General features: G+C 34.8%; 55 protein-coding genes and 1 pseudogene (2 of these 56 cut by a window edge). 37 read left to right on the top strand and 19 right to left on the bottom strand.

What is annotated here, in order from left to right; all coding sequences use genetic code 11:
* Positions 1-825: the beginning of a protein-disulfide reductase DsbD family protein gene (locus U6A24_RS09140; RefSeq protein ID WP_324179656.1), read on the bottom strand. Its footprint begins 1176 nt before the window's first position; 825 of the gene's 2001 nt are visible here — the first part of the coding sequence; its start codon is at positions 823-825; its stop codon lies off the left edge, out of view.
* The gene (tilS, locus tag U6A24_RS09135; RefSeq protein WP_324179655.1) at positions 825-2168 is read right to left on the bottom strand and encodes a tRNA lysidine(34) synthetase TilS; all 1344 of its coding nucleotides are present in this window, start codon (positions 2166-2168) and stop codon (positions 825-827) included. The genes U6A24_RS09140 and tilS overlap by 1 nt, the downstream gene beginning before the upstream one ends.
* Positions 2169-2296: 128 nt before the next feature.
* On the opposite strand from tilS, the gene U6A24_RS09130 reads away from it, so the two are divergent.
* Entirely contained in the window at positions 2297-2998 is a 702-nt protein-coding gene (locus U6A24_RS09130; protein ID WP_324179654.1) for a hypothetical protein, read from the top strand.
* A 41-nt stretch (positions 2999-3039) separates the two neighbouring features.
* Here U6A24_RS09130 and U6A24_RS09125 read toward each other — a convergent pair whose 3' ends face one another.
* From U6A24_RS09125 to U6A24_RS09110, 4 genes are all read right to left on the bottom strand, one after another.
* On the bottom strand, positions 3040-3408 hold the full coding sequence (locus U6A24_RS09125) for a four helix bundle protein (RefSeq protein WP_324179653.1): 369 nt from the start codon (positions 3406-3408) through the stop codon (positions 3040-3042).
* Positions 3409-3462: 54 nt separating this feature from the next.
* The gene (pabB, locus tag U6A24_RS09120) at positions 3463-4776 is read right to left on the bottom strand and encodes an aminodeoxychorismate synthase component I (protein ID WP_324179652.1); all 1314 of its coding nucleotides are present in this window, start codon (positions 4774-4776) and stop codon (positions 3463-3465) included.
* 2 nt (positions 4777-4778) lie between these two features.
* Positions 4779-5315 carry an NADPH-dependent FMN reductase gene (locus U6A24_RS09115; RefSeq protein ID WP_324179651.1) on the bottom strand — a complete coding sequence of 179 codons (537 nt, stop codon included), beginning with the start codon at positions 5313-5315 and terminating at the stop codon, positions 4779-4781.
* 139 nt (positions 5316-5454) lie between these two features.
* Positions 5455-6225, bottom strand: a complete 771-nt coding sequence (locus tag U6A24_RS09110) for a hypothetical protein (RefSeq protein WP_324179650.1) — start codon at positions 6223-6225, stop codon at positions 5455-5457.
* Between the two features lie 185 nt (positions 6226-6410).
* Between U6A24_RS09110 and U6A24_RS09105 the strand changes: the two genes are divergently transcribed.
* Genes U6A24_RS09105 through U6A24_RS09080 form a run of 6 tightly spaced genes read left to right on the top strand, consistent with a single transcriptional unit; the run spans position 6411 to position 11975 of the window.
* The gene (locus U6A24_RS09105; protein ID WP_324179649.1) at positions 6411-7772 is read left to right on the top strand and encodes a DEAD/DEAH box helicase; all 1362 of its coding nucleotides are present in this window, start codon (positions 6411-6413) and stop codon (positions 7770-7772) included.
* Between the two features lie 6 nt (positions 7773-7778).
* On the top strand, positions 7779-8270 hold the full coding sequence (locus U6A24_RS09100; protein ID WP_324179648.1) for a YybH family protein: 492 nt from the start codon (positions 7779-7781) through the stop codon (positions 8268-8270).
* 12 nt (positions 8271-8282) lie between these two features.
* Positions 8283-8909, top strand: a complete 627-nt coding sequence (locus U6A24_RS09095) for a hypothetical protein (protein ID WP_324179647.1) — start codon at positions 8283-8285, stop codon at positions 8907-8909.
* A 15-nt stretch (positions 8910-8924) separates the two neighbouring features.
* Entirely contained in the window at positions 8925-9467 is a 543-nt protein-coding gene (locus U6A24_RS09090) for a metal-dependent hydrolase (RefSeq protein ID WP_324179646.1), read from the top strand.
* A gap of 10 nt (positions 9468-9477) precedes the next feature.
* Complete coding sequence (gene bla, locus U6A24_RS09085) at positions 9478-10209, top strand: subclass B1 metallo-beta-lactamase (protein WP_324179645.1); 732 nt, start codon at positions 9478-9480, stop codon at positions 10207-10209.
* 2 nt (positions 10210-10211) lie between these two features.
* Entirely contained in the window at positions 10212-11975 is a 1764-nt protein-coding gene (locus U6A24_RS09080) for an ABC transporter ATP-binding protein (RefSeq protein WP_324179644.1), read from the top strand.
* A gap of 1 nt (position 11976) precedes the next feature.
* Here U6A24_RS09080 and U6A24_RS09075 read toward each other — a convergent pair whose 3' ends face one another.
* Positions 11977-12153 (bottom strand): hypothetical protein, encoded by a 177-nt coding sequence (locus tag U6A24_RS09075; RefSeq protein WP_324179643.1) that lies wholly within the window; start codon positions 12151-12153, stop codon positions 11977-11979.
* A 312-nt stretch (positions 12154-12465) separates the two neighbouring features.
* Between U6A24_RS09075 and U6A24_RS23250 the strand changes: the two are divergent.
* A pseudogene (locus tag U6A24_RS23250) lies at positions 12466-12621 on the top strand (IS110 family transposase); the annotation flags it as partial.
* Between the two features lie 237 nt (positions 12622-12858).
* Here U6A24_RS23250 and U6A24_RS09070 read toward each other — a convergent pair.
* From U6A24_RS09070 to U6A24_RS09060, 3 genes are read right to left on the bottom strand one after another with little or no spacing between them, the layout of a single operon-like run.
* Positions 12859-13146 (bottom strand): hypothetical protein, encoded by a 288-nt coding sequence (locus U6A24_RS09070; protein ID WP_324179642.1) that lies wholly within the window; start codon positions 13144-13146, stop codon positions 12859-12861.
* A gap of 31 nt (positions 13147-13177) precedes the next feature.
* Entirely contained in the window at positions 13178-17590 is a 4413-nt protein-coding gene (locus U6A24_RS09065; RefSeq protein WP_324179641.1) for a DUF6443 domain-containing protein, read from the bottom strand.
* 51 nt (positions 17591-17641) lie between these two features.
* Positions 17642-22750 carry a hypothetical protein gene (locus tag U6A24_RS09060; RefSeq protein WP_324179640.1) on the bottom strand — a complete coding sequence of 1703 codons (5109 nt, stop codon included), beginning with the start codon at positions 22748-22750 and terminating at the stop codon, positions 17642-17644.
* A 561-nt stretch (positions 22751-23311) separates the two neighbouring features.
* Here U6A24_RS09060 and U6A24_RS09055 point away from each other — a divergent pair.
* The 3 genes from U6A24_RS09055 (at position 23312) to U6A24_RS09045 (ending at position 24557) form a co-directional block, all read left to right on the top strand.
* Positions 23312-23497, top strand: coding sequence for a hypothetical protein (locus tag U6A24_RS09055; protein ID WP_324179639.1), 186 nt, complete (start codon positions 23312-23314; stop codon positions 23495-23497).
* A 266-nt stretch (positions 23498-23763) separates the two neighbouring features.
* Positions 23764-24168 (top strand): hypothetical protein, encoded by a 405-nt coding sequence (locus tag U6A24_RS09050; RefSeq protein WP_324179638.1) that lies wholly within the window; start codon positions 23764-23766, stop codon positions 24166-24168.
* 149 nt (positions 24169-24317) lie between these two features.
* Positions 24318-24557 carry a CDGSH iron-sulfur domain-containing protein gene (locus U6A24_RS09045; RefSeq protein ID WP_324179637.1) on the top strand — a complete coding sequence of 80 codons (240 nt, stop codon included), beginning with the start codon at positions 24318-24320 and terminating at the stop codon, positions 24555-24557.
* Positions 24558-24563: 6 nt separating this feature from the next.
* Here U6A24_RS09045 and U6A24_RS09040 read toward each other — a convergent pair whose 3' ends face one another.
* From U6A24_RS09040 to U6A24_RS09030, 3 genes are all read right to left on the bottom strand, one after another.
* On the bottom strand, positions 24564-25880 hold the full coding sequence (locus U6A24_RS09040) for a serine hydrolase domain-containing protein (protein WP_324179636.1): 1317 nt from the start codon (positions 25878-25880) through the stop codon (positions 24564-24566).
* An 87-nt stretch (positions 25881-25967) separates the two neighbouring features.
* On the bottom strand, positions 25968-26402 hold the full coding sequence (locus tag U6A24_RS09035) for a MotA/TolQ/ExbB proton channel family protein (RefSeq protein ID WP_324179635.1): 435 nt from the start codon (positions 26400-26402) through the stop codon (positions 25968-25970).
* A 52-nt stretch (positions 26403-26454) separates the two neighbouring features.
* Positions 26455-27900 (bottom strand): alpha/beta hydrolase family protein, encoded by a 1446-nt coding sequence (locus U6A24_RS09030; RefSeq protein WP_324179634.1) that lies wholly within the window; start codon positions 27898-27900, stop codon positions 26455-26457.
* Between the two features lie 186 nt (positions 27901-28086).
* On the opposite strand from U6A24_RS09030, the gene U6A24_RS09025 reads away from it, so the two are divergent.
* The 3 genes from U6A24_RS09025 to U6A24_RS09015 all read left to right on the top strand — a co-directional run bounded on the left by U6A24_RS09025 (position 28087) and on the right by U6A24_RS09015 (position 30480).
* Entirely contained in the window at positions 28087-29166 is a 1080-nt protein-coding gene (locus tag U6A24_RS09025; RefSeq protein ID WP_324179633.1) for a sensor histidine kinase, read from the top strand.
* A 10-nt stretch (positions 29167-29176) separates the two neighbouring features.
* Positions 29177-29884 (top strand): LytR/AlgR family response regulator transcription factor, encoded by a 708-nt coding sequence (locus U6A24_RS09020; protein ID WP_324179632.1) that lies wholly within the window; start codon positions 29177-29179, stop codon positions 29882-29884.
* Between the two features lie 134 nt (positions 29885-30018).
* Positions 30019-30480 carry a hypothetical protein gene (locus U6A24_RS09015; protein WP_324179631.1) on the top strand — a complete coding sequence of 154 codons (462 nt, stop codon included), beginning with the start codon at positions 30019-30021 and terminating at the stop codon, positions 30478-30480.
* Positions 30481-30547: 67 nt separating this feature from the next.
* On the opposite strand, the gene lpdA is transcribed toward U6A24_RS09015, so the two are convergent.
* Positions 30548-31954, bottom strand: a complete 1407-nt coding sequence (lpdA, locus tag U6A24_RS09010; RefSeq protein WP_324179630.1) for a dihydrolipoyl dehydrogenase — start codon at positions 31952-31954, stop codon at positions 30548-30550.
* 281 nt (positions 31955-32235) lie between these two features.
* Between lpdA and U6A24_RS09005 the strand changes: the two genes are divergently transcribed.
* Genes U6A24_RS09005 through U6A24_RS08980 form a run of 6 tightly spaced genes read left to right on the top strand, consistent with a single transcriptional unit; the run spans position 32236 to position 37181 of the window.
* Complete coding sequence (locus U6A24_RS09005; RefSeq protein ID WP_324179629.1) at positions 32236-33792, top strand: hypothetical protein; 1557 nt, start codon at positions 32236-32238, stop codon at positions 33790-33792.
* An 8-nt stretch (positions 33793-33800) separates the two neighbouring features.
* Positions 33801-34340, top strand: a complete 540-nt coding sequence (locus tag U6A24_RS09000) for a GNAT family N-acetyltransferase (protein WP_324179628.1) — start codon at positions 33801-33803, stop codon at positions 34338-34340.
* A gap of 2 nt (positions 34341-34342) precedes the next feature.
* A complete protein-coding gene (locus tag U6A24_RS08995; RefSeq protein ID WP_324179627.1) occupies positions 34343-35464 on the top strand; it encodes a serine hydrolase domain-containing protein in 1122 nt (373 codons plus the stop codon).
* A gap of 12 nt (positions 35465-35476) precedes the next feature.
* Positions 35477-36001, top strand: a complete 525-nt coding sequence (locus tag U6A24_RS08990) for a Cif family virulence factor (protein WP_324179626.1) — start codon at positions 35477-35479, stop codon at positions 35999-36001.
* A gap of 50 nt (positions 36002-36051) precedes the next feature.
* Positions 36052-36573: a signal peptidase II gene (lspA, locus tag U6A24_RS08985; protein WP_324179625.1), complete on the top strand. Its 522-nt coding sequence runs from the start codon at positions 36052-36054 to the stop codon at positions 36571-36573.
* A gap of 2 nt (positions 36574-36575) precedes the next feature.
* Positions 36576-37181 carry a carboxymuconolactone decarboxylase family protein gene (locus tag U6A24_RS08980; RefSeq protein ID WP_324179624.1) on the top strand — a complete coding sequence of 202 codons (606 nt, stop codon included), beginning with the start codon at positions 36576-36578 and terminating at the stop codon, positions 37179-37181.
* Between the two features lie 41 nt (positions 37182-37222).
* Here the strand turns inward: U6A24_RS08980 and U6A24_RS08975 are convergent, their stop codons facing one another.
* A complete protein-coding gene (locus U6A24_RS08975) occupies positions 37223-37741 on the bottom strand; it encodes a DUF4442 domain-containing protein (protein WP_324179623.1) in 519 nt (172 codons plus the stop codon).
* Positions 37742-37884: 143 nt separating this feature from the next.
* A complete protein-coding gene (glyA, locus tag U6A24_RS08970; protein ID WP_324179622.1) occupies positions 37885-39159 on the bottom strand; it encodes a serine hydroxymethyltransferase in 1275 nt (424 codons plus the stop codon).
* Between the two features lie 309 nt (positions 39160-39468).
* Here glyA and fahA point away from each other — a divergent pair, with 309 nt between their 5' ends.
* Positions 39469-40749 (top strand): fumarylacetoacetase, encoded by a 1281-nt coding sequence (gene fahA / locus U6A24_RS08965; protein ID WP_324179621.1) that lies wholly within the window; start codon positions 39469-39471, stop codon positions 40747-40749.
* A gap of 107 nt (positions 40750-40856) precedes the next feature.
* Complete coding sequence (locus U6A24_RS08960; protein WP_324179620.1) at positions 40857-42044, top strand: hypothetical protein; 1188 nt, start codon at positions 40857-40859, stop codon at positions 42042-42044.
* A gap of 61 nt (positions 42045-42105) precedes the next feature.
* Here the strand turns inward: U6A24_RS08960 and ytxJ are convergent, their stop codons facing one another.
* Positions 42106-42501: a bacillithiol system redox-active protein YtxJ gene (gene ytxJ, locus U6A24_RS08955; protein WP_324179619.1), complete on the bottom strand. Its 396-nt coding sequence runs from the start codon at positions 42499-42501 to the stop codon at positions 42106-42108.
* Between the two features lie 203 nt (positions 42502-42704).
* Here ytxJ and clpB point away from each other — a divergent pair, with 203 nt between their 5' ends.
* The 6 genes from clpB to U6A24_RS08925 all read left to right on the top strand — a co-directional run bounded on the left by clpB (position 42705) and on the right by U6A24_RS08925 (position 48083).
* Positions 42705-45308 carry an ATP-dependent chaperone ClpB gene (gene clpB, locus U6A24_RS08950; protein ID WP_324179618.1) on the top strand — a complete coding sequence of 868 codons (2604 nt, stop codon included), beginning with the start codon at positions 42705-42707 and terminating at the stop codon, positions 45306-45308.
* A 203-nt stretch (positions 45309-45511) separates the two neighbouring features.
* Positions 45512-46150 carry a hypothetical protein gene (locus U6A24_RS08945; RefSeq protein WP_324179617.1) on the top strand — a complete coding sequence of 213 codons (639 nt, stop codon included), beginning with the start codon at positions 45512-45514 and terminating at the stop codon, positions 46148-46150.
* Positions 46151-46214: 64 nt separating this feature from the next.
* Positions 46215-46811: a TetR/AcrR family transcriptional regulator gene (locus U6A24_RS08940; protein WP_324179616.1), complete on the top strand. Its 597-nt coding sequence runs from the start codon at positions 46215-46217 to the stop codon at positions 46809-46811.
* Between the two features lie 54 nt (positions 46812-46865).
* Positions 46866-47348 carry an acyl-CoA thioesterase gene (locus tag U6A24_RS08935; RefSeq protein WP_324179615.1) on the top strand — a complete coding sequence of 161 codons (483 nt, stop codon included), beginning with the start codon at positions 46866-46868 and terminating at the stop codon, positions 47346-47348.
* A gap of 57 nt (positions 47349-47405) precedes the next feature.
* Positions 47406-47531, top strand: a complete 126-nt coding sequence (locus U6A24_RS08930; protein ID WP_324179614.1) for a hypothetical protein — start codon at positions 47406-47408, stop codon at positions 47529-47531.
* Positions 47532-47576: 45 nt separating this feature from the next.
* Positions 47577-48083, top strand: a complete 507-nt coding sequence (locus tag U6A24_RS08925) for a phosphoglycerate mutase family protein (protein WP_324179613.1) — start codon at positions 47577-47579, stop codon at positions 48081-48083.
* On the opposite strand, the gene U6A24_RS08920 is transcribed toward U6A24_RS08925, so the two are convergent.
* Complete coding sequence (locus tag U6A24_RS08920; RefSeq protein WP_324179612.1) at positions 48080-48847, bottom strand: DUF6503 family protein; 768 nt, start codon at positions 48845-48847, stop codon at positions 48080-48082. The genes U6A24_RS08925 and U6A24_RS08920 overlap by 4 nt on opposite strands.
* Before the next feature lie 210 nt (positions 48848-49057).
* On the opposite strand from U6A24_RS08920, the gene U6A24_RS08915 reads away from it, so the two are divergent.
* Positions 49058-49414 (top strand): DUF3887 domain-containing protein, encoded by a 357-nt coding sequence (locus U6A24_RS08915; RefSeq protein ID WP_324179611.1) that lies wholly within the window; start codon positions 49058-49060, stop codon positions 49412-49414.
* 80 nt (positions 49415-49494) lie between these two features.
* Positions 49495-49953: an SsrA-binding protein SmpB gene (gene smpB, locus U6A24_RS08910; protein WP_324179610.1), complete on the top strand. Its 459-nt coding sequence runs from the start codon at positions 49495-49497 to the stop codon at positions 49951-49953.
* 15 nt (positions 49954-49968) lie between these two features.
* Here the strand turns inward: smpB and U6A24_RS08905 are convergent, their stop codons facing one another.
* The gene (locus U6A24_RS08905) at positions 49969-50610 is read right to left on the bottom strand and encodes a protein-L-isoaspartate(D-aspartate) O-methyltransferase (RefSeq protein WP_324179609.1); all 642 of its coding nucleotides are present in this window, start codon (positions 50608-50610) and stop codon (positions 49969-49971) included.
* 226 nt (positions 50611-50836) lie between these two features.
* Between U6A24_RS08905 and U6A24_RS08900 the strand changes: the two genes are divergently transcribed.
* The 7 genes from U6A24_RS08900 to U6A24_RS08870 all read left to right on the top strand — a co-directional run.
* On the top strand, positions 50837-51802 hold the full coding sequence (locus U6A24_RS08900) for a Gfo/Idh/MocA family protein (RefSeq protein WP_324179608.1): 966 nt from the start codon (positions 50837-50839) through the stop codon (positions 51800-51802).
* Between the two features lie 34 nt (positions 51803-51836).
* On the top strand, positions 51837-52724 hold the full coding sequence (locus U6A24_RS08895; protein WP_324179607.1) for a 3-hydroxyacyl-CoA dehydrogenase family protein: 888 nt from the start codon (positions 51837-51839) through the stop codon (positions 52722-52724).
* A gap of 92 nt (positions 52725-52816) precedes the next feature.
* Entirely contained in the window at positions 52817-53950 is a 1134-nt protein-coding gene (locus U6A24_RS08890; protein ID WP_324179606.1) for a TlpA disulfide reductase family protein, read from the top strand.
* 14 nt (positions 53951-53964) lie between these two features.
* Positions 53965-55203, top strand: a complete 1239-nt coding sequence (locus U6A24_RS08885) for a DUF1015 domain-containing protein (protein WP_324179605.1) — start codon at positions 53965-53967, stop codon at positions 55201-55203.
* Between the two features lie 73 nt (positions 55204-55276).
* Complete coding sequence (locus U6A24_RS08880) at positions 55277-55939, top strand: YggS family pyridoxal phosphate-dependent enzyme (protein WP_324179604.1); 663 nt, start codon at positions 55277-55279, stop codon at positions 55937-55939.
* 76 nt (positions 55940-56015) lie between these two features.
* Complete coding sequence (locus tag U6A24_RS08875) at positions 56016-57389, top strand: exonuclease domain-containing protein (protein WP_324179603.1); 1374 nt, start codon at positions 56016-56018, stop codon at positions 57387-57389.
* On the top strand, positions 57382-57671 hold the 5' end (the start) of the coding sequence (locus tag U6A24_RS08870; RefSeq protein WP_324179602.1) for a DUF3857 domain-containing protein. Its footprint extends 1690 nt past the window's final position; the window shows 290 of its 1980 coding nt (coding positions 1-290); its start codon is at positions 57382-57384; its stop codon lies off the right edge, out of view. Before U6A24_RS08875 ends, U6A24_RS08870 begins: the two co-directional genes overlap by 8 nt.

Below are 57671 nucleotides of genomic sequence, written 5' to 3'. Positions count from 1 at the left end.
AGAAATGTTATTAAGTATCTCTGGATCTAATGAATCCAATACATGAAACGGTAAGCTTAATAAAAGATATATCGCAAAGATAAAAAAACCATATAGTATTGCATTGAAGGTTCCTTTTTTTCGATCCTTGGCTCCTTTGGTAAAGAATGAGACCGTTAAGGGGATCATCGGAAAAACACAAGGAGTTAACAAAGCAATCAATCCTCCTAAAAACCCGAGAATAAATATGGTAAAATAACTTTTGTCTTTTACATCTTCTTGAGGGTATATATCCCACCCTTTAATACTAACATCTAACGCCTCAGATTTAGTACGATCCATAGCAGTAATGCTACTTATATCGCCTTTATTTTCTATAGCTCCTCCTGTTAAACTTAAATTAAATTCAATTACCTCGGGAGCGAGGCATTTTTCATCATCGCAAACTGAAAAGAAAACTTCGGCCTTTATCGATCTCAAATTCTTGTCTATCAGCTTTATTCTTTGAAAAAAAGTAACTTCTTTTTCAAAATACTTCACGTCCATTTCAAAGATATTGTCATATTTCTCTATCCCTTTGGGCTCAACGGTCCTCCCTTCCAATGAATAAGTATTTTCACTATTATTAAAGGTAAACTCTGTTGGTGTTGGAGCGATTTCGTCTGTCTCGGGTTCATTTTGTGAATACAAATGCCACCCTTTATCCAAAATTGCGGTGAAAAACAAAGTATATATCTCTTCAGATTCTTTTTCAACTTTAGCTTCCCATTTAATAGGATCTAGAGTTTGTGAAAAAAGTGATGTAGAAAATAATACGGTTGTAAGTAATAATAAGAAATACCTCATCAGGTTATTGTAATTTTAAGTATTTGTTTAGTTTGGGGTGTTATTTTAAATCTGTTGTCTGCTCTGTAATTTATAATCCAAATAATTTCTTTTCCAGAACATAAGAGCCATACTCTTTCTTTTGCCAACAAAGATAATTTTTCATCTTTAAAAAATTTGCTAAGTTTCTTTTTCCCTGTCATTCCCAAGGGGTAAAAATAGTCGCCTTCTTTCCATTTCCTTACAATTAAGGGATACTTTAACTTTTCTTTGTCTACAAAAATTGTCTTAAAATCTGTTGGCCCAATTTCTGCAACCTCTTTAAATTTAAGAGTTCCCGAAGGAATCATAATCATACTCTCTTCTTCTGGGATTTTATAATTACGATCTGAAATTTCTTCCACTATCGGGCTTAAAAGTAAATACTCCCTATCTTTTACTAATCGATGAGTTTCTGAAAAAACCTGTTTTCCCGATTGAGCGGTAACAATCTGTTCGACATCATTCCATGCTTTAAAACCGTAGTCCTTTAGTAAAAAGTATAAACATATCCTGGGATTTCCGTATTCTCTTAATTTAGTAATAGAAATTTTGACTATATCAATCTCTGAAGGTTCAAAAAGATCTTTTTTAAGTCGAAACAACTGACTTTTGATAAACTGGCTACTTTGTTGTAAATACTCCAAAGTAGTATTAAAATTGTTTAGAAACTGAGGGGTTATTCCTTTTAATTCTGGTATGACATCATGTCTAATTTTGTTTCTAAGATATTTCGTACTCTTGTTACTACTATCCTCTCTCCATTTCAACTTTTGTTTATTTGCAAAGTTTAAAATCTCTTCCCTTGAAAATGGTAACAATGGTCGAACAAAAATTTCATTAACTTCAGGTATTCCGGTAAGTCCCTCAAGCCCTGTTCCTCTTGACAGGTTAATTAAAAAAGTTTCCAGATTATCATCAGAATGATGTGCTGTAAGAACATAATCGTACTGAAACTCTATCGCCAAGTCTTTAAACCAATTGTATCTTAATTCTCTTGCTGCCATCTGAATAGACAACTGATGGTCTTTTGCATATTTTTCTGTTTCGAAATGTGTTTTTAAAAATAAAGCTCCTACACTTTCGGCTATTGATTTTACAAACTTTTCGTCTTCATCACTCTCGTCTCCTCGTAATCCAAAATTACAATGAGCAATCCCAAAATCCAGTTTAAGTAAATCACAAAGCTCGGTAAGAACTATACTGTCCAACCCTCCGCTGCAAGCAATAAGAATTCTGCTTTCCTTTAAAAACGGAAGACGATTTGCGATATGATTTTTAAATTCTTGTAACAATGATTTATTCTCTGGTTTTAGATTTTTCAAATATACAACTTTGAATTGCTAAGACAATCGATTAAAAAAAGCTATTTAATACTTGATTTTCAAGTTTTTAACATCAATATTGGTAAGTTTTCGTTATTTTTAGGAATCAACTCTTAAACTCTTCACCAATGAATAGGATACAAGAAATGCAGAAATTTTACGGGGCTGATGATCAAAGAGAATTCAGTAAGAAATTATTATCAATTGTTCCTCATTTACATCCATATGTCAAACACAGATTGTATATAGCAGAAAGCGTGGGTATATTACCACAAAATATGTACTGTTCTAATGGTATTATAGATGATGCGATATTAAAACTGTACAATGACGAATTTGATATCGACATGGATACTTTATCCCTTGAACTTAAACTTTTCAAAATAGCCGATGAACTTATCGATGAACTATATATAAAAGAAGGATGGCACCAAAGCAATATAAGTACCAATCACTTTTTAAGAATAGAATTAGAAAAACTTGAGGAAAACTATACTGTAGAGGGCGATAATGAGTTAATTATGAAAGAAGAGTTAGACGATATTTGTTATCATCAAAATCATGAAAACAAACAGAATTTCATTTACGATGACATGGATTCTGATATCATTAAAATTATTGATAACGAACCGTCTTCTGCTTCTAGGAAACAGAAACTACTTGGCAAATTTTATAGTTGGTTACCTATGGAAACTTCAAAAATTATAGATCTATTTGTCTTTGGAAAACTAAATTTTGAAGAAATCGCCAGAATAAAAGATATAACTTCCAATGAAGTTAAGGAAATTATTATCGATGTTAGGAAAAGTTTTAGGCGTAATTTAATTTAGGTGGGCAGTAAAAAGTAGGCAGTATACAGTTTTATTGCTAATTACTTCTTTACACCAAATTTATCTGGGTTATTGATCATATAACTTATCAGGTTTCCAACTTCTATACTTAAAGAATTTAACTCTTTAAATGTTGATTGATCTATATATTTACATGCTAAAGAAAACTCAAGCCAAGTTTGAGTTTCCGCGTTTTCAGAATCACTATCTGACAACTTACTAACAAAATGTTTTATATACTTTCTTTTCCTATACGACTCTGAAATATTTGCCGTAACGCTTCTGGAAGATCTTCGAATTTGATCGGTTAGAGAATATCTCTCTTCCTTAGGAAAGGTTTTTGTGACTTCAAAAATTCTCATTGCCAAGTCAAAAGATTTCTTATATGCCAATAGACTTTTATGATTCATTTAATGCTTTATCAATTAATTTCAGATCATAACCTGCTAACTCTATACTGCCAACTATACGATTCCTTCTAACACCTCCCGCATTGCTTTTGCTTTGAGTAAGCATTCTTCGTATTCTTTATCAGGGTCTGACTTTGCAGTTATTGCTCCGCCAACGGTATAAGAGATATACTTTTGAGTCTCATTGTATAAAATACTTCGTATAACTACATTAAAATCAAAATCTCCAGTAGGCGTAAAATACCCTACTGCCCCACTGTACAATCCCCTTTTGGACTCTTCAAGATTTTCTATAATCTGCATCGCAGATATTTTGGGTGCTCCGGTCATACTCCCCATAGGAAATGTAGTTTTTATTACTTCTACAGGGGAGGTTTCTGGATCAATTTTAGATACAATAGTAGATATCATCTGGTGTACCTGCTTAAAACTATAAACCTCGCATAGTTCTTCAACTGTTACCGATCCTTTAACTGCTGTTCTTGATAAATCATTACGTACCAGATCCACTATCATTACATTTTCTGAACGCTCTTTGGGATCGTTTTTTAAATCTTTTGCCATTTTTTCATCTTCATCCTTTATGTCTGATCGCTTGGCTGTTCCTTTAATGGGTTGCGAAATGATCTTCTGACCTTCTTTTCGAAGATACCTTTCTGGAGATGCCGACAGTAAAAACAAATCGTTCATCTTCAAAAAAGTAGCAAAAGGAGGAGTTGAAATGTCGTTTAAGTGAAAATACGTTTGTAACGGATCAATACAGCTATCTTTTGCAAAAAACTCCTGACAAAAATTAGCTTCATATATATCACCTCGATGAATATGAGCCAACATTTTATTCACCTTTTTCTTGTATTCGTCTTTTGTGATACGTAAACTTATTTTTACTCTTCCGCAAGGCGACTCTTGATGTTGAGACAGATCAATTGTCTTTGGGAAAGTTCTAATCAATTCAAGATCCTCTTCCATTTCGTCATCAACCATTCTTAAATAATGAACCTCCAGAACATTATTTTTTAACAGAAAAAGTTTTTTAGGTTGAAAAAAATACAAATCAGGAAAATCTAATGAATCTGAATTTTTGGATACTAAATTCTCGACATCATTTTTAAGATCATAGGATAAATATCCAAAAATCCAATCTGCAGTTTGTTCTTGATATTCTTTTAATTTATCAAAACCATTATCATAATCTGTTCTGATCGAAGTAAAAGCTTCTACCCCCAAAACAGCATCGTAACTATGGTATTGTTGGGCATAATTGTTGGAATCAAGCCAAATAATATCTTCAAATTGTTGAGCCCATGCCAACAGTTGATTTTTAAATTGTGATGGATTTTCTAAGCTATATTTCTTTATGCTACGCACCCTTACTGAATTTCGTGTGCAAAAGTACTGATAACTTGTTTTAATCCCAACAAAAGAGTTTCATTGGTCACCGTATTAGTTTCTTCAGAAAAGTTTTCATAAAAAGAAGGAAAGCTAAAGCTTTCTACAATTTCGGCTCCAAATCGAGGCAGTACATTTTTACTATAGTCTAGCGAACTCAATCCCCCTCTCTTACCTGGAGAAGTACTAGTTAGTAATATTTTCTTTCCTGCTAAAAAATTGCGATCCAAACGCGATAACCAATCTACAATATTCTTAAAAAAAGCACTCCAACTGCCATTATGTTCATTTACCGAAATGACCAAGGCATCTGCCTCAGAAATTTCCTGTTTTAATCCCATTGCCATTGCCGGAAAACCATTTTTTTCCTCATCCTCGCTATACATCGGCATTTGATAATTCGTTAAACGAAGAACAGTTATGTCATGATCTTTTAGTTCTGAAGCGATATAAGTAACCAATTTATGATTGATTGATGTACTACTGTTAGAACCGGCAAAAGCTAGAATTTTTTTCATTATCGTTATATTAGAAAATCAAAAGTAACTAAAATCAGTATAAATCTTTGTATGAAAAAATACCTATTGCATAAGATAGTGCAATAGGTGTTTTTAAGTACTATTAATGGTTAAAGTTAAGGGCTCCTATTTTCCAAAATTAACTAATGGGAATATCAGAGCATAGTGAATAGTCAAAAGGTGTACCCCCCTCAACGGTTGGATATGGCTCATCCCCTATATCACATTTATCACTACTAATGCAACATACCCAGTCAATTTCGGCTTGACGAAGTAATAAAGAAAATCGTTGTCTTGTCTTTCTGCTACATTCTATGTAAGCCGATCTATCTTCACCTGTAGGATCATCAATTGCGTAACATTTCTCCATAGCAATAGTAAAAGGTTCTAGAGTAGCTAACCTAGGTGGGCCGCATACTTCATAAAAGCAATGTACTTCTTCATTAGTATATCCTTTCCTTGTTTTACTTCTACTGGTTTGGTTGTATCTAACTTCTAAAAGGGTTTTAAATAACATATTATCAATAACCGAAGCATCCTGATTCAAAAGATCAAAACGTAACGTTAACTGTTCCCATTCTTTATTAAGTAAATCATAAACAGTATTCGTAAGCTCGATATTTTCAAATCCCAAAGCTTTAGCCAATTCGATTTGTTGCATATCGTTTAACTCAGATGCTTCTAAAAGCTCTAGTGCTTTATTGTAATCCGTAATCCGACTTGTTGCAATGGCGGTATTCTCCATGTGTTTTCTAAACAGGGAGTCTTCTTCAAAATTAGCGAAATCTTCAACGATGATTTCGTCAGGTTCCTGATCATCGTTGGATGAGTCCCCACTACAGGATATTGTGATTAAAAAAATGAGACTTACAAACATTAGAGTTTTAAATAAACCTTTAATAAATAACATGATAAGTGGTTTTTAAGTTAATCCCTCAAAAATACATCACAATCACTCCAAAAAAGTTCCAATTTATAATTTGGTACTACCTCATCCCCTTTTTAAAGAAGAATACTGATTAAACCCTGGTCTATCAAGTAACAATACAATCCCAAAAATAAGGCTACCTTTGTAGCATCATAAAAAGAAATCAATTGACTTTTCAAGATTTAAACTTAAGCACGCAACTCCTTAATGCCCTTGATGATCTTGGGTTTGATACTCCAACTCCAATTCAGGAACAAGCATTTTCACCAGTAATGTCTGGTAAAGATGTTGTGGGTATAGCCCAAACAGGAACAGGTAAAACCTATGCATATATGCTACCAATATTGCGCATGCTAAAATATTCAGTGCAACAAAATCCGCGGGTATTGGTTTTGGTCCCCACACGAGAACTAGTGGTGCAGGTCGTTGATGAGATCGAAAAATTATCGACTTATGTTACTGTACGAATTGCAGGAGTTTACGGTGGTACCAATATAAACACGCAAAAACAGGTCGTTGCACAGGGACTCGATATTATTGTCGCTACCCCAGGGCGGCTTTATGACTTGGCAGTAAGCAGAGCATTGCAATTAAAGTCAATTCAAAAATTGGTGATCGATGAAGTGGATGTAATGATGGATCTTGGATTTAGACATCAATTAATGAACATTTTTGATATCCTGCCAAGACAACGACAAAATGTTATGTTTTCGGCTACCATGACGGAAGAAGTTGAGAATCTGATTACTGAAATTTTTGTCAATCCACAAAAAATATCAATAGCAAAAAGTGGAACTCCATTAGATAACATAAAACAATTTGGGTATAACGTCTCCAACTTTTATACAAAAGTTAATTTACTGGAATATCTTCTTGAGCATGAAGAAGAATACCAAAAAACATTGTTGTTTGTAGCCAACAAAAGAATGGCCGATCGATTATTTGAACGTTTTGAAAAAACATTCCCCGATCAATGTGCAGTTATACATTCTAATAAAACCCAAAACTATCGATTGCGAAGTATTGAGCATTTTGAAACAGGTGAACAGCGCATTCTTATTGCTACAGATGTTATGGCTCGAGGCTTGGATATTGACGATATTACACATGTAATTAATGTGGACACCCCAGAATATCCAGAAAATTACATGCACCGCATCGGTAGAACCGGACGTGCTCATAAAAAAGGAGTTTCTTTGGTTTTAACTACAGAAAAAGAACAAGAACATCTTGAAGATATTGAAACCCTAATGGAAATGAAAGTCGAACAACTGGATTTTCCGGATCAGGTCGAAATTTCGACAGAATTAACCCCCGAAGAGCAACCCCAGATTAAAGAGATTTACAACCCACATAAGCGACCTAATGATGATGAGGCTGGAGCAGCTTTTCATGAGAAAAAAGAAAAAAACCGTAAGGTTAATTTGGGAGGAAAATATAAGCGCGAAACAAAAAAGAAGTATAAAAAACCAAAAACTCGAGGCGATAAAACATTTAATCTGAAGCATAAAAAACGAAAGAAAAAATAAACAATCATGAGGTCTCTTTTTATAGTATTGATGTTCTTACTATGTTTTGGGTGTACTCAAAACACAAAACAGGAACAAACCGTTACCAGAAATGAAGATGAAAAAGCAATTATAGACATCAACCAACAGTATGTCGAAGGTTGGAAAAACATGAATGAAGAACAAATACTCTCTCTTTTTGAAGACAATGCACGTATACAACCCAACTCTTTAAAACCTATTGAAAAAAAGGAAAACATTAGAAAGTTTTGGTTCCCTAAAGATAGTTCTATTACGATCATTCATGATTTTAAGTTAGAACTTTTAAGCATGACCGTACAGGATACTATCGCAATTACCACCCAGGATTCTTTTATAGATTGGTCCTATCAAAAAGACACCCTTCAGTTATCAATGAGCCAAAGAGGTATAAATACTACGGTATATCGTAAACAAAAAGATAATTCCTGGAAAATATGGAGAAAAATGTGGACCGATATCTATACCAAGAAGCAGTAAAAAAAGATGTATATGAATAATCAAGAAAAAAGAAAAAAACTTGGGTTCTTAAAAGGAAGTATACAAGAATATATCTATTTATCTTATCTATATCTTCTCATACTAGGTACCTTAAGTTACTCTATATATTATGCCTTTTTGGGAATAAACATTATAAATTATTCTAACTTGCTTGATATCCTACTAAGTCCAATTGTAATTATTACAAAAGACATTATGACCCCTATAGCAATGGGAGTTTATATTGTATCGGGTGTCCTGCTGTTTCTTTTTTTAGAAAAACGTACAAAGAAGTCTTTGCAAAATAACATTCCTGCAGAAAAAGAAATAAAGCTCCAGAAACAATATCAATCTTTTAAAAATGCCAAATTTTTAATCCCTATTATTGGAACCTTTGCATTTTACCTGGGGTATGCGATCGGTGGAGGGTATAAATTAAACAATAGGATACAAACAGGAGATTTTGAAGTAAACCGATTAATCGAATTCTCGAATGGCGAGACTCAAGAAGTAAAACTTCTTGGTTTAAACAATCAATATATTTTTTATGTGCATAAAGGAGAAAAACAAGTTATTACTGCACCAATCTCTGGTAACATAAAAAGAATTAAAAAAATTAAAAAGAGTAATAAAGAGTAATACTTCTCCAACCAAATGGCTTCAATCTTCGCACATGCGTTTTCAGCGTATGCCTTGGGAAAAACATTCTCTAAAAAAATACAGACCACAAAGTTCTGGATTCTTGGAATCCTATGCGCTGTGCTACCTGATGTCGATGTAATTGGTTTTAAATTTGGTATCGCTTATGCAAATTTCTGGGGACATCGTGGATTTTCACATTCTCTGGTCTTTGCGCTATTCCTAGGAGTTATGGTCACTCTACTATTTTACAACAAGCATATTTTTCAGAAAACAGGAATTTACCTCATATTATATTTTACTATCTGTACTGCTTCTCACGGTGTTCTGGATGCCATGACTACAGGTGGTTTAGGTATTGCATTCTTATCGCCTTTTGATAATACCCGATACTTTCTTCCGTGGCGACCTATTCAAGTTTCTCCTATTGGGGCCAGTAAATTTTTTGGCATCTGGGGAATTAAAGTATTGTTAAGTGAAGTAATCTGGATAGGAATCCCGGCAAGTATTTATATTTTAGTGATTCGTTACTTCAAAAAATCCATAAGTGTTGAATAAAAACAATCTAATGCTGCTTGTTTCACTGGCAGTATTCCTTTTTACTACGCAGTATTGCCTTATAGCTCAAGAAACAATAACGATCTCTGAACATTTAAAGATCAATAAGATCAATGATCACAGTTATGTTCATATTTCATACTTTACCGCAAGCAATGGAAAAAAATATGCCTGTAATGGGTTTATCTATACAGTTAACCATGAGGCCTATGTTTTTGATACTCCCGCTAACGATCAAGCAACATCAGAGTTGATCAACTGGCTTCAAAAGGATGTAAACGTAAAAATTAAAGGTGTTGTTTTTAATCATTTTCATGAGGATTGCGTTGAAGGAATGGATGTTTTTCAGGAAAACAATATCCCTTGCATTGCTTCTAAAAAAACAGCTGTGTTTATGAAAGAACAAAAGCTCGATCTTCCTGATCAAGTATTTAAAAACAAGTTGAAATTGAAATTGGGTAAAGCAAAAATTATAAATAGATATTTTGGAGAAGCCCATACCAAAGATAATATTATATCCTACTTTCCCAAAGAAAATCTCATTTACGGAGGCTGTATGATTAAAAGCCTTAACGCATCAAAAGGAAATCTTGCCGATGCCAACGTAAATGAGTGGTCAAATACAGTAGCAAAAGTCAAAAAAACCTATCCAGAAATTGATATCGTAATCCCAGGTCATGGAAATTATGGAAATAGTGATTTATTGGATTATACCATTTCATTATTTAAAATTGAAAACTAAACATGTCAGCACCCACAGATAAAAAACAAAAAAAGAAATCAAAAGTAAGTATTGCACAAGCCTTTAAAACCATTATTTGGCCTAGAAGAAACTTGGTATTTATAGGACTATTGTTGATCGTACTAAGCCGATTAGCAAGTTTAATACTGCCTGTAGCCAGCAAATATCTTATGGATGATGTGATTGCCAAAAAAGATTATGAAATGCTTAAGTTCCTGCTTTTTGGTGTAGGTATTGCAATACTGGTTCAAGCCATTACTTCTTTTCTTCTTACAAGAATCTTAAGTGTACAAGCACAATTCTTAATTTCTGAGCTACGTGCACAAGTGCAAAAAAAGGTACTCTCTTTGCCTATTAGCTTTTTTGATAATACAAAATCGGGAGCTTTGGTATCCCGTATTATGAGTGATGTCGAAGGAGTACGAAATCTTATAGGCACCGGTTTAGTACAATTGGTAGGTGGAACCATTACTGCTATTATTTCGTTGGTATTACTTATTCGTATTAGTCCGTCGATGACATTGTTTGTATTGGTCCCAGTATCAGTATTTGGATTTGTTGCCCTAAAGGCTTTTAAGTACATCCGGCCTATATTTAGAAAACGTGGGGTTATTAATGCCGAAGTTAAAGGTAGACTAACTGAAACCCTGGCCGGAGTGCGAGTGATTAAAGGATTTAATGCCGAACAACAGGAAAATAAAACCTTTGAAGAAGGTGTTGATCGTTTGTTTCAAAATGTAAAAAAGAGTTTAACTGCTACGGCTTTAATGACAAGCTCTTCTACTTTTTTACTAGGTATTGCTTCTACAGGAATCATGGGAATTGGCGGCTACAAAATCATGATCGATGAGCTTACCATAGGTGATTTTTTATCCTTTACCCTCTTACTTGGATTTATGATCGCTCCTATTGTACAAATGAGTAATATTGGTAGCCAGCTTACCGAAGCACTGGCTGGACTGGATCGTACCGAAGAGCTGATGAATATGACTCCAGAAGAAGAGATAGAAGACAGAACCACAGAACTTGGGGACATCAAAGGAGATATTATTTTTGACAACGTTTCTTTTTCTTATGAAGAAGGAAAAGAAGTACTTCATAATATTAGTTTCAGAGCTCCTTCGGGATCCGTTACAGCGCTTGTAGGTAGTTCGGGATCGGGTAAATCTACTATTGCCGGATTGGCTGCCACATTTTTGAATCCAAAATCAGGTTTAATCACCATCGATAGTCATGATATATCCAAAGTAAAACTAAATAGCTATCGTCGTAATCTTGGAGTCGTGCTACAAGACGAGTTTTTATTTGAAGGTACTATTCGCGAAAATATTCTTTTCCCCAAACCCGATGCTACCGAGGAAGAGTTACAAAAAGCCGTAAAAGCAGCCTATGTAAATGAATTTACCGATCGATTTGATAATGGTTTAGATACACTTATTGGGGAACGCGGTGTAAAGCTATCAGGCGGGCAGCGACAGCGTATCGCCATAGCCAGGGCCATACTTGCCGATCCTAAAATTATCATACTGGATGAAGCCACCTCGAACCTGGATACCGAAAGCGAAGCTTTGATACAAAAAAGTCTGGGTGAGTTAATGAAAGGTCGTACCACTTTTGTCATTGCACACCGATTAAGCACCATCAAAAAAGCAGATCAAATCCTGGTCATCGAATCTGGTAATATCGCCGAACGCGGTACTCATGACGAACTTATTGCCGCCGAAGGACGGTATTTTGATTTGTATACGTATCAGGCTAGAATTTAGATTAATTAAGACCTATGGATTTAAGGCACAGACGAGCGTTATCGGGGTCTACATAAGTTCGAAGCTCCATGGCATCAAGATCTTGTTCTTCGCCAGGCTGTATGACAGTACGGGTGTATTTTGAAAATTCTCCGTTCTTAAAACTTTTTAATTGTGGAATGACTAATACATTGTTCATAAGTTATATTTATTTAAATTATTTAGAATGATTCTACACCTGGGAAAAACGCCCCGGAAAACCCGGGATCATTTTCCTGCTCTGGAAAAACGTGCCGGGTTTTCCGGCAGCATATTCCCCGCTCGGAAAGTTGTGCCGGGTTTTCCGGCAACACATTCTGATGGGATAATAAGCTGCCGGAGTTTCAAGCTTGTTTTTCCTTAAAAATTATCCAATGATAGGTGCTACGAGTTTCATTTTTCGATACTGGGAAGAAAAAAGTGAATTTTTTAAGCTTTTTTTAGGACGAGACACCTAAACGCTAAAAAGAAAGACAAAGAACTTGCCTTATATTTTGAAAGAAAATTGAAAGAAGGAAAGAATAAAATGTTAATCCTAAACAATATCAGAAATAAACTTTTAAATCGAGTATTTGCCGTAATAAAAAGGCAGCAACCCTATGTAGATACACATAAATTTGCTGCCTGATTTTACTAAAATTTATTTGTCTTTATCCATAGAATGCGCTAGCGGGGGGGGGCTAAAATAAAACCTTATGACCAAGTAGAAGCATTAATTTTACATCGTATCGAAAATAAGTTATACCGAGGGGTTCTAGATTAAACAAAAACTACCCCGAATGAAGTGCCCCCAAATAGTGTCCAACTTTTTGGGTTCAGTACACGAAGGATGGTTTTGAAGCATTCTATAAATTTTATAACCAAATTACTGTTTAGAAGTAGTAGACTTACGTATCTGTTCATTAAGTTTAATTTCTTTGAACTCTCTTAATAAATAATCACAAGCCTCATTCTCTGAAGAAAAAGATTTGATTGTTCTTTTTTCTCCTCTTTCTCTAAAATAGATTTCATACTGATAGTTGTACTTACCTTTACTTATAGACAAAGCAAGTTTGTCATTATCATTTGTTGAGCCATATAGCCCATGTAAATAATATTCTTCTTCTGACACGCCTAGTTCCTGTAATTTTATATGTAATTCGTTTAAAGTCATCTTTATAAGTTTATATCTTTTACAAATTTAATTAGTAAGGACTTAAAATCCCTCTTTTCAATAATACATTAACAGGTACAGCAGACTCAAATTGGATGCCAAAACCTGTTTGACCATTTAATAAACCAGGTGAAGACAATGAACTATTTACTTCAAAAGGTTTTAATACTCTATATTGTGAATAAGGAGTTTGTCCAGGTGGTATTGATCGCGCTCCATAGGATGTGCCAGGAGTAGAAAACCAACGACCGTATTGACTTCCGTATCTATCTATTATTTGCCCTGGTTCTAAGAAAATTCTTTGTGAACTTCCTTGCACAGCAGCATTAGCAGGATATTGAGTTACTAAAGATGTAGTAGTTTTAGTTGAAAATCTAGGAACATAGTTAAACGTTCTTGATAACGCTCTGGCTCCTCCTACAAAAGCACCTCCCGGGAGTACATATGCTAAGTCTTCTGTCTGATCTACAAAAGTACCCAAAACTCGTAAATGTGCTCTTAGATTTTCTGCATTTCTGGCTCTGTCCATACCATCGGCAAAAGCTGTGTGTTGATCTCCATAAGCAACATCATATTGGTCTCTTGCCAAAGCAGGATCGCTAGAAAACTGGCTACCAAACTCTGTACTCCATTGTTCAAAAGACCCTGAGTATGCATAACGATTTGTAACCTCTGACGTCCAAGTACTACCAGAACTACTAGAACCAGAACCCGAGGTAATAACCACTTCATCTAATTCTATAGGGTTATTTAAATTAACTACACCTCCCGGACAATCAGGACATAATCCAGTAGGGTCACTATACATAATAGGATTCCCCCAAGCAAAGATATATGGTGATTTATCCACTTGGTTTGGATGATCTGCAAGCGGATCGATGGTAAGGAAGTGAGGAGCCCAAGGGTCATACATACGCCACTCCATCTCATATAAGTTAAGCCCTAAAGCATCATTAAGTTCTTTACCGTTGTATTTAAACTTGTGTTCTCTACCAGAGATTAATGAGTTAGGATGATTAATCCCATAGTTAATTTTACCACCGTATGGGTAATAATCATTTACTTGCCGTATCTCGTGGCTATAATCTCCGTCTCCGTCAACATCTGTAGTATTTCGTACTATATCAATTTTACCATCGTTATCATTATCACTGTAGCTTAGACGTACATTACCATTGTGATCTTTAAATTGATAGACATATTGATACCCTCCAGAAGCTTTTGGTTCTAGATAACCTTCAGGAGTGCTTAGATACTGAAGTTCTCCATTTTCATAGACAAAACCATCGGCATACTCGGTGATTAAAGAACTTCCCTCTGTTACGATCTTTGATAGCTTCGCTCCAGTGGCGTCGTAAATATAAGAAATAGTTCCTGTACCCTCGCTATTACTTATCGAAACTGTTTCAGGCAGGTTCAAATGGTTATAGGTAATGCCAGAGATGCCTTTGTTTTGATCCAGGATCATGTTGCCGTTGGCATCGTAGTCGTAGTCATCGTTGGTTTTGTTTACATCATTAAATCCTTGAGCAGCTGTGGTGCCATCGGTTACCGATAGTAACTTGTTGCTAGTGGCTGCATAGTCATAGGTGAGCATATCCATAGTTCCAAAAGAAGACGCTCCCAAATGACCTACTCTATCCAGCGATAAGATGTTCCCCATTTTATCATAGGTGATATTGGATACATCAAAATTACCGCTATGGCTATTGGCTGTGGTTAATCGGTTTAAAGCATCGTAATCATAAGCATACCACCGTTGTGTGTTATCATTGGCAGTTTTCCATTCTGTTTCGCTAATATTTCCGCTAAAGAGCGGTGTAGCTCCATTTGCTGGATTATTGTAGGCAATCTTAAATGCAAAAAGATCATTCCCCAAATGATCAACATCATTAATGCCTTTTAACCATCCCCTTATATTGTAACGATAATCTACATTCTGCAAGCCGCCTCCTACTTTTTTAGAGAGGAGTTGTCCTAAGGCATCATAACTATTTTCTACAATTATCTCGGCATTGGTGTCACTTGTAGCACCTCCTAATGCTTTGGCATTAAATGTTATTCCCGGTGCCGCAACAAAACTAAACCCGGGTAATAGGGTAATAGTGGATTCCTCGATTGTACGACTGCTGATAACCGCTTCATTTAATGTAATTGCTGTTCCCACATCATCATTACAAATTTCTAATGTATGGTCTCCTACACATTGTTTTTGAGATACCAAACGATTTACATGATCATACTCAAAAGTATCAATGGTTACAATAGCTGCATGGCTACCTTTGGTATGGGTGGTTTTGGTTTGTAGTACCTTGCCTGCAAAATCAAGCTTAGTTTCTATGATATCTGTAGTATCCAGGTATTCATTATGACTGGCTACATAGATCGGTCTTCCTTTTTGGTCATAATAGGTGACTGTGGTGATCCAATAGGAAGTATTCAGTACTTTTACTTTACCACCTGTTGACAGGGATTTGGTACGGTCGCTGGTGCCTACCCCGTAGACCGTACCTGGATTATCCATCCCTGCTATATCAAAATTGTAATCGTCATAGTAGTTGATTGTTAATACCTCTCCATTTTGTACATTAGGATATCCACCATTGGTATACTGCATGGTCACACCCCCAATCATTACGGCATTGCCACGTTCTACCCAAAGGTCATTAGAATATGCATTGACTTCACCTTGTATAATGTTTCGTTCTCTGTTGTCGGTGATCTTTCCTGTATAGGCGACTCTACCCAACGCATCATACTTGGTAAACAGCCAGGCAGATTCTGCCTTTAAAAGCGTATCCTGCGTCATGATGGGTTGATCCAGCTTATTGTAGACAATGTATTCCCTTCCTTTACCGGGGATCTTTTTTTCGATCAGTCGGTTACGATAATCGTATTTGTATTGGTAGCACAGCTCGTTAAGCTCGATAGCAGAAACCCCATCGGTTACATCTACTTTGGGAGGGATCACAAACGTTTTGTTCCCAAAATCATCATAGACATAGTGGGTGTCATGAGCCTCGGCGGTTGCTGCACTGGTCTCGGCATAAGCTCTTTTCAGGACTACCCGCCCTTGCTTGTCTTTATATTCTTTGGTAGTGTGGTTGTTTCCATCGGCCTCGGTCCAGTTTTCATCTTTGGTAATGGTTACATATAACGCATTGGCAGGATAGTTACCGGCTTTCACCAAAGTAGGTACTTCAGTATTATTATTGGTAAAAGTGACCTTAAAATATACCGCTTCATCAGTAGTGTTGGTCTGCCAATCAAATTTGATGGTATGATCGGCATCGCTATTTGGGTCTGCCTTCCAATCTTTTCCCGGTGCGCCTTGCTCTAGGACACGGTTCAATGGGGAGGCTTCAAATACACGCTCGCTATAGGCGTTGACTTGTGCAGCGTTGGTGATGCCTTCAAAGTCATTGGCATATCTGTTTAGGTAGTAACTATTAATATCATTGGTAACATTTACGGTTTTAAAAGTTCCGTTTCCATCATTCGTAAACGGCAAGTATTGTTTGGCTTGTCGTCCCAGGGCGTCATACTCGATATGAGTAATGATATCTTGAGCTTCTTGACTGTTTCCTGAAATTAATTTGTTCAATGGCGTTTCACTACCGTTTAGTTTCTGTACTATAGGATTCCAAAAGAATTGGTTTGTATAAATATCAGTACAGTAATACAAATAGCTTCTGAATGCTGCGGTTGTCACATCATCGTTCCATTTAAACTCATTACCATCTATTACTTTGTTTCCATTTATGTCATACACTCCACTGATTCCTTGGTCACTTCCTGTATAATTGTAAGGATGTATTACTCCTACAAGTAAATACCAAGTATCTAGTTTTGGCAAATCACCAAGCCAGAAGTATGGATTATTATGTCTTGATCCTGCAAGAGTACTTACATTACGAGTTCCATGGTATGTCGATCCATCTTGGGACCCTGTTCGTTTTACCCAAACCGTATATCGATACCCCACATTTTTATCAACATTGAAATAATCAGTATTCCAACCGCCATCGGCATCATTGGCAGTGTCACTACCACATTTCCAGACCAGGGAGAGATTTCCATAAGGATCTACACCTAGTTCTCTATTGTTCTCTGCGGTATTTCCATTTTGATTAAAAAAAGCGGTTCCTCCTTGTCCTGATGTCCAATCCATAATCAACTCATTTGACATAGCAAATGATTTGGATGCTCCCTGAATGGCGATTTGTTGCATCGGGCGACCCAGACCATCATAATAGGTTACATTTTGGATCTTGTCTTCAATCGGTGCAGCTTCCATACTCTCTACCGTGGTATGTGGTTGTTGTGCTTGTACCGATAGTACATAGTTTTGATCATTGCTCACTTCAACTCCTTGTGCATATAAAGTTCCAATAGAGGCTACAATACAAAGGATGTATATAAAAAAGGTTAGTATGGTTTTCATTATACGATATTGTTTATGTCTTTGTTTCATTTTGATTTGTCTTGTACAGATTTATTGCTCACTATTATCACTATCATCCACAGGACCTAGACCTGGACCTAGACCTGGACCTCCTGGACCGGGACCACTGTTACAGACGCTAGTGTTAAATGTGAATTGTCGACTGACGTTAAATTCCCTTCCTGTAATTCTATCCTTTACCTTGCATAATATAAGGGCATTGGTCATACCATCACACTTTAGTGTCACATCAATCGTGCTGGAGCCTCCTTTATATTGTCCATTGACATACCATTTGTGGCTGAAACTACCTGAACCTCCTCCTTTATTTACCAATACCTGGAACTTCTTGGATCTATTATTCGGGGTACTATACGGTTTGGTAACCATTGAAACTGCCCATAAGGATGTTTCTTTGACGTTCATTGTCGTAGAAGCTGTTTTTGATACTCCGGTGCTGTTGTCCTTTACCGTACATTTTATTGTTACATTACCATAATACTTATAATCCATATAGAGGTTGAAAGACTTTTGGGTAGAGGTATGAGTAGCTATTATTCCTGAGATTGTCCAGCTATATGAATAATTACCAGAACCCCCTGTTGGATTGATATTAAAACTTGCTGTACTTTTTACCTCATGCTCTACTGGACGGGTAATTTGACCCGATGTAGCTACCAATGAAGAGTATAAATCAATGGTTCTTGTTGCACTAACTTTTCTACCGGTGATCTGATCGGTTACCGTTAATTTTAGATTAGCTTTACCCGTTTTAGAACCACTATTAAAACGAATGTTATATCCAAATCCTGTGGCTATAGAGCCATCAGGGCGGGTGATCTCCCATTTATACGAATAGGTAGACGAACCGCCAGTTACCTTGGTGGCAAATGTCTTTGTGGTATTAGTATCCATCCAGCTGACAACATTTAAATTGCTTATACTATGAGGATGGTAAATATTTATAGTATTTGAAAGGGTCTTTATATCCCCGGTGACATTATCGGTGACTGTATATACTACATTGGCCGAAGCGGCACTCCCACCACTTGGGAAAGTGATATTTTTACCTGTACCAGTTGTAACGTAACCCGTGGATTTTGTAATGGTCCATTTGTAACTTTTGTTGCTAGAACCTCCATTAACTGTAGATGTAAATCCAGTATTCGTATTGGTATAGACCCAGGAAGGTACCGATATACTTACCGACATCGGCTTGTAAATATTAATGGATTTGGAGGTCGTTTTTACAACATTGGTGGTTTTATCTCGTACACTTAAAATTACCGAAGCTACACCGGGAGCATCTGAGCTGTTTAGTGTAATCGTTTGACTTGTCCCTTCTTGTGTCTGGCCATCGGGTAAATTAATTCTCCACTGATATACATAGTTATTTGAACCTCCAGAAGCACCGGCTTCTATAGTAAGCGTGGTATTAGTAAACATTGTTGTTTTGTCAGAAACAATACTTATACCTAAAGAAGGAAAAGATCCGGAAGCTCCTTGATAATTGTAATAATATTTATTTGTAATAAGTTGATCGCTATCTTTTATTACGTCAAGACGGTTAACATCATCATAACTATAATATATGGTATACCCTTTGGGATCGGTCATGCTAGTAATCCCTATTAAAGGATCATAGGTATAGGTAGAGACCATAGCTTCTGGAAGATCTGTACGCAAACTATTTAAAGTAGGTATTGAACTAACACCAAAATTCGTCAGTGAGTTTTCTGAAATTCCAAGAGCAAGCGCAACCTCAGCAAAAGTGGCATTCTCTATCTTAGCCACAGGGTATTGTCCTTGATAACTCCAAACGTATGTAATTGAAATACCTTCTGATTTGCGATACTGTAACAGATTTCCTTGATTATCATATTTTTCATAAATCTGTCGTTGATCTTCAGTAGAATCATCTCCCTTTGCAGTTTTTATTTCGTTTGGTAAAACTAGATTATTATCAGAAGTAAGATTGTTAAACGTAGTTTCTTTAGATGCTAATAATAGGTTTAGAGGATCGGTAGTAGTTCCTTTATAATATTCCGTTTTAATTGGAATATTTACCCTGTTTTGATCAACAAGGTCAGAAATAAATGGTTCTGTTTGTAAATCTTGTGGATAATACATTTTAGAAGCAATTACTTTTCCATCACTTGTCTCACCTACCTGTTTTGTTGGATATCCATGCAGTACATTTTCATAACTATAAGTATTGGATGTAAGCAATACATCTTCTTCATGTTCTTCAATAACACTTTTTTCTACTCTTAAAAAGGCATTGTTATATTCATTGTTTTCTACAATCCTGTAAGGATAGGATCCCGCAAATACATCTCCGGCTCTTATAAGTAAGGGATATGGATTGGAAGTTCGTTGTGTTCCCGATAAATCAATATAAGTGTTGTCTATTTTTCTTTTTAGATTTCCTGACGCATCATAAATAGATTTTTCAATTAAACTACCATTTTTATATTCATGAGTACGGGGCTGGGCAGCTAAAATATATACCTCTCCATATGAAAGATCATAGGACGAACCCACACCATAATATTGCGGAACAATTCCTATATTTCTTTTAATATATTGGTTCGGGATATTTATGTACTTACATACAGTTTTACCATTATTATCCCCAGTTTCATCTACGTGCCTTTCAGTTACTTGATTATATCCTACGTGGGACCCGGATGCGGAAGGAGTAGAACGGATCATATTATCAGAATGTATCAGTGCTATATTTGGTGAAGCTGAAGTTCCTCCACTGGCTCCTGGAGCTGGAAATTCTGCGAAATACTCTGGAGTGTATTCATAGTTTCGAAAACCCTTTGAGGTGAAAACCAAATCATCCATTAGTTTTCCGCTGGATTTTGAGAGTCCGTCTGGGGCCATTTCGTTATATTCATAAGCTTTTGAACCTATAAAAGATCCATCTGCATCATAATTCGATATTTTATGAAGCCTTGCTCCTCCCACTTCAAACTGCTCAAATACATCTTCTTCGAGATTAGAATTTTTAACTACAGTTAAGCCCGCAGAAGCTGTAGCCACTACCAAAACAGGAGAATTAATACTCCATTGTAGTGTCTTATATACATACTTTCCTTTAGGAAGCATTAGTTGCTTTCTAAAGGAAATGTTAGAAGTATTTACATCAAAACCTCCATAATACACAGAACCATAACTGTGACCTGTATCTACATTTTCTATCCATGCTGCAGGACCCGATGGACTTGGTCCTTGCCCACAACCTACTGCACAGCTGATGCTTCCACTAAATATTACATTATAGTCTTGTTGGTTACAAAATTCGGTATCGGTTATCTCAAATTCAGTATTTTGAGATGTAGATTCTGAAGTAATTCCACATGTATTATAATCACTAAAGCTATAGTTAGGATCATTGGCTAATTTTAAATATTGATACCTGAAATTATAGTCTTCGGAAGATCGTACACCAGAAGACATCAGCATACGGGGATTAGAATAGTAATTTGGTGTGTAGTTTGGTCTTTTTAAGGTAACCGTATTACCTTCATATTCAAATTCAGTATAGCCTCTTGTAGGGTATGTTACCTTTGTTAAGATCCCGTATTTACCATAAGTGATGTCACTTTTTCGGCTGGCTCCACTAAGTTTGTAATATTGTTCCTGCGGGCGATCTAAAGTTCCGGCAGAATTACTAGGGTGAATTAAATAAAATCGCCCTGATCTAGGGAATCTAGCGGAGTTTTCGACTCCATTATAAAAGTTCCAGAAATCTGTAGATTTTGAATCTTTAGGAGGAAGGCTATTGGGATGGTCATACTCAAAAACATATTGTTGGTCTAATACTTGTACTTCATCAAGTTTTAACCTCAGGTAACGTTCTTTATCCCAAACATCTTTCTTGTCATTATTAAAGTAGGTGTATTTAAATTGGGCCGTTTTAATAGTCTTATTACTGCTGTTAATAACCGTAATTTTGTTCAGTCGTTTAGCGCTATACTCGTTTGGAGTAATAGAAGGTGTCCATGTGGATTGTTCTGCGAATCGCGCTTTGGCTTCTTTTGAGAAAAGATCAATTCGATCAGCTAGCTCTAGATTTATACTTCCAAAATCCCCAGATATACCGGTTAAGTATAAATTATGAAAAGCATTTATAGAAGACATTAATCGAGAAGGAACACTATTGGTAGTGCTGTTGCTTGGTGTGCTGGGATTTCCATTAAGATAAACCTTAAGATATTCAGAATAATGTGGAAATGACATGAAAAATCCAGCCTGATAACTAAAATTCAGTTCTTTGCCATTGAAAGCAGTTATGGTAGAAACTTTCCAGGAAGTTATTAATTTTCTGGTTTGAAGAGTAGCCGATGGCGGTGTGGCTTGTAATGCAAATAATTCACTGGTATTGCTGGAATCAGCATCCCAACTTTTAAATCCTGTGGAATACTCTTTATTTGTGAAGGAATAAATAAACCCTTGATGATCTGTTATCTCAAAAGTTTTATCGCTTAAAAAATATCGTACTTTATAATTCTTTTCATTAATAACTCTTCCTTCTATAATTTGTTCATTATTTTGAACTTTTGGTAAGGAAAACTTAAACGATCCACTTGGTAATTGGACAGTGAAAATATCAGGTTCAGTATCTATGGGCTCGTTGACATTATATTTATCATTTAATAAAGTTAAATCCTCTTCCTTTATTTCGAGATCATAATAAGGATGTTCACGAATCAGATATTCTTCAGTAAACAACCATCCTTTTGAGTTTCCTTGATCAGCATCATCCCGAAGATCACTAAAACCATTGATCTCTCGAGTTATAAGAATTCCTTCAGAAAGATTCCATCCTAATCCAACCCATGAAGCTGCTTGGTTTACTCGTATCCCAGAGGTATTGTAAGATAAATTAAGAGGAATGGTTAATCCTTCAAATTCAACATCGTGAATCGGAATATTAACGTTGGCAGTTCCATTGTATTTATTAATAGGAACATTACCAAATTTTCCCAAATCCGCAACATCTGGGTTTTTAGGAATTAATTGTACTTCATATGAAGAAGGACCAATATCTTCAGTGTTGAACTGAGCTAACATGTCTAATGTAGTTCCAAAAAATAATAGTGTTGTCACTACTTTTCTTGAAACTAAATGTTTTAAATAAATTTTCATAATTGAATAATCGTTGATTTGTTTTTCCTATTTTTAACAGGCTAATATTAATCCCTCCCAGTTTCATTTTTTGAGACTGAGAATTTTTTTTTTCGTTTTTTTATTTTTTGATTTTGGTAGTATGGGATAGGTATTAAAAAACTATTACCATTTCTAAATTGTTAAGCATATCATGACAGGTCACTTTGATAAGATTCTTTAGTATAGCATCCGAACTGAAAATCTACAGACTTGGTATATACAAAACTTTGTGCTTTGAAATCATACTCGATTGGAGCATTTAATTGTCTCATCAGATTGATAATGCGATAAAGTCAAGTTTACTATCAACTAAAAATCTGTACCAAGAGTTTACATAAAATCTTACTATTAAAATCTTCCCAAGAGATTCAACTTACATAAGATTACGTACATTGAACAAAAATCTACTATAGTATTATCTTTCTTGGTCTTTCTTACTTTTTTCAAAAACATCTTTCTTTTTTCTTTCAGTTTCAAAAAATGAAACTCACACCTTATATACTTGCCCCATCAAAGACGGGAACGAGGTAACAGGGATGCGTGAGTACCCATGAGAAGTCTTTGATTAACCTCGAGGAATATATAAGCAATGATGAGGGACTTAACAATAACGTTGAGGAATATACGATCACCGATGGGGAATACAAAAACGTTCTTGAGGAACGCCTGATCAGTCTTGAGGAATGCACAAACAATAATGAGGAATATATAAACAAAAATAAATAGTAAGTAATCAAAGTAAGAGTACATGAAAAATTTAAGAAGATCTGAAGTAGCAATACCAGAATAGTATCAAGTAGTGATTCAAAATGTTAAAAGCAGCCTGTAATTGCTCAGGAAATGGCAGCATTGGGATACAGCACCACAAAAATAAAGCGAGGCCAAATGCTATTAGAGAAAACTCGCAAGGCATATAACTTTAATAAACAAGAAACAATGAAACCGTTCAGGCATCTGCTATCTTCAAAAGAGAAAAAGAAAAACTAGAAATATTGTATAAAAAACATCATAAAAAAGCAAAAGTGGTGTTTCGCAAAACTCCAGAAGTTTTGAAAAAACTTGGTATCCATGGTAGTGTTCCTGTGGCATCTACTAATAAAATAGAAACTATACGTACCTTCTATAAGGATATGGATGAAGATACGCTACAAAAACTTGCAATTTTAAAAACTGGCCAAGCAGATATTACAACAGGTAATCTTCAATTACAAAAAGTAGAAAAAGCAAGAGCCAAGTATCTAAAAGAAGTTGGTGAATCACAAGATGTCACTAAACAAAAGGATGCTGCTTTTGCCAAGATCGATGATTGGATGCGCGATTTTTATGTCGTAGCCAATATAGCCCTGGAAGATCAACCGCAATTAATGGAAGCATTAGGCAGAAAAAGAAAGAGGTAACTTTCTTTTTTGACTATAAAAACCGAAGTCTTTGTATAGGTCTTCGGTTTTTTCAATTACACCATAAACTTCTATACAATCTCATCATATTAATTAGAATCATTCTTAACCCAAGATTTGATACATTTAAAGAAAGAAAAATAAAATCTATGAGTAACAATATACGTGGTGGTGATGCGCCAATCCCTTGCCAATTAGAAGCCGATAAGAACTATGCCTGGTGCAGTTGTGGGCACAGTAGTGATCAACCTTTTTGTAATGGAAACCATAAAAAAGAAGGAGGTACCAACCCAATGATCTTTAAGGTAGAAGAAGCTAAAGAAGCATATTTGTGTACCTGTAAACAAACCAGTAACCCACCTTATTGTGACGGGTCTCATAAAAACTAATATTATTTATTCTCTAATCAATTCTATTGTTTTTCCTCCTAATTGCAGTATCATTTTATCTTGCTCGGGTAAAAAGTGGATTTTTACTCCTGCCCGATCCGATGTAAACTTGTCTTTTTCGTGTGATTCTACCGGAAATGTCGGACCATCTTTAGCATTGACTATGAGTTGGGTATCTTCTTTTGTCATCATAATCTCAAAAGGAAATTGATCTGCTTTGTACGTACCTAAATATGGGTCAAGCTGTGCTGTCTTTAGTTGCAGTGGTGGCTTAAATTCTGGAAAAGCATAAGGCGCTCCAAAATAAATCTGGACTACCCCCATTAATATCTCGGTTAAACCTAAAACCAATCCGTTTGAAGAATAGGTAATAATCAACTCGTCTTCAGGAATATAAGCGGCAACCGATTGAAACCCATCGATCCCTCCAGAATGTCCATAATTTTCTTTTCCATCATAAGGAAATTGAATAAGTCCAATTCCGTAGCGATCCACCAATGTTTTCATTTTAGATAATGACTCATCTGACACCAATAAACCTGTAAACAAACTGTGATAAAAGACTGCCATATCTTTTGGTGTGGAAACAATGGCTCCCGCCCCACCTGGCACACTCATATCTGTTTCGGGTTGTAATACCCAGTCTGAGTGCATAACATACGAATTTGCCTCGTTTTCTTTGGTGTTTATCTTGCTCCCATATCGTGTGTTTTTCAATTTACAAGGAATAATGATCCTGGATTTCAAAATCTCTGCATAGCTTTTCTTCTCAATTTCTTCGACTATATACCCCAACAACAAGTAATTGGTATTCGAATATTTGGCATCGGTATCAGGTTTAAAAACCATTTCTTTTTTTTCAATGCGACTCAACATCTCTTTTCGCGTATTAGGGATTAGCATCCATTTTCTAAAATCATCATCATTAGTGATATTAAAAAGTCCGCTGCGATGTCTTAACAAGTGTTCGATAGTAATCTTATTAGACTTAGGTACGTTTGGAAAGAAATCACTTAAGGGAGTTTCAAGAGTTAGTTTCTTTTCTTCAATCAACTGCATGATCAGCGTTGCTGTAAAGGTTTTGGTGATCGAACCTATGCGATACTTTGTATTTTTATCGGTCTTTATCTTATGTTCTACATCAGCAAAACCAATAGATCGGTTATAAATTTCGTTTCCCTTTTTATGAATAGACAAACTTCCCATGGCTTTATTTTTTTGCTCTAATAAAGAAAAGAAGCTGTCTAGTTTTTGGGTATTAAATGTTTGGGCCGTGATTGCATGGCTCATTATAACCAAAACCGCAATGGTTATATATTTCATTTGTTTGTTTTTATTATTGTGCAATTGTCAAATGGAATTCACCATCAAACATTTTGGGTGGGATGAACCTATTTGTTATGATTCATTTCATAATGTACTTTCATCATTTAATTCTTCTTTTTCTATCCAGGTAAATACAGTAGAAGCAATTCTGGAAACTACAAAAACAAAACAACCAAATAATGTAGGAAGTGCTGATATTTTCAACCCGCCAGCCAACATACTCACAGCAACTTCGTTGATGATTTCTATTTTATCAAAAGCTTCAATCAAGCCAACAAGTTGCCCCATGATACCCCATACCAATATGAGTAAACCAACCGAGTTTAGTAATTTGATATACTTTGAAGAAAAACGTTTTTCTTTTAATCTTATCAGTACATTTTTGACAATCAAAAAAAGTACTAAGAAAAAGGCTATTAATATAGGAGTCATAAAAAACAGACCTCCATCATGCAGCAAATGAATGATATGAGTTATAAAAGAATGGTTCTGATTTTGAATAAAGATTAATGATATCATACTTTAAAATGTTAAGTTAGAAATATATTTGAATTTGAGTATTCTTCCGAGATCATTTTTCTTTTACGATCTCGACTTCTGGATACTCTTTTTTCAAAAATGCATCACGTATTTTTAAAGATTTGCCGTGGAGATACTTATCAAAAAAATTACGTATTAAGTTGTTGGTTATATGAGACATTCGTTTGGGATCGATAGATCCCGTCTCTGTTAGCGAATGTATCTTGGTCCAATATGAAAGATCTCCAAAATTGGCATGCCCTGTAGCACCTATGGTGACCAAGTAATAGTCATTTTTGGCAATATGATCGTATACATAGAAGTTTGGTGTAAAAAATTCTTGATAATTTCTGTCGGCATGCAGCACCATCAATGGTTTTTGAAGCGTTGTATCTATAACGCTACCCCACTGGGCTCCATCCATATTGATTACAGCCTTCACCCTATTATCCACCGAGGCATTTTGAACTACTGCAGCACCACCCCAAGAATGCCCTAACAATCCAATCTGATTTAGATTAAGTTTTTGATATAAAAAGGCATTATTATTCTTATTAAACACCTCTAGTTGATCTATTACAAACGAAATATCGTTAGACCATCGATCAAAACTTTCAAAATAAGGTAAGTATTGAATTAATTCTCTTATTGCTTTGCTTCTATGTCCTTCGTTTTTTTCATTCAATCCCAGCTTCATTCTTTTGTCTATATACGCAAAATCCAATCCAATATTCATACTATCAATATTGCTTTGGCTCCATGGTAATTGCTTTCCTTTGTATTCTGTCAAAAATGCTTCGTAGCTGTGATCTATTCCTACAACTATATATCCGTTACTTACAATTTCTTCGACAATAGATGTGTACATTTTGCTATTCCATAACAACCCATGAGACAATATGATCACTGGAAATTGTTTCTTTAAAGTTATCGGAAGTAATTTTTGGGTATTTGTATTGGTTAAATCAAAATGAGAAGCTATGAATGAAGGTATCCCTTTGCTTTTTGTAAAAGCTTCGGCATATCCGTTATCCATATAGCGCTCTGGTTTTGTAAGTTCCTCATCAGAAGGATACCAAACGTGAACGGTCAACTTTCTTTTGTCTCCTATCTCTTGAGTTAATACTTCTTGCCTTGACGAATCTTCAAGATAGATTGTTTGTAAGCCTACAGAATAGTGCCCAGAGGGTTTAGGAAATTTTATAACTGGCAGTATGGCCCCTAAAACAAAGCTTACTGTACAAAAAAGTAACCCTAAGCTCAATCCTATTCGTTTTATCCATAAATTGATTTCGGGTTTATAATAAAAAAGCAGCACCAAACAAAAGGCAAAATACCCCGGATACATTTGCCATCTTGCATGTTCTATCAAAAAATGCAACACCATAAATATAGCAGATAGGTAGAAGGACCATTTTTTGATTAAAGAATGTTTTGTAAACAACGCAACACAAAGGCCAAATAAGGATAGTAATAAAGTAACTTCTAGGACTCTCATTTGTATAACAGTTTTAATGTTAATTTTGAGTCAAAACTAATGTCATCTTACAAATCTTAATTTTAATTGCGATAAACTACAAGATTAGCTTGGTATATAACACAAAACATAATAAATCACACTGATCATGTCAAAAACCTACTCTATTTGGTTATTTATCTCATTAATACGATGGTTTAAAAAAATATGCAGATATTATGCAATCATTATAGAACTATGATTTCGAAAGAATTTATATTAAAAAAGATTGCTCAACTATTACTACACGTTATCTTTTGGATTGTTGTATTGTTTTGCTATACCTATTTCTTTGGGCATAATACAGATAACATTAATTATGTGTTTTCTTTCTCTTTATTCCTGATGCCAGTTACTATGGGAACCACGTATACGGCAACCGACCTTTTGATTCCTAAATATTTACTAAAAGAAAAATACTTCTTGTTTTTTGTCTATTGTCTGTATACTATAATCATTTCGGCGTTCTTCATCATTATTTCACTATTCTATGGATTGATTTTTTTGTCTTCTTTAAAAATAGCAGGAATGGCCCCTATGACCCGAAGTCCCTTGTTTCTTTTTGTTGCTGTATATTTTGTGGTTTTTATTGCTAGCGCTTTTAGCTTGGTAAAACATAACTATAAGTCGACATCGGACAATCAAAAATTGCAAAACAAAATTCTCGAAACACAGCTTAAGCTCAAAGAGCAAGAATTGCAGTACCTCAAAATGCAGATCCATCCTCATTTTCTTTTCAACACCTTGAATACGCTATATGGTTTTGCATTAAAGAAGTCTGAAAGTACTTCTGAAATGATTCTTAAGCTATCTAATTTATTAGATTATTTATTATATCAAGCAGATAAACCCAAGGTCGCACTTCAAGATGAAATGAATCATATCAAAGACTATGTGGATTTAGAAAAAATGCGTTTCAGTGATACGCTGGATATTACTATGGATCTTGAACCTATAGATCCAAAAATTCAAGTAGCACCTATGTTACTAATCCCGTTTGTAGAAAATAGTTTTAAGCATGGTAGCATTCGGAATCAGAAGTTATCTATTGAGATGAGTCTGAAATTCATTGAAAACGAAATGCATTTTGCGATAAAAAATTCTATTTTACATGACCAACCTGAAAAGGAAGGTATCGGACTAGCAAACATAAAAAAACGACTATTATTATTGTACAAAGACAGGCACCGATTGGATATTACAAAAGATAAACATTGGTATATAGTCACTTTACTTTTAAAATTATAGATATAAGCTAATGCAAAAAATTTCGTGTATAGTCGTTGATGATGAGCCCACAGCCAGAGAAATCATTGTAGAACATCTTTCTAAAATTGATCAGATAGCAGTTGTGGCCACTTGTACCAATGCTCTTGAAGCTTTTAATAGTATTAGCAATCAAAAAGTAGATCTTATTTTTTTGGATATAAACATGCCAGAAATTTCTGGAATTTCTTTTGCCAAATCAATCAATAAATCTATTAAGATTATTTTTACAACCGCTTACAGAGAATATGCCATTGACGGTTTTGATTTGCATGCGGTGGATTACTTGTTAAAGCCTATTTCCTTTGAAAGACTGTTGAACGCCGTTACCAATTATTTTGAAGTACATCATAAGCCTCAATCCCTTGAATCAAAAGAAAGTAACACCACTGATTTCATCTTTGTACGATCGGATCGAAGAATGAAAAAAATTAATTTTTCAGATATACTTTATATCGAAAGTTATAGTGATTATTTAAAAATACATTGCGAATCTAGTGTTATTGTTACTCGCGAAACTATAAGCACCATAGAATCCAAACTACCGCTACAACATTTTATGCGCACGCATCGCTCTTTTATTATTGCTATCCCTAAAATAGATTCTTTTTCTAATGAAGAAATAACACTAGGCAAGAAATCTATACCCATAAGCAGAAACTATAAATCGGAAGTATTAGAACGGTTAAATCAAATTTAAGCTTATTAACAAAAATTAAAAAATCCCCATCATTTCTTCTATTTTAACACAGGTTTAATAAAATTTTAGGTGTCCTTTTAAAAATTAAACATCTTTTACACAGTTTAAGTACACATAACTTAAAAAAGCAAATCATGAAAAAATTAGTTTTAATTGCACTAATGGTAACCCCATTGTTTTTTATTAGCTGTAGTGATGATGATGACACGACAGAAGTTTCAACTACCTATACTTTGGATGCAATTTCCGACTCTGGTGTTTCGGGAACTGCTAAATTTGTTAAGGTAGATAGTGTAACAACTCGAGTAGAATTACAACTTCAAAACACAGTTGCTGATACTATTCATCCGGCACATATTCATATAAATGATGCTGTGACAGGTGGAGGTATTGCGATTACCCTAAACAATGTTGATGGAAACACGGGATCCAGCATCACGACGGTTACAAAGCTTGATGATGAAGGAGATACAACCGGAGAAGCGATCAATTATGAAGGTTTATTAGCCTTTGACGGACATATCAATGTTCATTTAAGCCCTACTGAATTGCAAACCATTGTGGCGCAAGGAAACATAGGAAGTAATGTACAATAAGATTTTATTGTAACCAACAAAAAAGCGAACCACTTTGGTTCGCTTTTCTTATATCTGTATCATGTATTTATACATGTAATGCTCTATTATCTGTGGCTGCCAGTGCGGCCTCTTTAATAGCTTCAGTAAATGTTGGGTGTGCATGTGACATACGAGATATATCCTCAGCAGAAGCTCTAAACTCCATAGCTGTAACCGCCTCTGCAATCAAATCTGCACAACGAGCACCGATCATATGAACTCCCAAAACTTCATCGGTCTTTTCGTCGGCTAGTATTTTCACAAAACCATCCAAATCTGCACTTGCTCTTGATCTACCTAATGCTCTAAATGGGAATTGCCCCGACTTATACGTTACTCCTGCTTCTTTAAGCTCCTCTTCGGTTTTACCAACAGCGGCAACTTCTGGCCAAGTATATACTACACCTGGAATAAGGTTATAATCGATATGCGGTTTTTGTCCAGCTAACACCTCAGCGACAAAAACTCCTTCTTCTTCTGCTTTATGAGCCAACATTGCACCTTTTATTACATCACCTATTGCATAAATGTTAGGCACATTAGTTTGTAAATGATCATTAACCTCAACCTGTCCTTTATCATTAAGCTTAACTCCAGCAGCTTTGGCATTTAATCCATCGGTGTATGGTCTGCGACCAACAGAAACCAAACAATAATCTCCTTTAAATTCTACAGGATTACCTTTCTTATCATCGGCAGTAATCGTTACTTGTTTTGTAGTAGTTTTAACTGCAGTAACCTTATGAGAAGTATAGAATTTTACTCCTTGTTTTTTCATTACCTTTTGTAATTCACGAGACAAGGACTTATCCATTCCCGGAATAATTCTATCCATAAACTCTACAACCGAAACCTCGGCTCCTAACCTACGGTATACTTGTCCAAGTTCTAAACCAATTACTCCTCCCCCTATAATCACCAAGTGTTTAGGCACTTCCTTTAACTTTAAGGCTTCAGTTGAAGTAATAACTCTCTTTTTATCAATCTTTATAAATGGTAAAGTTGACGGTTTAGATCCAGTAGCAATAATTATATTTTTTGCTTCAATGGTTTCAACACTACCATCATTTTTGGCGACATCAATATGAGTAGCGTCTTTAAAAGATCCAATGCCTTCAAAAACTTCAATTTTATTTTTCTTCATCAAAAAATCAACTCCTCCGGTAGTTTGATCTACAACAGCCTGTTTACGGGCAATCATTTTTTCGAGATTGATTTTCACATCTCCCGGTATTTCAATCCCATGATCTGCGAAATGCTTTACGGCATGCTCATAATGGTGTGACGAGTCTAATAACGCCTTACTAGGGATACACCCTACATTAAGACAAGTTCCACCAAGAGTTGAGTATTTTTCTATTATTGCAGTTTTCATACCCAGTTGTGCGCATCGAATAGCGGCAACATATCCACCAGGTCCAGAGCCAATAACGGCTACATCATATGTACTCATATATAATTATGTTGTGCGTATTAATTTTGAAAAAAACAAAGTTAGCGGTATTCGTCAAATAATTTAACTACTTAAACAAATAATTTGCATATACCGAATAATTTTGCCCAAGAACGATAAGCTGATAAGCAATATACTTGGTAATTTAAAAGTTATATACTACATCATAAGCCAAAAACAAATGAAAGAATGGAATAATCAAGCTGCTTAAAACAAAAATCTTTGCTACTTTGCAGCTTAGTTATTTTATTCATAAAACCTAAAGACCTTTTACTACAATTATGCGATATTTATCCACTCTTTTTCTTCTTGTAGTTATTATTTTATGGAGCTCATGCCGAAAAGATTTCGAATCGGGACCCAGTATGGGTAATCTTCAATTTTCGACCGACACTTTGTATTTAGATACGATTTTCACAAATATCGGATCTAGTACCTATAGCTTTAAGGTATACAATCGTACCGATGAAGATTTTACAATTCCCGAAATTGCCTTAGAAAGAGGAGAAAATTCTGGATATAGACTTAATGTAGACGGAATCCCTGGAAAATCTTTTGAAAATATTCAGGTATTAGCCAAGGACAGTATTTTTGTTTTTGTAGAGACTACCACAGATATTACAGATCAAACTACAGAAACTGAATTTTTATATACAGACCGGATACTTTTTGACAGTGGTGGAAATCAACAAGATATTGATTTGGTGACTCTTATTAAAGATGCTATATTTTTATTCCCCTCAAGAGATGCAATGACAGGTGAGGTAGAAACATTATTACTGGGGTTAGACGAAGATAGTAATGAGATTAGGATAGAAGGTTTTTTTCTTCAGGATGATCAACTTAATTTCACCAATGAAAAACCCTATGTAATTTATGGATATGCCGCTATTCCTAGTGGCAGAACTTTGACTATAGATGCCGGAGCCAGAGTTCATTTTCATGCCAATTCAGGGCTAATTGCCGCCAATAATGCGACGCTTCAAGTAAACGGAGAAATTAGCAATGATTCTGAACTTCTCGAAAATGAAGTTATTTTTGAAGGAGATCGACTTGAACCTCAATTTAGCAATACACCTGGGCAATGGGGTACAATTTGGCTTACAGCGGGGAGTACAGGGCACATAATCAATCATACTACAATAAAAAATGCTACTGTTGGAATTTTAATGGATTCAAATGATGGTGGTACCGCTCCTACTCTTACTCTTACTAATACACAAATATACAATAGCTCTAATGTTGGGTTATTGGCCCGTACCGGAAATGTTCAAGGTGAAAATGTCGTGATCAACAATTCGGGACAAGTGTCTTTAAATTGTAGCCTAGGTGGCACATACAATTTCAATCATTGCACATTCACCAATTATACGAGAATTGGTACCTTGACCAGATCTCTACCCTCGGTATTAATCGACAATAATTTACAAATTAGTGATACCGAAGTATTAACTGCCGATTTGATTGAGGCCAATTTCTCTAATTGTATTATTTATGGTAATACAGATTTAGAATTACTCTTCAGTAGGGTTGAAGGCACCACATTTAATTATAATTTTAAGAATTGTTTGATTCGATTTAACGACTTCAATAATAACTTTACCGATAACCCACTATATGATTTTACAAACACTAGCTTGTTTGAAAATAGTATACTAAACCAAGATCCAGATTTCAAAGATCCATTTGAAAATATGATGAATATTGGTGAAAATTCTGCCGCAAATGGTATGGGATCTACTCCAACCTCTGGCAGTGATATCCTTAATACGCCAAGAAATACTAATGCTCCGGATATTGGAGCATATGAAAGTACATCTTTTAATGAAGGGAATTAATACTAAAAATGGCAGAATATTTTTTCAAATCAGAACGATTAGGCTTCAGGAATTGGAATTTTAACGATACCGAACCTTTTTTTAAGATCTGTAGTGATGATGATGTCATGGAATTCTTTCCTTCAAAACCATCGAAACAAGATACTCAAGATTTTATTTATAGAATGCAGGAAATGCAAAAAGAAAATGGATTTTGCTATTTTGCTGTTGATATTCTGGAAACTGAAGAATTTATTGGATTTATTGGTCTTTGTAAACAAAACTACATCAAAGATCTTAGCCCCTTTGTAGATATTGGATGGCGTCTTAAAAAAAGTGTTTGGAACCAAGGGTATGCAACCGAAGGAGCAAAGGCGTGTCTAGAGTACGGTTTTGACAAAATCGGATTAGATAAAATATACTCGGTTGCACCAGAGATCAATAAAAAATCTGAATTAATAATGAAGAAAATAGGAATGCAACAGATTAAGACCTTTAATCACCCAAAGCTAAAGGCTCATAAAGAATTACAATCATGTGTGTTCTATGAAATAAGTAAAACTTCTTAATTATGCATAGTAAAACCCTGGTTTCTAAAATCGCCTTCCTGCTTTTGGTTACATTTTATTCTTGTGCACAACAAAAACCAAACTCCAAAAAAGAGTTAGCCACTGAATTGGATGCCCTATTTTCTAAAAAATTCAAAGAAAATGAACCGGGAGCTGCAGTACTTTTAATACAAGGAGAAAACAAATTGTTCGAACAGGGTTATGGAATTGCAGACCTTAAAACGAAAGAAAAGATAACTGCCAATACAGTTTTTAATACAGGGTCAATTTCTAAAACTTTTGTTGCCAATGGAATTTTAATACTTCAAGAAAAAGGATTACTATCTGTTGAAGATAGTATATATAAATATTTCCCAGACTTTAACAACATTGAGATCGCCAAAAAAGTTAAAATAAAACATATGCTATCCCATACATCTGGGCTACCAGATTTAAGAGATGTAAGAAACAATATTGAGTTTTATATAACGGCAAAAGATACCGCAAACTTTGCACCTACAAAACGTGCTGATTCGTTAATTTTTCAACCAGGAGAAAAATATATGTACTCTAACCCTTCCTATAACGGATTAGCGCTAATTATAGAACAATTAGCTAATCAAAAATGGCAACAGTTTATAATTGATCGTATTTTTAAACCTTCAGGTATGGGTACTAGTAAAATTACAGACGGAGATCATCCAAACGCCAACGTGGCCCATGCATACATTCAGAACGAAACAGGAGCTTTTGAGGAATATGACTATGGAGGAGTTTGGAGCTCAGTAAACGAATTAGCGAAATATGAGGTAGCTCTTCGAAACCATACTTTCTTAAGCAAAGAAACCATAGAAAAATCTAGAACGGTTTTTAAACCAAAAAACTGGGCAGATTCTATTCCTCCCAATGTTGGTTACAGTTGGTTTCTTGATGAAGAAGGATTAGTACGAGTAAGTCTTGAAAAAGACTTTCAAACAAAAATCGTATCTCATACTGGCTCTCAAGGAGGTTTTAGAGCGTTTCTTATCTCATTCCCCGAAAAAGAGCTTACCTATATTATGTTATCCAATCGCCCCTTTTCTGGTTTTAGTGATCTTATCAAAGACAGTCTCTCTTTATTTCATAAATACGGTTTAATCGAATAATAACATATACTCATGGCAAAATCCACACTCATAATTTTTACTTTTTTGTTCTTCTTTATGGGTGTACATGCCCAAGAGAAGCAACTACATCAAAAAATAAATCGAGATATGTATGAGAATTTCTCAAAAGCATTTGCTACAATTGATTATGATTTGTTTGCCTCTATCCATTGCAAAGCGATGATACGAATTTCAGGGAATGGAGGAGAAATTAAGAATGTAAAAAAATACCTCGAAGGATATCAAGAGCGATGGAGTGATACAAATCAAAAACCTGCGCCGATCGATTTTAGGTTGTTGGAACGTATTACTTCAGATTCATTAGTTTCTGATAGAGGAATTTATAGAGTTACTTATGTCAATGATACTAAGGAAACAAAATACTCATATGGTAAATTTCACGTTTTATTAAAATTAGAAGATAATAACTGGAAAATATTAATGGATTATGATTCTAACGAAAACAATAGTATCAATAAAGAAAGTTTTGATAATGCCTTTCCTTTAACTGAATATAAAAAGTACTGGAAACAATAACACAATAATCTTTCGTAGTGCCTTTTAAAAATTTCATCTCCCTTATTTTAATGAAAATACAGATTACACAAAAACTTAGACTCTTAGCTATACTTTCTTTGGTTTTACTGAATATAAGTTGTGACCAGATTTCTAAAACTGTTGTACGAAAAACGATAGAACCTTACCAACGTATTCAAGTTTTTAAGAACAATTTTGTACTAACCAAAGTTGAAAACACCGGAGCAGCATATAGTTTGGGTGCAGACTTAATGCCAATACATAAGATATTGTTATTGCAGATTCTTCCGGTAATTGTATTGCTCATATTACTATGGCAAATTCTTATCAAGACCAATTACTCCAAAGAGACTATTATTGGTTTTACCTTTATTATTGGTGGAGGTATTGGAAACCTTTTTGATCGAATAGTGTATGGTTCGGTAACAGATTTCCTTATTTTGGACCTAGGGATCATAAAGACCGAAATATTTAACATGGCCGAAGTTTCTATTATGTTAGGTTCTTTATTAGTACTAGGCGCTGCACTTTTTAACAAGAAAGAGGCTGCTTTTAAAGAAAAACAAGTTTAATTATGAGTTGGATCAAAGAAATATCTTATACAGACGCAACAGGATCATTAAAGAAGATATACGATCGTATAAAAGGGCCAAATAACAACATTGACAATGTGTTGTCGGTTCATAGTTTAAGGCCTCATACACTAACTGGTCATATGGGGTTATACAAAAATGTGTTACATAATACCAACAATACTTTACCCAAATGGTATCTTGAAACTATCGGAGTATATGTGAGCAACTTGAACCAATGCAGTTATTGTATAGATCATCATTCAGCAGGTTTAAAACGTCTATTAAATGATGATTCGCTGTATCAAGAAATTATTAATTGTTTATTAAATGACAATGTGCAAGAGCATTTTAAATATCAATACCTCGCTGGATTAAAGTATGCTAAAAAACTAACCGTTGACCACCATACCATTACCGAAAATGATATTCACACTATGCGGGAACAAAAATTAACCGATGGAGAAATTCTGGAAATTAACCAGGTGGTAAGTTATTTTAATTATGTAAATCGAACTGTGATAGGACTTGGCGTCAACGCCGATGGTGATATTATTGGATTATCTCCAAATGACAACGACGATCCTAATAATTGGGAACATTCATGAAATAACTTATAGAATAAAGTGATCTATAAACCAATCTAAAGTTATTTAATCTTCTTTTTTTGTTTATAGAATGCCTTATCGGCCACATAAATCACCTTTTTAACTTCACAATAAAGCTGTGTCCCGTCATTATTCATAAGCTTAGTAATCTTTACTATTTCAATTTCCTTACTTATGGCTATCTTAACCCTGATTTCTTCTAATTCTTTTTCCGAATAACTAAAATCTGCATATAGGTTTTCCTTGGCCGGTTTTTTAAAGAATATTTCTGCTGATTTATCCCAAACAACATAATCATCCCCTATCAAGTTTATTAATTGAACCATTGGTATAGGATCTACAGATGAGAACATGCTTCCTCCAAAAATAGAATTTACATAATTTCTATTTTTCCAACTTATAGGCAATTTCATCCTAATGTTAAGTAAATCCTCGGATACTTCTATTATTCTACCCGTACTTCTTCTGTACATTGGTGAAAAATTAAATCCATATTTAAAAAGTTTGTGTCTGGAAAATATCTTAGGTCCAACCGTGGCTATTCTTTTATAAATTGACATTTAATGTAAAGGTTTAGGCAATATTTAATTCTTCATTTTTAAGGTAATGAAACATCCTTAAAAAAATAATCCAAATCAAAAAAAACCAGCACAATACAAAAGCATCATACTGGTTTTTAAAGTATATTAACACTTAATTACTCCTAGCTTACAAAAAGAGGCTTATCGGCCATCATAGCATTTACTTCATCTGCAATACCGTGCAATGCCTCTTCATCTTCGATATTATTAATCACTTTGTCTATTAATTCGACAATAGCGCCCATATCATTCTCTTTTAATCCACGGGTCGTAACCGCAGCGACACCAATACGAATTCCCGAAGTTACAAACGGAGATTTATCATCAAACGGAACCATATTCTTATTTACCGTAATTTCGGCCACCCCAAGTGCTTCTTCTGCTTGTTTACCAGTAACTCCTTTATTGCGCAAATCAATTAACATCATATGATTATCTGTACCACCCGAAATCACTTCATATTCTTTTTGTACAAAAGCTTCAGCCATTACAGCAGCATTTTTCTTTACTTGGATAATGTAATGTAAAAATTCATCTGTTAATGCCTCTCCAAAGGCAATGGCCTTGGCCGCAATGATATGCTCTAACGGCCCTCCTTGATTTCCAGGAAAAACAGCACTATCAAAAATAGATGACATCATTCTCTTCTTTCCACTTTTAAGCGTAATTCCGAATGGGTTTTCAAAATCTTTACCCATAAGGATTAATCCACCTCTTGGCCCACGTAATGTCTTATGCGTAGTTGTAGTAACCACATGACAATGCGGTACAGGATCAGAAATCACTCCTTTGGCTATCAATCCTGCCGGGTGTGCGATATCTGCCATAAGAATAGCCCCTACACTATCTGCTATTTCTCTAAATCTTTTATAATCTATTTCTCTAGAATAAGCAGATGCTCCAGCAATAATTAATTGTGGTTTTTCTGCAGTTGCAATTTCTTGTATCTTATCGTAGTTCAATCTACCAGTCTCCTTCTCTACTCCATAAAACACAGGGTTGTATAATTTCCCTGAAAAATTAACAGGAGAACCATGGGTTAAATGCCCTCCATGTGAAAGGTCAAATCCTAAAATCTTATCTCCTGGTTTCAAACATGCGTGATAAACTGCAGTGTTAGCTTGCGAACCCGAATGAGGCTGCACATTGGCATATGCTGCTCCGAACAGTTCTTTGGCACGGTCAATAGCAATCTGTTCAATTACATCTACTACTTCGCACCCTCCATAATATCTTTTCCCGGGATATCCTTCGGCATATTTATTGGTTAATACTGATCCTGCCGCTTCCATTACTTGTTCACTAACAAAGTTTTCAGAAGCAATTAATTCTAATCCGTTAATTTGACGTTCTCTTTCGTCCTGAATTAAATCAAAAATTTGTTCGTCGCGTTGCATGTATTCCTAGTTTGTTAATAAAAGTGCAAAAATAGGGAATCCTTTCTTTACATTAGCTTAAACAAACCTTAATAAATATGAACAACTTGTTCACATTTAAAATCGGTTTCATTATTTGTCACAAACCTTTATGAAATGTGTCTTTTAATTTAGAAATAATCAATTTTCAGCAAAAAACCACATATAAATAAATGGAATCCCACATATTACCATTTTTTTATGCTTTTTTCACAAAATTAAAAACTTTTAACCGCGCGAAAATTATATATTTGATCATAGATTTTCCAACAACGTATTAAAAAAATTATAATGCCTATAACCGCAAATTATCCAGATAGAAAGACATGGATTAAAACTCCGACAAATACAGATTTTCCTATTCAAAATATTCCGTTTGGGGTATTTTTAACACGTGATGATATTATTACTATTGGCACTCGAATTGGAGATACCGCAATTGATCTGGGCGCTCTGCATCAGTTAGGATATTTTGAAGGCATCCCACTTACCGATGATATTTTTTTACAAGATTCTTTGAATGATTTTATTTCTGACGGAAAAAAAACATGGAGACTTGTACGCAATCGAATTGCAGATATTTTTGATGCGAAGAATGATGCTCTAAAAAATAACGAAAAACATAGAAAAGAAGTATTATTTTCTTTGGATGAAATCGAAATGCAACTTCCGGTAAGTGTTGGTGATTATACCGATTTTTACAGTAGTATAGAACATGCCACAAACGTTGGAACCATGTTTCGAGGTAAAGAAAATGCTTTAATGCCAAATTGGTTGCATCTTCCGGTAGGGTATCATGGTCGTAGTAGTTCAATTATTCCATCGGGCATACCAATTCACAGGCCGCAAGGGCAAAAATTAACCAATGGTGCCACAGAGCCTATTTTTGGCCCTTCAAGACTAATAGATTTTGAGCTAGAAATGGCTTTTATAACTACTGATGCTAATCAACTAGGAGAACCAATTCCTATAGAAGAAGCTGAAGATTACATTTTTGGTCTCGTGTTATTTAATGATTGGAGTGCTAGAGATATACAAAAATGGGAATATGTACCTCTAGGGCCATTTTTAGGAAAAAACTTTGCATCATCTATCTCGCCCTGGATTGTAACTTTGGATGCCTTGGAACCCTATAGAACTGAAGGACCAAAACCAGTAAAGGAACAACTACCTTATCTTCAATATAAAGGAAAAAAGAGTTTTGATATTAACCTAGAAGTTGCAATACAACCCGAAAAAGAAGAAGAAACTATTGTTTGTAGAAGTAATTTCAAACATATGTATTGGAACATGGCGCAACAACTCACACATCATACTATAAATGGTTGTCCGGTAAATTCTGGAGATATGATGGGTAGTGGAACACTATCTGGTCCAACACCCGGTTCTTATGGATCTATGCTCGAATTAAGCTGGCGAGGTGAAAAACCTGTACAACTCAATTCTGGAGGCAGCCGTAAATTTATTGAAGATAATGATACTGTGATTATGAGAGGCCATTGTGCAAGGAATGGTGTGAGAATAGGTTTCGGGGAAGTCTCGACCAAATTACTCCCTGTATTCAAAAAATAAGATATTACAACCCGCTATAGAACCTCGAAAAATCCCATTTCGAGGTTTTTTTGTTACTTTTGGCATCAAAGTTGTTTTTAAGATACCCAAATCAAAAATTTACTAACATGAAAAAACTACTACTATTATTTACTGTATTTGCTATTGCTTCTTGTAGTAGTGTTAAGAAAACCGAAAAGGCTCTAAACACCGGAAACTATGATCAAGCAATCAACATTGCTTTAAACAAGCTTAGAACCAATAAGGATAAAAAAGGAAAACAACCCTATATCCTAATGCTAGAAGAGGCTTTTGGTAAAGTGGTCGAAAGAGACATTAATGCCGTAAACTATTTACAGCAAGATGGAAATCCTGCAAATTTAGAACGTATATACAATACATATCTTTCTATGAGAGAAAGACAAGAACGTATTAAGCCGCTACTACCCCTATACCTGGTAGAGCAAGGTCGTAATGCTAATTTTTTAATGGATAATTATGACCAAAGAATTGTTACTACAAAAGATAAACTTTCAAAGTATCTATATAACAATGCCAAGTCATTATTATCTTCTGCTCAAAGAAAAGCAGACTATAGACAGGTTTATGAAAACCTAGTGTATCTTGATAAAATTAATCCTAATTACAATAATACCAGAGCATTGATAGAAGAAGCTCATCTTAAAGGAACTGATTTTGTTAAGGTGACTATGAAAAATAGTACTAATGTTGTGATCCCAAAACGCTTGGAGGCCGATTTGCTAAATTTTGGTACCTACGGATTGGATGATTTATGGACCGTATATCATAGTCAACCTCAAAAAACTGTCAAGTACGACTATGCTATGGAAGTTACTTTGAGAGAAATTAATATTTCACCAGAAAAAGTAAGAGAACGTCAATTGGAACGAGAAAAACTGGTAAAAGATGGCTGGGAATATCTATTGGATGAAGATGGAAATGTGGTAAAAGATGAAGAAGGAAACAAAGTCAAAGTAGATAAAATGGTAAAAGTGCGTTGTGAATATTATGAATTCACCCAGTTTAAAGCAACAAATGTAGTTGGTAACGTACAATATAGAAATCTAAGAACCAAGCAACTTTTAGAAGCTTTCCCCATAGCAAGTGAGTATGTATTTGAGCATATTTATGCAAACTATAGTGGTGACAAAAGAGCATTGGAAAATGATTTGGTTCGATACCTGGGCCTACAGGCAGTGCCATTTCCAACTAACGAACAAATGGTATTTGACTCTGGAGAAGATTTAAAAAATAAAATAAAAGGGATTATTACTAATTATCGTTTTCAGCAATAGTCCCAATAACGATTTATAAAAAAGGAGGTTTCGATAGAACCTCCTTTTTTATTTGTCTTTATTAAATAAACTCGTGCAATATCTGCGGAGTAATCATACTATGCGAAGAATGGTGAACCGTTTCTCCATTGCGTACTACAATAAACTGAGGAGATTCATGAAATACCTGAAATCTCGCTGCAATCTCTGAGGAAACATCCCGATAATTCAAAAGATCTAAATAATACAAATCAATCTGATCCCCTTCTACATCAAAACTACTTTCAAAATTGCGAAGCACCATTCTACTAATTCCGCATCGCGTAGAATGTTTAAAAATGGCTTGAACTTTTGTTTTGGAAGCTTTTTCAATTTGGCTTAATTGATCAACAGAGGTTAACTCTTGCCAAGGCAAAGCTTGTTTTTTTTCTTTTGGTTCTTTGTCTTCCGATCCAAAAAGTTTCCCTAATATTCCCATACGGTTTCGAATAATTTATTTGTTACAAACTTAATCAAATGATTTTAAAATTGATTTTAATCAATATTTGGTCGATATGAAATTCGTAACTTTACAACACGTCAAAAAGTCAGCAAAAATAAGCCTTTAAGAGACATTTTGACTTGTTTTTCATGAAGGAATGCTATTTGATTCTCTTCAGTTGAACTCAAAATAAATAACGCATGAACTTTAATAATTTTACCATAAAATCACAAGAAGCCATACAGCAAGCGCAGCAGCTCGCTCAAGGCTTTGGACACCAACAAATAGAGAATGAACACATCTTCAAGGCTATTTTTAACGTCGATGAGAATGTGCTTCCATTTTTATTAAAAAAACTGAATGTCAACATTACATTACTGCAGCAGGTTTTGGATAGCACATTAGAAAGTTTTCCAAAAGTTAGCGGCGGAGAGATTCAATTATCTCGCGAAGCCGGAAAATCTCTTAATGAAGCTAGTATCATTGCAAAAAAAATGAATGATGAATACGTTTCTATAGAGCATTTGGTTATTGCTATTTTTAAATCAAAAAGTAAAATTGCCCAGATTTTAAAAGATCAAGGAGTAACCGAGAAATATCTAACGGAGGCAATCAATGAAATCAGAAAAGGTGAACGTGTAACCTCTCAAAGTGCCGAAGAAACCTATCAAGCCTTGAGCAAATATGCAAAAAACCTCAATGAAATGGCTGAAAGCGGTAAGCTCGATCCTGTTATTGGCCGCGATGAAGAAATTCGAAGGGTGTTACAAATCCTATCGCGTAGAACCAAAAACAATCCAATGCTTGTGGGTGAACCTGGAGTAGGTAAAACTGCAATTGCCGAAGGACTTGCTCATCGAATCATTGCAGGCGATATTCCCGAAAATCTAAGAGACAAGCAAATCTTCTCCCTCGATATGGGCGCCTTAATTGCTGGTGCCAAGTTTAAAGGAGAGTTTGAAGAGCGACTTAAAGCAGTGGTAAAAGAAGTAACTACTAGTGATGGAGACATCGTCCTTTTTATAGATGAAATTCATACACTTGTGGGCGCTGGTGGTGGTCAAGGAGCCATGGATGCCGCCAATATTCTAAAACCAGCCCTAGCTCGAGGTGAGTTAAGAGCTATTGGAGCTACTACCCTAGATGAATACCAAAAATATTTTGAAAAAGATAAAGCTCTTGAGAGACGTTTTCAAAAGGTTACCGTAGATGAACCAGATACCGAAAGTGCCATCTCTATTTTGCGTGGTATAAAAGAGAAATACGAAGCACATCACAAAGTTCGTATTAAAGATGAGGCAATTATTGCTGCCGTAGAATTATCACAACGTTATATTACCAATCGTTTTTTACCAGACAAGGCTATTGACTTAATGGACGAAGCTGCTTCAAAGCTACGTATGGAGATTAACTCAAAGCCCGAAGAACTTGATGTACTCGATCGTAAAATTATGCAACTAGAAATTGAGATCGAAGCCATTAAACGTGAAAATGACGAAGCCAAACTAAAAGCGCTAAATGCAGACCTTGCCAATATCAAAGAAGAGCGCAATGAGATTTTCTCTAAATGGCAAAGCGAAAAAGAAGTTGTAGATGCTATCCAGAACACCAAAACAGAAATTGAAGAATTTAAACTTGAAGCTGAAAGAGCCGAACGTAATGGAGATTATGGAAAAGTAGCCGAAATAAGATACGGAAAGATCAAAGAAGCTCAAGAAAAATTGGAAAGCTTACAAAAACAACTAGAAGAGCAACAAAGCAATTCTTCGTTAATTCAAGAAGAAGTTACCAATGATGATATTGCAGAAGTAGTCGCCAAATGGACAGGAATTCCTGTTACCAAAATGTTGCAAAGCGAACGTGAAAAATTATTGGTACTCGAGAAAGAACTCCAAAAACGTGTGGTTGGGCAAATAGAAGCTATTCAAGCCGTAAGTGATGCTGTACGAAGAAGCCGGGCTGGGTTACAAGATCAGAAAAAACCAATTGGATCCTTTCTGTTTTTAGGAACCACCGGTATTGGTAAAACTGAGCTTGCAAAGGCCCTGGCCGAATATCTTTTTGATAACGAAGCAGCAATGACACGTATCGACATGAGCGAATATCAAGAGCGACATGCCGTAAGTAGATTAGTTGGCGCCCCTCCAGGATATGTAGGTTATGATGAAGGTGGTCAATTAACCGAAGCTGTTCGCAGAAAACCTTATTCTGTTGTGTTGCTAGATGAGATAGAGAAAGCCCATCCAGATACTTTTAATATTTTGTTACAGGTATTAGATGAAGGAAGATTAACCGATAATAAAGGTAGAACTGCAGATTTTAGAAATACCATTATCATTATGACAAGCAACATTGGAAGCCATATAATTCAGGAAAAATTTGAAACAATCCCAGATATGGATACCGCTATGGAAGTGGCCAAGCTAGATGTACTTGGATTGTTAAAGCAATCTGTAAGACCCGAATTTTTAAATAGAATCGATGATATTGTAATGTTTTCACCACTTACAAAGGCAAATATCCAAGAAATTGTGAGGTTGCAATTAAAGAATGTTTCAGAAATGTTATTGCAGCAAAACATTACACTAGATGCAACCGAAGAGGCGATATCATTTCTTTCAGAAAAAGGTTTCCAACCCGAATTTGGAGCACGCCCTGTGAAGCGAACAATTCAAAAAGAAGTGTTAAATCAGCTATCAAAGGAGATTTTAGCGGGGAAAATTTCAACAGAAAGTGCTATTCTTCTTGATGAATTTGACAATAATCTGGTTTTTAGAAATCAAGCCGACCTTGTGTCCGAATAATTCTTTATAAAAACAATAAATACGAGCAACGACAACCCTTTCGGGAGGAATTGCTCGTATTTTTTTTGACAAAAATCTGAAAGAAATGTAGTAGTAAATATTTCAATTTTACGGTTTTACCGTAGTTATTAACAAACTTATTCCTACAACGGTTAATAACTAAATCTAGAAAAAAAATAGCTTTTAAGTACATTGCGCCTTCAATGAAACCAACCGTATTATTACTTCTTATTACCTCAAGTATTTGTTTGGGCCAAAATAAAAGGGGGCCTATATCCGATATTTCAAATAAGTACCAGTTGATTAGAGAGTTATTGGATACAAATGCATTAAGGCAGCATCATACAGACTATTCTTGTGAAGAAACTTCAGAAGTAGGTTCTTTAACTTTTTACTATAATGGAAACGAATTAAAACATATTATTCATGTATATGAAAAGGGACATGTAAAATATCGAGATGAATTTTATGTTTGGGATGACCAACTATTCTTTCAATACGCAATTCATAATATTTGGTACAAGGATTATGAAAGAAATAGATATGGAAAGCGTAAAATGGTTAATGTTACGCTTACCCTAGAAGAGCGATTTTATTTTAAAGACCATAAAATCATTAAGTGTCAGTTTAAAGATTTTGAAAACCGAAGTAACACGCCAAAAAGGATTAGAACCAATAATGTTCGAAACAAAAACATTGGGTGTAATGAAGCGTCTAAAGCTCTAGAGAAGTTTGATATCTTGATTAAGTATCAAGAAGCTTCTATTGATGATGCATGTAATCTTCCTAGAAGTATTACCGATATTGATCCACAGAATATTATATTCCAAAAGGCTAATTAATTTTTTTATCGCAAAATATACCAATTGGTATATTTTTATTAACTTTGATAAAATTTGAAAAAAAATGCTCACAAAAGCGGAACAAACTACAGAATTCATTATCCAAACTGTTGCGCCTATTTTTAATAAAAATGGGTATGCCGCTACTAGTTTAAGTGATATTACCAAAGCTACCGGACTTACTAAAGGCGCTATATATGGCAACTTTAGAAACAAGGAAGAGCTGGCCGTGGCTGCTTTTCGAATGACTGAGAAAAATATGCTCAAGCGTATTGCCGATCATCAGTCCCTTAGTGAATCCCCAATTGAACAATTGTTTTTGGTAACCGATTTTTACAGGAATTACTATAATTTTACCCAGGAAATAGGTGGTTGTCCGGTTATTAATATATCGGTTGATTCAAAATATCAAAACGATATATTATTTCAACATGTACAATTTTCTATAAATAAAATTCAGAATAATTTGTGTAAGCTAATCGATTCGGGAAAAGAATCTGGTCAAATCAAGTTAAGTATTGATTCTATGCGCTATGCAAAAAGATTATACACTATGATCACTGGTGCGATTTTTATGACACATACCATGGAAGATAATTCTTATTTATTGGATACTATGGATCAAATCGATCAAATGATCTTGACAGAATTAAAACTATAATATTTTTTTAACACAAAATATACCGATTGGTATATAATTAAAAACTAACAAAACATGGAACTTCCAAAAGTATTAGAAAGTAAAGCAAAAATTAGGTTTCAGGATTGTGATCCTTTTAATCACTTAAACAACGCAGCGTATATTAATTATATGATCAATGCAAGAGAGGATCAAATAGACAAACACTATGATATCGATATATTCGAACTAGCCAAAACAAAAGGAATAAGCTGGGTTGTAGGTTCTAATCAAATTGCATATTTGAGACCAGCATTACTTATGGAAGATGTCATTATTGATTCCCAGCTGATGTACTGTACCGAAAATCAATTACATGTGGAAATAAGAATGTGGAACCATAATAAAACCGAACTAAAGGCTGTAATGTGGAGTACATTTGTTCATTTTAGCCTACTACAGCAAAAACGCTGGAATCACGACCAAAAGTTAATGAAACTGTTCAATGGTATACGTAACCCTATCCCTGCCAAAAATTTTGAAGAAAGAATTTCTCAATTAAAACCACAAAAAGTGTAACATTTTATTTTTTAAACAGTCTAATATAAAACAACAACCACTTAAAACCAGGGCCATATGAAATCTTCTGGCAACATAGACTCCTCTTCCAAAAAGAGAAGTTACTATATTTATATAGGATTTTTTATAATCGCTATTCTTTCTATGGTCATTGTGGTTTGGAAAATGGGGATGCTGGAATAGTGGTAAAAATCATTAAAACATCTTAATATTTCTTACTCAATCTTTATGAAGGCTTTTTCGATACTGTTTATTTTTCTGTTTTCACTATTTGGCTTTTCTCAAGAAAAAATAAAAAATCAAACGACTACTTATTTCTTCATTAGGCATGCAGAAAAAGATATTACCGATCCAAAAAAACGAGATCCAGAACTTACTGAAGAAGGCAAGTTGCGAGCGCAAAAATGGTCAAAAATATTGGCTGATATCAAAATTGACCTCGTTTTCAGTACGGATTACAGCCGAACGCAAAATACCGCAAAACCTATTGCAGAAAGTCAAAATTTGGAAATCCTATCATATGATCCTAGAGATTTAAACAACAAAGAATTTCAGAAAAAAACCTATGGAAAAACCTCGGTAATTGTTGGTCATAGCAATACAACTCCATTTTTTGTAAATAAAATCGTTAAGAAAGAGAAATATACTGTTATCGATGAAGAAGAGTATGGTAAGTTATTTATTGTGACCATTAAAAATGGTATAATCACCGATGTTGTGCTTTCTATTGATTAACAACAATCTCTTTCTATATAAACATAAATGTTTTTCAGCTCTATTTTTGATAACAGCTCCAGTTTGCTTTTCTCAAACAGTACATCAAGATTATCAAGTGGTGTTTTTAAATTATCCGTTTTGTAGTTGTTATAATCAATAAATCGAATTCCATTGATTACTCTTGGATTATATGCTTCTCTAAACCGTATTCCCCCTCCGTTAACCGCATATTTATAAGCCAGATAATCTACTGTGAAATTCTGTTTATGAATCCAGTATAAAAATTCATCTTCAAAGTCTGTCCCTCCTCCTTCTTGATCAAAAGTAACTTTAATTTTATAGTATTGGTTTTTATTTACAGTACTCTCTCCTATCAATTCTTTCTTAACAGCCGGAGCATTAAGTCCATATGGTAAAGTGGCAAAATAATGTACTGAGTTTACTCCATCGCTAATTTTGGTAACCAATGAGTCTTCTACCTGTATTGGACAATTTTCTATAGTACGCTCTAATCCAACATTACTCACTATATCATGAATGACTCCTTTGGGTCCATCAACAAACCTTTCTAATTGATAAATTCCCTCATCTCTTTTACTTCGATATCTTTTACCTCGAAAAGTAAAATGAATAATTGCATTGTCATATCTTGCCCCTCCAGCATTTTGGATAGCTTTATCTACTATTTCCTGAGCCGAAAATTGAATAGATATCCAACCTAAAGATGAAAAAATCAATATTAAAAACAAAAAGGAGTGCTTATTTTCAAAATTTCTATTCATGACATAAAATTACATAACACAACACTAATAATTGCGATAATTCTGTTAAACCCGTTTCTTAAACGAATTAGACGATAATTAGCACGACTGCTTACCTTTTAAATTTCAAAAAATCACTATTTTCTACTGATCTCCTATTTATGCTCAGATTTTTTAAAAATTAAAAAAATAATTACTTTGCATGTACAAAATCCCAAATTAAAAAATGCTATGAGATATGTATTTCTACTTTTAGTTTATTTTACAACCTCAGCAATATTTGCGCAAGATAGCGATGCCTATAAAAGTGTTACCAAAGCATTCCAAGAAAATTTCAATTCACAAAATGTAGAGGCTGTTTATGACTTATACACTTCGGAAATGCAGGAAGCAATGACTAAAGAAGGTGTATCACGTTTTATAAATGGTTGTTATGCACAATTTGGAAAACTAAAAAGTTTGACCTTTATTGAAACCGCCGAAGGCATTAATAGTTATACGGCAGAATTTGATAAAATAAGTCTCGTTATGGAATTACAAATTAGTCCGGACGGAAAAATTTCTACCATACAATTTCAAGAACCCTAATGATATAAAAAATATTCGTTTTTGATATGGAGCTTTCTTTCGAGAAAGCTTTGTACTTTTGTAGGCCTTTATAAGTAAAGATGAACCAGAATAAGATCAACATATTAAATCGTAAAGCAAAGTTCGAATACGAATTTCTGGATAAATATACTGCAGGAATCAAATTGGCGGGAACAGAAATAAAAGCAATTCGGGAAGGAAAAGCGTCTATTGCAGAAAGCTTTTGCGAGTTTAACAACGGTGAGCTTTTTGTAATCAATATGCACATCGAAGAATATTCTCATGCCACATATTTTAATCATAATCCAAAAAGTGAGCGTAAACTTCTACTAAATAAAAAGGAATTAAGGAAGTTAGAAAAAGAGGTAAGAAATACGGGTTTGACTATAATCCCAACCAGGCTTTTTATAAATGACCGAGGTTTGGCCAAATTAGATATCGTATTGGCTCGGGGTAAAAAAATGTATGACAAACGAGAAACAATCAAAGACAGAGACAACAAAAGAGCACTAGATCGTATTAAAAAGAATTTTAAATAAAGCTCTCCTCCTTTTTTAATTTTTATCTTCTAACAACGGTACGAATCTAAATTCTCCAAACTCATGTTTTTCAAACTGTGTTTCACTTTTACGCACAAACAGTGTCATAATCTGCACATCTTCCCCAACAGGAATCACTAATCTTCCGTTTACCTTTAATTGACTTAATAAAGGTTTGGGCACAAAAGGAGCCCCGGCGGTAACGATAATCGAATCGTACGGAGCATGTTCTTCCAACCCCTTATATCCATCACCAAAAGAAAGATGCTTTGGACGATATCCCAGTTTCGATAAAAACAACTTGGTTTTCTTAAACAACTCTTTTTGACGTTCTATACTATACACCTTAGCTCCTAACTCGCATAAAACTGCCGTTTGATAACCAGATCCGGTTCCTATTTCCAACACCTTATCTCCATTTTTGATCTGTAACAATTCACTTTGAAAAGCAACAGTATAAGGCTGAGAAATAGTTTGATCTGCTGCAATAGGGAATGCTTTATCCTGGTAGGCATGATCCTCAAAACCAGAATCCATAAACAGATGTCGAGGTATTTTAGCAATAGCAGACAAGACTGCTTTGTCTTTGATGCCTTTTTTAATCAAAACATCAACCAATTGTTTTCTTTTGCCAGCGTGTCTAAGGGTATCTTTCACTATTTCTAGGGTTATTTAGCTGGCTAAAATTACATAAACATTTTATCTGAGTAAATTTTTTAACTCTAAAATATTTCAACAACATATAGATCACTTACTATTATATTTTTATATCCTTCAAAGAAAACCTATTTGTTCTAACTTCTAAAACTAAAATTTTGCATTTTAGATATAATTAGGATTTAAAATTTATAAATAATACTATTTTTGTGTAAAATCTTAAATTATGCTCAAAGCCGGAGTACTCGGTGCGGGACACCTTGGTAAAATCCATTTACGCCTCCTAGAACAATCAGAAAATTACCAACTTGTGGGTTTCTATGATGCTAGTTCAAAACAAGCAAAATCTATAGTTGACGAATTTGGATATAAGCTCTACAATTCTGCCGAAGAATTAATAGACGCTGTAGATATGGTGGACATAGTGACTCCAACCTTTGCCCACTTTGATGTTGCCAAAAAAGCCATCCAAGCTGGAAAACATGTATTTATTGAAAAACCGATTACTAATACGGTTGCAGAAGCCGAAGAACTTATTCAATTGGCCAGGGAAAATAATGTAAAAGGCCAGGTTGGCCATGTAGAACGTTTTAATCCAGCTTATACAGCAGTTGCAGATAAAATAGACAATCCTATGTTTATTGAAGCTCATAGGTTGGCAGAATTTAACCCTAGGGGAACAGACGTTCCTGTGGTTTTAGATCTTATGATACATGATATAGACGCTATTCTAAGCGTAGTACATTCTGAAGTAAAACATATTAGTGCCAGTGGTGTGTCTGTGATAAGTGAAACTCCTGATATTGCCAATGCCAGAATCGAGTTTGAAAATGGTTGCGTTGCCAACTTGACAGCAAGTCGAATTTCACTCAAAAACATGAGAAAATCAAGATTCTTTCAGCGTGACGCATACATTTCTGTAGATTTCTTTGAAAAAAAATGCGAAGTTGTAAAAATGAAAGATGCTCCTGAAAACCCGGATGATTTTGCTATGATTTTGCAAAATGCCGAAGGAGTAAAAAAACAAATCTATTTTGACAATCCAAATGTATCTGCGAACAATGCTATTCTTGATGAACTAGATACATTTGCTGAAGCTATAAAAAACAACACGACTCCTATTGTTTCATTAGAGCAAGGAAAAAAAGCACTAGAAGTTGCTTTGAAAGTTATAGATTGTTTTAAGCATTAGAAATTAATCTCAACACTTACAATACACATATAAAATGAAAAACATCGCGGTTATTGGCGCAGGAACCATGGGTAATGGTATTGCACATACTTTTGCACAAAAAGGTTTCAAAGTTCAGTTAATAGACATTTCACAACAAGCTCTAGACAAAGGCTTGGCAACGATCACCAAGAACTTGGACAGGATGATTGCCAAAGAAAAAATTACAGAAACTGAAAAAGAAGAAACATTAGGAAACATTTCTACCTATACAAATATTAAAGAAGGTGTTGAATATGCCGGGCTTGTTGTTGAAGCCGCTACAGAAAATGTAGATCTCAAGCTTAAGATTTTCAGGGATCTAAATGATGCTTGCCCAGAGGACACAATTTTGGCGACTAATACTTCCTCGATATCTATCACTCAGATTGCTGCGGTAACCGATAGACCAGAAATGGTAATAGGAATGCATTTTATGAATCCAGTACCTATTATGAAATTAGTAGAAATCATTAGAGGGTATAACACCTCTGATGAAGTTACCAATACCATCATGGAAATCTCTAAAACTCTTGGTAAAATACCTGTAGAGGTAAATGATTATCCCGGGTTTGTTGCCAATAGAATACTTATGCCAATGATTAATGAATCTATAGAAACCCTATATAATGGTGTGGCTGGTGTTACAGAAATAGATACGGTGATGAAACTAGGTATGGCACACCCAATGGGCCCATTACAATTGGCCGATTTTATCGGTTTGGATGTTTGTCTTTCTATACTTAATGTGATGTATGAAGGCTTTAAAAATCCAAAATATGCCCCATGTCCATTATTAGTCAATATGGTAATGGCTGGTAAATTAGGCGTCAAGAGCGGTGAAGGATTCTATGATTATTCTGAGAGCAGAAAAGCAGAGAAAGTGGCAAAGCAGTTCGCTTAAAGATTAGCTTTCAACATTCAGAAACTATATATTTACAAGTTGGAACCCCTATTGGAGTCCAACTTTTTTATTAATTAACTGAAAGATTACATATGAATTTTAAGAAGAGTTCCATTTTTACTTCACTATTGGCAACAACACTGTTTTTTTCTTGTAAAACCGAAAAAAAAAATCAAGAAACTGCAGAAGCGAAAGCTGACGCCACTGAATATATCATCCTAGGGAACATTAAAAATATTCCAGATAGCACCTTAGTATATGTCGAAAATAATGAAGGTTTAAGGGATTCGATCATGCTAATTGACGGTAAATTTAAGTTAACAGGAAGTATTGAAGAGCCTGTTCAAGTTTTTTTAAGAACAGATGATAGAACTCATGGTTATAATTCTTTTTGGGTAGAGAACCAAACCATCACCATTACGGTGGACAATGGAAACCTTAATGATGCAAATATTATCGGCGGACCGATACAAAAGGAATTTGATGTTCTTAACAAGAAAAACATAGTAGTGAACAAAAAGCTTGATGAACTACAAAAGAATTTTAATAAAGAAAACCTCTCCAAAGAATACCGAGATTCTCTAATTCAAAAGCAAAGCCTTTATTTTAAGGAAATAGATAATAACGCTGAGCAATTTATTATAGATTTTCCAGATTCTTATGTAAGTATTGACTTGCTGAATAGATATTCAAATGGTTGGGAAAGAAAAACAGTATCTAAACTATTTAGCAACCTTTCAGAAAGGCTAAAGAATTCTAAAAATGGGGAATCTGTAAAGCACTTTTTATCACTCCCTGAAACACCAAAAATTGGAGACAAATTCATTGATTTTGAATTATTGGACCCCAAAGGTAATCCAATCAAATTATCAGATGTAAAAGGAGAATATGTGATGGTTGAATTTTGGGCTTCATGGTGTGTACCATGTAGAAAATCAAATCCTAAGCTAGTTGAAAATTATAATAAATACAAAGCACAAGGGTTTGAAATAATTGGGGTTTCCTTGGACCAGAAAAAAGACCGTTGGCTACAAGCTATAGAACAAGACAGTTTACCATGGACCAATGTAATTGAGCCTGAACATTTCTTATCAGATATAGCGCAAGTCTATAAAGTTCAAGGAATCCCGGATAATTTGATCATAGATAAAAATGGAATAATTGTAGCAAAAACGTTGCGCGGCTCTCAACAAGTAGAAGATAAACTCAAAGAGTTGTTTCAATAATCGTAGATTAAAAAATGGCAAAAATCTATCCTTTTAAAGCGGTACGACCAACAAGAGACAAAGTAAGTTTGGTTGCCTCAAGGTCCTATCAAAGCTATACTCCTAATGAGCGTGATTCACGGATGGATTATAACCCCTACTCTTTTCTTCATATTGTAAATCCAGGATACAAATACCAAAAAGAGATTTCTGGAGAAGAACGTTACAAACTAGTGCGTAATCGTTATCTGGAGTTTAAAGAAGATCAAATTTTTGTACAAGATAAAATGCCATGTTACTATGTATATAAAATTGTAAATCGAGAACAAGAATCATTTTGTGGCATTGTAGCAGCTGCAAGTGCTGAAGATTACGAAAACAACATTATAAAAGTACATGAAGATACGATACAAAATCGTGAAAACACTTTCAAACAATATCTAAAAACTGTTGGCTTCAATGCAGAACCTGTGTTACTTACCTATCCAGATAATGATAGTATTGCCAGGGTTATTTCTAAAACTGTAAAGAGCAGAGCCGAATTCGAATTTACTACCACTTATAGAGATACTCATTACCTTTGGTTGGTAAATGATCAAAAGTCGATAAATGAGATACAAGAAGCCTTTGCTGGCATACCTACGATTTATATTGCAGATGGTCATCACAGGTCGGCTTCATCTTACCTATTAGCCAAGGATTTGAAAGAAAACAATACCGATCACAACGGAAACGAGCCTTATAACTTTTTTATGAGCTATCTCATTCCCGAATCAGATTTACGGATTTATGAATTCAATAGATTGGTCAAAGATCTTAATGGATTATCCAAAGAGGAGTTTCTTATACAACTGGATGAATGGTTTAGAATTGAAAATCGAGGAATCGAAGTATACAAACCTTCAAAACCTCATCATTTCAGCATGTATTTAGATGGAGAGTTTTATTCATTATACCTACGAAAAACCATATATGAATTTAAGGATGCTCTAGAAGAGTTAGATGCTCAAATCCTATATAAAACAGTACTACTTCCAATTTTAGGAATACAAGACCTGCGTACCGATAACAGGATCGAATATTCGCATGGCAAAAATGATATCATATCGGTAAAAAACAAAGTAGATTCTGGTGAATATAAAGTCGGGTTTGGTTTGTTTCCTGCATCTGTAGAGCAAATGAAAAAAATTGCAGATCAAGGACTCAAAATGCCTCCTAAAAGCACTTACATAGAGCCAAAACTACGCAGCGGTGTTACTATCTACGAATTTTAAAACCTACAGCATCTTTAATCTTCCTGGCACTCATCAAAACAAAACAATGTTTTTTTAGATATCTTTGCACCTTATGAACACTATCGAAAGAAATCTTAGGGATATAAAAACCTCTATTCCAAAAGAAGTCACTCTTGTTGCTGTTTCCAAAACCAAACCCGTTTCAGAATTAATGCAAGCCTATGATGCCGGACAACGTGTCTTTGGTGAAAACAAAATACAGGAAATGACCCAGAAATGGGAAGAAATGCCAAAAGACATTAGTTGGCACATGATTGGACATGTACAAACTAATAAAGTAAAGTATATGGCTCCTTTTGTTGACCTTATTCATGCAGTAGATAGTATCAAACTGTTAAAAGAGATCGATAAACAGGCCAAAAAACATGATAGGATCATCAATTGTTTACTTCAGGTTAAAATAGCCAGAGAAGAAAGTAAATTTGGTTTAGATCAAGAAGAGGTAATTACCATACTTAACTCTGAAGAAATAAAAGAACTAGCGAACGTGCGTATTAGAGGACTCATGGGAATGGCGACTTTTACTAGCGATCAACAACAAATTAAAAAAGAATTTAATAGTATTGGTAATTTCTTCAAAGAATTGAAGCCAAAATACCCAGAGTTAGAGGTGCTATCGATCGGAATGAGTGGTGACTATAATACCGCTATTGATTGCGGTAGTACCATGGTTCGAATAGGAAGCTCTATATTTGGGGCTAGAAACTATAACTAATTCAATTACGACTTAAAAAACAGAAAACAAAAAATAAGTTTACTAACTATTAAAGGCCACTACCCTATAAACAATTATGTACGCAATTTTGGACATAGAAACTACCGGAGGAAAATATAATGAAGAAGGTATTACCGAAATTGCTATTTATAAATTTGACGGACATGAAGTAGTAGATCAATTTATTAGCCTTGTAAATCCAGAAAGGCCTATACAACCATTTGTTGCCAACCTTACCGGGATTAATAACGAAATGCTACGTAATGCCCCCAAGTTTTATGAAGTTGCTAAAAGAATTGTAGAAATAACTACAGATTGTGTAGTAGTTGCGCATAATGCCAGTTTCGATTACAGAATTTTACAAACTGAATTTTCCAGATTAGGTTTTGATTATGAAAGGCACTCTCTGTGTACTGTTGAATTATCCAAAAGACTCATTCCAGATCAACAATCCTACAGTTTAGGGAAATTAGTACGCGGTCTTGGTATTCCGCTATCCGATAGGCATCGAGCCAATGGAGATGCACAAGCAACGGTAAAGCTATTTAAACTTTTACTTGCTAAAGATTCTGAAAAAAATATAATCACGACCACCGTTCGCGCCGATCCCAAGCGTCAAATTGATGATAAGTTATTACGAATAATCAAAGAGGCTCCTACTGCTACTGGCGTTTACTATATGCACAGGGAAGATGGAAAAATAATCTATATTGGAAAAAGTAAAAATATTAAAAAACGCCTTAATCAACACTTTACCAACGATAATCGAAAATCACGCAGAATACAAATAGAAGTTACCAAAGTAACCTATGAAATTACTGGAAGTGAACTTTTAGCTCTTTTGAAAGAAAGTGAAGAAATTAAACGAAATAGACCAAAATATAATAGGGCCCTGAAAAGAGTCAAATTTGATCAAGCTCTATACCAGTTTATTGATGAAGATGGATTTATCAACCTTAAAGTGAGTAAGGCAGATAATCGCAAAAAGAGTATTACTACTTTCTCTAACGTACAACAAGCCAAAACCTATATGCATCGATGGACTGAAGAGTACAATCTATGTCAAAAATTAATGGGATTGGATTCTAGTAAAGGAAACTGTTTTAATTACACCATAAAACAATGCTTTGGTGCTTGTATTCTAATCGAGTCACCTGAAGAGTATAACTCTCGAGCACAACAGCTCATTAATAACAACTCTTTTGATAGTCAAGACATGATCATTATCGATCATGGCCGTGATGTTGATGAACAGAGTCTTATTTTGATTGAAGAGGGTAAATTTAAAGGGATTGGATACTTTAATCTTAACCATCAAATAAATAATATTGATATACTGCGATCAATAATTACCCCAATGCAACATAACCGGGATGCACAACATATCATCCAAAGCTATGTAAGAACCCATAAAAAATTAAAGATTATCAAATTAGAAAAGAATGATTAAAAACCTAATTGTTATAGGCCTATTACTAATTTCACCATTTACATCAGCACAAAAAACTTATAACAGTACTAACATGGTTGTAAGTCTTGCAGATTTACACAACAACAACTATGTAAAAGACAGTACCGCGAATGCAGTCTTCATTTATGAAAAAGGGCATAGCAGAATTGAAAATGGAAGAAATTACAATCTACTTACAGATTATGAAGCCAAAGTAAAAATATTCAATAAGCAAGGTTTTGACAAAGCTACGGTCAGAGTTTTTTTGTATAAAAACAGTAG

Source organism: Aquimarina gracilis (genome assembly GCF_035285365.1).
In the GTDB taxonomy this organism is placed as follows: domain Bacteria; phylum Bacteroidota; class Bacteroidia; order Flavobacteriales; family Flavobacteriaceae; genus Aquimarina; species Aquimarina gracilis.
This window is presented reverse-complemented; position numbering and strand designations above follow the sequence as displayed.

Coding starts and splice junctions, on each gene's coding strand:
- U6A24_RS09130 (WP_324179654.1), top strand. CDS start 2,297: ATGAATAGGATACAAGAAATGCAGAAATTTTACGGGGCTGATGATCAA.
- U6A24_RS09125 (WP_324179653.1), bottom strand. CDS start 3,408: ATGAATCATAAAAGTCTATTGGCATATAAGAAATCTTTTGACTTGGCA.
- U6A24_RS09115 (WP_324179651.1), bottom strand. CDS start 5,315: ATGAAAAAAATTCTAGCTTTTGCCGGTTCTAACAGTAGTACATCAATC.
- U6A24_RS09110 (WP_324179650.1), bottom strand. CDS start 6,225: ATGTTATTTATTAAAGGTTTATTTAAAACTCTAATGTTTGTAAGTCTC.
- U6A24_RS09100 (WP_324179648.1), top strand. CDS start 7,779: ATGAGGTCTCTTTTTATAGTATTGATGTTCTTACTATGTTTTGGGTGT.
- U6A24_RS09095 (WP_324179647.1), top strand. CDS start 8,283: ATGAATAATCAAGAAAAAAGAAAAAAACTTGGGTTCTTAAAAGGAAGT.
- U6A24_RS09090 (WP_324179646.1), top strand. CDS start 8,925: ATGGCTTCAATCTTCGCACATGCGTTTTCAGCGTATGCCTTGGGAAAA.
- bla (WP_324179645.1), top strand. CDS start 9,478: ATGCTGCTTGTTTCACTGGCAGTATTCCTTTTTACTACGCAGTATTGC.
- U6A24_RS09080 (WP_324179644.1), top strand. CDS start 10,212: ATGTCAGCACCCACAGATAAAAAACAAAAAAAGAAATCAAAAGTAAGT.
- U6A24_RS09075 (WP_324179643.1), bottom strand. CDS start 12,153: ATGAACAATGTATTAGTCATTCCACAATTAAAAAGTTTTAAGAACGGA.
- U6A24_RS09070 (WP_324179642.1), bottom strand. CDS start 13,146: ATGACTTTAAACGAATTACATATAAAATTACAGGAACTAGGCGTGTCA.
- U6A24_RS09065 (WP_324179641.1), bottom strand. CDS start 17,590: ATGAAAACCATACTAACCTTTTTTATATACATCCTTTGTATTGTAGCC.
- U6A24_RS09060 (WP_324179640.1), bottom strand. CDS start 22,750: ATGAAAATTTATTTAAAACATTTAGTTTCAAGAAAAGTAGTGACAACA.
- U6A24_RS09045 (WP_324179637.1), top strand. CDS start 24,318: ATGAGTAACAATATACGTGGTGGTGATGCGCCAATCCCTTGCCAATTA.
- U6A24_RS09040 (WP_324179636.1), bottom strand. CDS start 25,880: ATGAAATATATAACCATTGCGGTTTTGGTTATAATGAGCCATGCAATC.
- U6A24_RS09035 (WP_324179635.1), bottom strand. CDS start 26,402: ATGATATCATTAATCTTTATTCAAAATCAGAACCATTCTTTTATAACT.
- U6A24_RS09030 (WP_324179634.1), bottom strand. CDS start 27,900: ATGAGAGTCCTAGAAGTTACTTTATTACTATCCTTATTTGGCCTTTGT.
- U6A24_RS09025 (WP_324179633.1), top strand. CDS start 28,087: ATGCAGATATTATGCAATCATTATAGAACTATGATTTCGAAAGAATTT.
- U6A24_RS09020 (WP_324179632.1), top strand. CDS start 29,177: ATGCAAAAAATTTCGTGTATAGTCGTTGATGATGAGCCCACAGCCAGA.
- U6A24_RS09015 (WP_324179631.1), top strand. CDS start 30,019: ATGAAAAAATTAGTTTTAATTGCACTAATGGTAACCCCATTGTTTTTT.
- lpdA (WP_324179630.1), bottom strand. CDS start 31,954: ATGAGTACATATGATGTAGCCGTTATTGGCTCTGGACCTGGTGGATAT.
- U6A24_RS09005 (WP_324179629.1), top strand. CDS start 32,236: ATGCGATATTTATCCACTCTTTTTCTTCTTGTAGTTATTATTTTATGG.
- U6A24_RS09000 (WP_324179628.1), top strand. CDS start 33,801: ATGGCAGAATATTTTTTCAAATCAGAACGATTAGGCTTCAGGAATTGG.
- U6A24_RS08995 (WP_324179627.1), top strand. CDS start 34,343: ATGCATAGTAAAACCCTGGTTTCTAAAATCGCCTTCCTGCTTTTGGTT.
- U6A24_RS08990 (WP_324179626.1), top strand. CDS start 35,477: ATGGCAAAATCCACACTCATAATTTTTACTTTTTTGTTCTTCTTTATG.
- lspA (WP_324179625.1), top strand. CDS start 36,052: ATGAAAATACAGATTACACAAAAACTTAGACTCTTAGCTATACTTTCT.
- U6A24_RS08980 (WP_324179624.1), top strand. CDS start 36,576: ATGAGTTGGATCAAAGAAATATCTTATACAGACGCAACAGGATCATTA.
- U6A24_RS08975 (WP_324179623.1), bottom strand. CDS start 37,741: ATGTCAATTTATAAAAGAATAGCCACGGTTGGACCTAAGATATTTTCC.
- glyA (WP_324179622.1), bottom strand. CDS start 39,159: ATGCAACGCGACGAACAAATTTTTGATTTAATTCAGGACGAAAGAGAA.
- fahA (WP_324179621.1), top strand. CDS start 39,469: ATGCCTATAACCGCAAATTATCCAGATAGAAAGACATGGATTAAAACT.
- U6A24_RS08960 (WP_324179620.1), top strand. CDS start 40,857: ATGAAAAAACTACTACTATTATTTACTGTATTTGCTATTGCTTCTTGT.
- ytxJ (WP_324179619.1), bottom strand. CDS start 42,501: ATGGGAATATTAGGGAAACTTTTTGGATCGGAAGACAAAGAACCAAAA.
- clpB (WP_324179618.1), top strand. CDS start 42,705: ATGAACTTTAATAATTTTACCATAAAATCACAAGAAGCCATACAGCAA.
- U6A24_RS08945 (WP_324179617.1), top strand. CDS start 45,512: ATGAAACCAACCGTATTATTACTTCTTATTACCTCAAGTATTTGTTTG.
- U6A24_RS08940 (WP_324179616.1), top strand. CDS start 46,215: ATGCTCACAAAAGCGGAACAAACTACAGAATTCATTATCCAAACTGTT.
- U6A24_RS08935 (WP_324179615.1), top strand. CDS start 46,866: ATGGAACTTCCAAAAGTATTAGAAAGTAAAGCAAAAATTAGGTTTCAG.
- U6A24_RS08930 (WP_324179614.1), top strand. CDS start 47,406: ATGAAATCTTCTGGCAACATAGACTCCTCTTCCAAAAAGAGAAGTTAC.
- U6A24_RS08925 (WP_324179613.1), top strand. CDS start 47,577: ATGAAGGCTTTTTCGATACTGTTTATTTTTCTGTTTTCACTATTTGGC.
- U6A24_RS08920 (WP_324179612.1), bottom strand. CDS start 48,847: ATGAATAGAAATTTTGAAAATAAGCACTCCTTTTTGTTTTTAATATTG.
- U6A24_RS08915 (WP_324179611.1), top strand. CDS start 49,058: ATGAGATATGTATTTCTACTTTTAGTTTATTTTACAACCTCAGCAATA.
- smpB (WP_324179610.1), top strand. CDS start 49,495: ATGAACCAGAATAAGATCAACATATTAAATCGTAAAGCAAAGTTCGAA.
- U6A24_RS08900 (WP_324179608.1), top strand. CDS start 50,837: ATGCTCAAAGCCGGAGTACTCGGTGCGGGACACCTTGGTAAAATCCAT.
- U6A24_RS08895 (WP_324179607.1), top strand. CDS start 51,837: ATGAAAAACATCGCGGTTATTGGCGCAGGAACCATGGGTAATGGTATT.
- U6A24_RS08890 (WP_324179606.1), top strand. CDS start 52,817: ATGAATTTTAAGAAGAGTTCCATTTTTACTTCACTATTGGCAACAACA.
- U6A24_RS08885 (WP_324179605.1), top strand. CDS start 53,965: ATGGCAAAAATCTATCCTTTTAAAGCGGTACGACCAACAAGAGACAAA.
- U6A24_RS08880 (WP_324179604.1), top strand. CDS start 55,277: ATGAACACTATCGAAAGAAATCTTAGGGATATAAAAACCTCTATTCCA.
- U6A24_RS08875 (WP_324179603.1), top strand. CDS start 56,016: ATGTACGCAATTTTGGACATAGAAACTACCGGAGGAAAATATAATGAA.